We start from the raw sequence: 47,765 nt of genomic DNA, 5'->3' as shown, positions 1-47,765 counted from the left end.
TCTCGATTTGTAAACACCATAGATATTTCATCATGTTCCGCCACTTTCCGCCAAGTTCCGCCATCCGCCAAAAGAGTAAAATCAAGATAAAAGTACTATTTTAGGCACTTTTGAGGGTTATTTGGCGGTTGGCGGATTGGCGGAAGTTGGCGGAAACTTCGGTTAGCGCCATTAGCGCCACTAGCGCCATGGCGCCAACTTACATAAAAGGGGTAAAAAGTGCTATTTTACGTACGTTTTACCGATTTGGCGCTTGGCGCTAGTGGCGCTAGTGGCGCTAAGCCATTTAAACGTAGTACCATACTTAGCACTCATAACTATATAGTTTATCCATCAAAACGATAATGGTTATGACTGGTAAGTATGGTACTCTCCCACCACAAGAGATCACTTTTCAGAAGGACATCATCTTTGGCGCAAGGCTCTTTCTCGTGCAAGGTGGCTTTGGTAATCGTCTGTATCTTGATAAAATTTTCTGCTGAAATGATAACATGAATGATATTTTTTGTATCTTTGCCCACAGAGAAATATAATGGAGGAACGCGTATGAAAGTTGGATTCAGAAAACCATCATTTTTCTTCAGCACACGACGGATAAGCGTCGACTTTCCGAGTCGGCATTTCTAAGGAAAAAACTTCTATCACAATCTTAATGACTAGAGTCACAACCTAAAAATCATCATATATAGGGATTGCGGATTTGTCAAAAAGTCAATACCTTTGCAATCGAATTCATACAATAATTAATCATTGATGAGAAAAATGAAAAAAAACAGAAGAAAGTCAATACTCTTGCTGTTGGCTTCCCTGGCTGCCATGCCGTCCTTTGCCGCCGACTATCTGAAGGTGGAAGATGGTAATGGCACCGCCACCTATTTCGCGCTGGACGAGAAACCCGTGGTGACCTTCACCGCCGACAACCTCGTGCTTACAACAGCGAAGGAGACGATCCAGTATCCTCTCTCCGACTACCGCTCGTTCTCTTTCGCCGACCAGACGACCGCCATCGGGAAGACACAACAGAACGCCGTGACGATCACCATCGGCAGTACGGTGAGAGCCGAGGGCCTCATCCCCGGCAGCACCGTCACCATCGTCTCCCTCGACGGACGGCTCATCGGACGCGCCACCGTCTCCAAGAACGGACAGGCAGAGATCTCCCTGCAGGGAAATACCGGTATCTTCATCTTTAAATCTACTTCCAAAACTTTTAAATTTATCAAGAACGCATGAAAAAATTCTTTACTTCCTTCGCTATAGCCCTCTTCGCCTGCATCGGCGCTCAGGCTCAGTCCATCGTCATCAACAAGACCGACGGTACGTCCGTGACCTACCAGGCCAGTGAGATCAGCAGTATCAACTTCCAGCCTGCCCAGCAGAACAGCATCGCCGGCAGCTATACCGGTAAGGACAGCGTGAATGTCGGGAAGATGTTCCCTTACACCTCTGCCGCCGAGGTGACCTATCAGGTGACGGAGAACAGTGACGGTACGGTGAACCTCCTCGTCCCTGAGGTGGAGTATGACCAGACGGTGATGGGCACGCTCTATCTCGGCTCCTACTCCATCAAGAATATCCCTTACGACGAGACCCAGAAAGCCTACGTGAAAGCGTATAAGAATGACAATGTCGTGTTCCATTTCAAGAGTGTGGATGCCAATGGCAAAACCACGATAGATAAGGACTACACCTTCGACAAGGATGTCTGCCAGGTCATCATCAGCAAGGATGCCGACGGCGTACTGACCGTTTCCAACACCTATCAGATGGGCTCCATGCCCTTCGTCATCTACGGTACCTTCCGCGGAAAATAAGATATTGCGAAGCATGTTGCAGCCATGCCAGGGAATTTGTAGGGACATGATTTATCATGTTCCGCCCCCTGACGGGCGCAGCAGGGCCCTAAAAGGGCCCAACACGATTAACCCCAGGCACACGGAACGGGGATGGACGGAGCGATAGCGACGGACATCACCGGACCGGGCGCCTGGGGTTGGTCATATCCCGCGCAGCCACACGGTCCTCGAAGAGGGCCAACTCTTGGAAAAAAAGGCATCGCATCAATTTTCATCAATAGTGGCGATGGGGAGGAATCTAGAAGAATCCCCGCCGTGGTTTTATTCTTGTCTTTCAGGTTTTTGTTACCCCCCCAACCCATGTCTTTGAAATCATTCAAATCTTCACAAGCGCAGCGTAGATCCTTTTAAATCCTTCCTATCTCTTGCCGAAGGCATAGTTAAGAAAAACTACTCGCTTTGCTCGAGAGATCCAAAGGATTTCAAAAGATTCCAAAAGATTTTTTATCCGGTTTTGCGTTCACCCGACAATGATGTCCTCGCTGGCCTGCTCGCAAAGTGGGCTGACGGAGACTGTAAAGTGATAAATTCTTGCCATTTAATTTGCTTTGTCTTCTTTTATTTCGTATCTTTGCAACTGAGATTTGAACATTTCGTGAATGAGATTTGAACATTTCGTGAATGAGATTTGAACATTTCGTGAACGAGATTTGAACATTTCGTGAGCAAAATTCCAACAAAAAGATAATAGAATATGTATAAAAGAAGCCAATATGAACCATTAAAGAGACGAATGGAGGAGCCTCGTCGTTTCATTCAAGTAATCGTTGGTCCACGACAAGTTGGAAAATCTACATTGGTAGACCAAGTTTTAGCTGATCTATCCATACCGCATCTCTTATACAACGCTGACGATGTGGATGCTAATGACACAGAATGGGTAAGTCGATGCTGGACTGCCGCCCGGACAACTATGCAGATCAGAAATTACAACGAATGCATTCTCGTTATCGACGAGATACAGAAAATCAGCAATTGGAGTGAAGTTGTCAAGAAAGAATGGGATGCTGACAATAGGAGCCACCTCAACCTGAAAGTAATTCTTTTAGGGTCTTCCCGTTTGTTAATACGTAAAGGGTTGACAGAGTCACTTGCCGGTCGATTCGAAATCATCCGTTTAGGGCACTGGAGTTACTCTGAAATGCGTACGGCTTTCGGCTGGACATTGGATCAGTGGATTTATTATGGGGGTTATCCTGGTTCTGCCTCATTGATAGATGACGAAAGACGTTGGAGAAGATATATCAAGGATTCATTGGTTGCACCAGCTATAGAAAAAGATGTCATTATGACTTCGCGTATCTACAAGCCTGCCTTGATGTCACAACTGTTCCAATTGGCCTGCAGTTATTCTGGTGAATTACTCTCACTTACCAAGCTCCTTGGACAACTGCAGGATTCCGGTAATGTAACGACACTGCAGTCGTACCTGGATATTCTGAATCAGTGCCAATTGATTACGGGGATAAGAAAGTATGCCAACGATACTGCAAGGAAGTACCAGTCCATTCCTAAGTTTCAAGTATACAACATTGTTCCAGGCAAAATTCCACCCTCACCATGCTTTGGTAGTAGGTACGAATGGCATTGCGCTTGAAGACTTCTTTAGTGCGAACGTTATGGATATTCTGGTTTAAAACTACTCGCGCCGCTCGAGAGATCAAAAGGATTTCAAAGGATCCCAAATGATTTTTTACCTGGTATTTCTTATCCCCCAACAATAAAAATAAAATACAACAACAAGAAGAAAAATATTTTTGTTCCGCTCCCCTGCCGCCATTGTCCATTATCTATTCTCCGTTATCCATTTGCGAAGCATTCTCCCTTTTCCACAGGGCATAGGAATAATACATCTGTTGATGCACATGGATATCCTTCTCCTTACGATGCCACGGGGTACAAGGATCACAGGTACAACAGGCCAGGACACGACAGTCGGGATAATGCCCGCAGGTCTTACACGCCGCAATGCGTGGCCGCTCCGCAGCATAAAACCGCAACTCCTTCGCGTCAAACGACGTACTGTCGAGGTCTCCGATGAAATGAGAATTGAAATAGTTGTTGCACTTCACGAATTGTCCGTTCTGCAGGATCGTGACGGCATTGGGATTATCCGATATACACTTGTAGACTTTCAACTCATTATTGAGGAGTGGCACACCCCCGTCGAGGCGACAGGCCCGAAGCTTCTTCTCCAGAGTCCTCTGCTGCTCATAGAGCTGTCGGTAATCCTCCGCCGTGTAGTCACTGCCCTTCCCCGTCTTGTTGAACAACGCGTGACAATAGACTTCAATCTTCCTGTTACCACCGAAGCGGTCATTGAGCACATCCACCAACTGCAGGAGGTCCTCCCCGTTCTGCAACGACAGGTTGAGGCGTACGGGGACGGTGATATCTGCCTGCAGGAGCAAGCCGATATTGTCGAGAACCCGTTCGAAGGCGTTCACCCCTTGATAGATATAATGTTTACTGCGGTTATACACCTTCTCCGTACCATCAAGGGTGATCTGCGCACGGCGCAGATGCCAGTCGTTGACGGCCCGCCGTACCATCTCCGCATCAAAGAGATAACCGTTCGTGATCATCTTTGAATGGAACTTCACGTCCATCTCCGTCAGCCGACGACAGATGAGGTCGATGACGCCGACGTTATAGAGCGGCTCGCCGCCGAACCAGAAGAGGTTCACCTCCTTTCCCTCGGCATGGTCATGGATATACCGGGCCACCCGCTCCGCCGTGGCCATGGTCATCGGCACTTTCTTGATGCCGCGCTCAAAACAGTAATAGCAACGGGCATTACAGTCGGAAGTGGTATAGATACAATAGGTGTTGATGGCCTTATCCTGCTGACGTGTAAGTTGGAACAACGCCCGCACTTGGTCGGCAAAGGCACGGTCATCGAACGCCTCGGGCACGAAGAACCAACCCTCCCGAAGCGGCGGAAGAGTCGCGGCCTCAGCCGCCTCCTCGGGCGTGAGGAGAACCATCTCCCGCGTCAGGAGGTTATAATAGAGCACGCCGTCATCCACCTTCCAGGTGAAGACGAACTGAAGGGGACGGACAGCCACGTCTACATTTATCTGCTGGTGCCCCACGGTCTTGACCACACTCTCGTGGGCCGCTTGAATGATCTGCATATCTTAGAACGCTACAGGTTTACAATCGTCACATAACTCACTCTTCTCCCAGTCGTTGAGCTTAACATTCAAAGTCGTGGCGGGGGACATACTTGTGAAAGAAAAACCCATCATACGCCCTCTGGACATATAACCTTGCGCACTTGTTAACTTTTTTGTTTGCTCATACAGATTACCATCGGCATCCCAAATATATAAAGTGACATTTTGCTCTCGAAAGTCAGCCTCTGGAATTACGAAATAACCTGTAAGTATTCTGCTAGTCTTTACATTTGGATCGCGCGATACTGCCTTTATAAAATCAACTGTAACATGATCCGTATAACCTTCTGCATGAAAAGGTTGATGAAGCATGGGCAAAGGAACATCAGTTGCTTTTGTTTTTGCCAAATCCACTTTTGGTGCCTTTGTATCGAAGAGATCATAATAGCCGTGCGTCGCGAATACCGGTTTTTCGGCTACAAACATCGCACGGATATAATCAGCCTTTACAGGAACGATACACTGAAAACGGATGACTGCTCCCATATTAAAAAGTGAGGCATTAAAAGCAGCATTTCCTTGCTCATTGATCGACGGAGAGATGGTATCCGAAGCCAAGAACCAATATTTTCCGAGATAATCACGCGTATCATTCGCCGTTTGTTGCTGAATCTTTCGAAAATCCCATTCAATATGAGAGGCATCTCGATTTTCATAATGAAACGGCATATAAGAAACATACCTCTTTCCTTTCTTCGTACTCCAACCTTCGGCTATAATATTTGCACTCGTTTGAACATTACCCTTAGGAATGGTCAAAGGAAAGTCGATTTGATGACCGCCTTCCGGGAAAATGCCTGCTGTATCACCATCTACAAACCCAATTTGATATGAAGAACCTGATCCTATACCAATAGATCGAGAAAAGGCACTCACATTTTCGGTCACAGAAAGACTATCAATATCCCCTTCTTCAATAATAGGAAAACTATTAATATGAAGCAAGGTATACTTCTCCGTAATTATAGAATTTTCCTGAGAGCACGAAGCAAAAAGGAGAATCGCTAATGTTGAAAGGAAAAAAACTCGAAATATTTTCATACGCAAGAAAAAAGAAGCCCAACTCTATTAAAAAAGTTGGGCTGAAGTCTACATGTCAAATGAGTTCTCATTTGTGTTGCTAAAATCAAACCGACCAGACTTGGCTTCAGTTTCACAAATTGTTTCGTCACCTTCGCCACATTCACCGCCGCCAGCGTGAACCTGTGCTTCACATGTTGAACCACTACCAGCCATGAGGTTCATACCATCTACTTTGATCTCATCCATGGACGGTTTAGTATAAGTTTTCTTAACCATATGAATAAAAAAATTTTATGTCTCTTGCTTCCTCGGGAGACTTTTTTTATATACTACGGTGAAAGGAAGCGCAAGCGGAAGGGTTCCGTAAGTATCACCAGTATGCTCGTTAATCCGTGTGCAAAATTACGACATTTTTTTCAAACCTCCAAATAATTTGGAAAAATTATTGTAGGGACATGATTGATCATGTTCCGCCCCGCTGCGATTGAACAAAGACATGGGTTGTGGTTAAACCCCAACCCATGTTTTTGAAATCATTCAAATCTTCTCAAGCGAAGCGGAAATCCTTTTAAATCCTTCAGATCTCTTGCCGAAGGCATAGTTTAAAACTACTCGCGCTGCTCGAGAGATACCACAAGATTTTTTATTCGTTTTTTCCCCCAACAATAAAAATAAAACACAACAAAAAACAGAAGAAAAATATTTTTGTTTTATCGTTGTATTTTTTTGTTAGAAGATTTGTAGGTGGCCACCATGTTGTGGCCACGCCGCCGCACTGACCGGAAGAAATCATACCCCTACATTTTCCCGAATGATTCCCTTGCGTGGCCACAATAGGATGGCCACCTACTATTCCCCGTAGAGGATAGGATCGGCGCAGCAGGGCCCCGAAAGGGCCTAACACGGTTAACCCCGGGCACACGGGACGGGGATGGACGGAGCGATAGCGACGGACATCACCGGCCCGGGCGCCCGGGGTTGGTCATATCCCGCGCAGCCACACGGTCCTCGAAGAGGGCCAACCCTTGGGAATAATGGCAACGGACGACACGGACTTTCACGGACTGCCATCATTGAAAAAAATAGACGCACATTTTCACAAATAAACTTGTGGCTTTAAAATAAAGTTATTATCTTTGTGGCAAAGGAATGAAATATGAACTTCAATCAACTTGATTTCGCAGTATACTGTATCGGGTTATTAGCTTCAAAACTTAATATGAATCAAACCGATATATATGACCGACTTAAAAACTCGGGCATACTGGGAGGGTATATTGTCAAGGGCTATGACGCGCTTCATACTTTCAGTAGCGATTACATCGCTGACGACCTCATTGATTATATGAAGGAGAAAGGAGTACTCGCATGATTGTCTATCATTCCTCATATATGATCATTGATAAACCGGATATCCTGCACTTTCGTGAAGCATTGGATTTCGGTAAGGGGTTTTATGTAACGGTGCTTCATGAGCAGGCCGTACGCTATGCAGAACGTTTCAAGCTAAGAGGCAGAAAGGCATTTCTTAATGTTTACGAGCTTAATGATGAGTGGAGAAACGAAAACATTAAGGTTTTTGACTCATACGATGAAGAATGGCTCGATTTTATTGCTGCCAACAGAAAGTTGTTACCGGTAGAACATTTTGACGCTGTAGAAGGGGGTGTCGCTAATGATAAAATCTTCCGAACTGTAGAACTTTATTTTGCAGACGAAATCTCCAAGGAAGATGCTCTTAAACGACTCATCTATGAGAAGCCAAACCATCAAATATGCTTTCTCAACCAACATCTCATCGACAAATATCTTACCTATTTAAAAACGGAGGAATTGTAATGGATGCCAAACAAAATATTTTACAAGCAAAATACGCCCGAATTATCAAAGGCATAGCCGACAAACTGCATATTCCACTTGATGAAGCAATGGATGGTTTTTATCATTCTCAAACCTTCCAAATGATGCAAGATGGGGTTGCTGATCTGCACTGTCGCAGTGATATCTATTTGGTTGACGAATATTGTCTGGAGAAACAAGAAAAAAGTAATAAGTGATTCCCGGATAGTATGTAGTCTCGCCCATTGGGTCCAACAAAAACATCTTGTAGGTGGCCGTCCTTTTGGATCGGCGCAGCAGGGCCCCGAAAGGGCCTAACACGGTTAACCCCGTGCGCCTGGGAATCCTCAAAATCATAACAAGCGAAGCGGAAATCCTTTTAAATCCTTCAGATCTCTTGCCGAAGGCATAGTTTAAAACTACTCGCGCTGCTCGAGAGATCTCAAGGATTTCAAAGGATCCCAAAATGATTTTTTATCCGGTTTTCCCCCAACAATAAAAGTAAAATACAACAACAAAACAGAAGAAAAATATTTTTGTTTTATCGTTGTTTTTTTATTGTTGGAAGAAAACCAGAAAAAACAAGATAAAAACCATGCCGGCGCATCTTTCATCCAATTTGTAGGTGTCGTCCTATTGCGGCCACGCCAAGAAAATTGAAAAACTTCAAATGCCATACAAGAAAATTCCTGTATTCAGGATTTTTTTATTCAAACATTTGTAAGTATAAAAAATTATACCTATCTTTGCCCTTGAAATAAATTTAGAAACGATATGCCAACATTGCTTATTGCCTTTGGAATAAGGTTCTTTTTCTACCTCGATGAACACGAGCCTATTCACGTCCATATCAGTTATGGAGGGAAAAAGGCTAAAATAGAACTCGCCCCTCAAGTGAGATTGGTTTATAACCATGGACTAAAGGAGCAAGAATTGAAGAAGGCATTGATAACCTGTGAAAATTACAGAGATAATTTCATTGCTGAATGGCACAAACGTTTTGACGATAAATAAATGATGAATATGGAGAAGATCAAGAACATCTGGTTTGACAAAAACCGCATATATATGAAGACAGTGTCCGGGAAAATTTATAGCCGGCCATTGGAGGCTTATCCGGAACTCATGGAAGCAACGACGGAACAGCGGAACGATTATGTCATTGGTGATGGCGGCGAAGACATACGTTGGGATTCCATTGATGCCGACATGCATATATCAAGCTTCCTAAAGGAGACTTCAGAGCCGAAAGAAAATGAAGTGGGAGCATTATTTGCCAAATATCCATGGTTGAATGTTTCCGAAGTAGCACGCTCCCTGAATATCAATAAAAGTCTCCTTGCCAGATACATCTACGGTATTTCCAAACCAAGCGAGAAAAGGATCGCAGAGATAAAAACCGTATTGCACAAATTCGGCAAGGAGCTGCTGAGTGCCTAAAGTTGGAACCATGCGGCGGCGTGGCCGCAACAGGACGGCCACCTACAAACGGATCGGGGAAGGATCCATGGAAAAGGTTTTTATTTGTTTTTTAGGGTTTTCGTCTAAAAAAAATCCCCGCCGTGGTTTTCTTCAGCTTTTCATGTTTTTGTCAAATCGCTTGCACGGTTCACCGGAAATGATTATCTTTGCAGCAGACAAAAACATATAAGCTGATGAAACTGAGATACAACATTGCCACACAGGAGGTCGTCGGAAAGACCTTCGCCGTATTGAACCGCACGGGAGAGCCCCAGCGCATGCTGCGCCTCGAGGGTGTCGCCCCCGACATCATCCGCGGTCTGCAGGACGGCCTCGACGAGTCCGCCATCATCGACGCCATCACCGCCGCCTATGCCATCGACCGTCCCACCGCCGCCCGGGATGTCCACGAATATCTCCTGCAGTTGCAGCAAATGGGCATCGTGGAGCCGTAGGGACATGATTTATCATGTTCCGCCCCCTGCCGTTGAACAAAAACATGAAAAGTATTTTTGTTTGATCGTTGTATTTTTATTGTTGGAAGAAAACTAGAAAAAACAAGATAAAAACCATGGCGGCGCTCGTTAACCGACCACAAGGGAGAAGCGCAGCCCAAGGGCATTGCTAATCAACATGAACGTTGAAAGTTGCATATCACTATTTCCCCGTTCAATATTGCTGATAAATTCACGTTTCTTACCAATCTTGTCGGCAAGTTGTTGCTGAGTCATCTTCTGTAGCTTGCGTTGCTCTTTAAGTAATTCCGCATAATAGTAAGCCTTGGCACGCGCTTCAAACTCGTTCCGAGCGACAGAGCCCTCAGAACCATATTTCTCTGACAAATGCTGATTGCCAGTACGAAGTCCTTTCATTTTTTCTTTATCCAGTTTAATCATCATTCTTCCTCCTTATATCGATTCAAAATTTTCTCCGCAATCCGTATTTCCTTTTTATATTGCTTGGAGCTCTTCTTCAAAAAAGAATTTAACAATAATACTTGTTCCGCCTCCATGAAGTTGTCAGCGTCAATAGAAAAGACGATTGTTCTATATTCATTAGAGCCTAGTGACACTCTTGCCTCATAGAAATCTGTACCCTCCAAACGCTTGATAAATTTTCGATTGACAACCCGTATTGTCCTGATAATGTCTTCGACATAGTCGTACTTGTCTTGAACATTCTCAGGTAGCGATGAATAATATTCATCGTATTCTGGTGAATGAAGGGTTTCTCTTATTCTATTCATGCTGCAAAGTTAATGAGTTTGTTCCATTTCTCCAAATTTTCGGAATGTTTTTATTACAAAAATTTCTTCCAACTACTCGCGCTGCTCGAGAGATCCCAAGGATTTCAAAAGATCCTAAAGGATTTTTTATCTGTTTTTTTATCCCCCAACAAGAAAAATAAAATACAACAACCAAACAGAAGGAAAATATTTTTGTTATATCGTTGTTTTTTTATTGTTGGAAGAAAACTAGAAAAAACAAGATAAAAACCATGACGGCACAACTCCGATCCAATTTGTAGGTGGCCACCATGTTGTGGCCACGCCGCCGCATTGCGCGGAACATGATAAATCATGTCCATGCGGGGCGGAACAAAAATAATCATCGTCCCCACATATTCCCCATCTTCCTTGCGTGGCCGCAACAGGACGGCCACCTACTATTCCCCATAAATAACAGGATCGGCGCAGCAGGGCCCCGAAAGGGCCCAACACGATTAACCCCAGGCACACGGGACGGGGATGGACGGAGCGATAGCGACGGACATCACCGGGCCGTGCGCCTGGGGTTGGTCATATCACGCGCAGCCACACGGTCCTCGAAGAGGGCCAACCCTTGGGAATCATCGCAACGGACGATACGGACTTTCACGGACTACCGCCATTGTCCATTATCTATTCTCCGTTGTCCGTTTGCGTCAGCATGTTCCGCACTATTCATCTACCACACAACTTACTGGGAAACCGAAAGCGCGGGAGGCGGTTACTGCAGGATTAATATCATTATATCCATCCCAACGGTCATAACTCAGCGAAAAATAATGATATCTACCTTGCTTGGTAGAAGAAGCGCCAGAGGTCCAATAATAGCCTTTAGCATTGACATTGTCTAATTTCCCATTAATTTTATCGCGATAACCAAATATGCCAAGAAAGATCTGTTTAGAATTCGTGTTGACATTAAATCCACTGGGATTACTTGTTGAAGACACATATCCATTAACGCATCCCGCATATCCGCTCGCGAATGGCAGTTTGAATCCTGCCGGCGAGGGATCATAGATCGTTTTGCCGACATACGTGTTGTCATAAGCGGCGGCATCGGAGAGATTATAGTTCCACATGTTCCAGTCGTGATCTGTGCTCCAGTCATCGTCACTCGACGTATAGAAGAATGTCGTCGGCTCCTGGATCGTCGTGTAGGTCTGTACGAAAGCCGGGGAAGTCGTCATTTTCAAATTGACATCATAGAGCGGCTTGTCGTTATTACCCAAGCCGTCACTCGGCGGGAAGGGGTCCTTGCGGCCAAACTGGTAATAAGGCACAGAAGCACCGTAGGCACGAGTAATACCATCCTGGTTGATCGTCACCATCGCACTGTCACCCTTCGCGTTATCCTGCTTGATCTTCAGATGGATGACCCGTTTGACGGGACTGACGCGCGTCTCAGGATCGACATAGCCCAAGGGGACCTCCATGAACTTACCGCCACCATTATTCGTCTGGTAAGCATAGTTCGGGTCGATCTTATGACCAGTGACCCAGATATGCCAGCTCCACATGATGACGTTGTCAGCATCACGGACGGCGATGACGGCATTACCCTGACAGATATTCGACCGGTTGATCGTGAACTCAATGCTGTGCTTATCCGCCGTGAGTTTCACCGAAGAGGGCGTGATGAGGTTCGGCGCGTCCTGCCAGAGGATGATGGCATCCTTCGGCGTATATTTATTATAGATATACGGACTCGTGATGAGCTGACCCATATAGTCGACAAAGGTCTTTCCCGTATAAGCCTTCTTGTTCTCTGTCCCGTCGGCATTGACACCGTTGCCATAGACGAGGGGGAAGGTATAGGTACCGGCAGTGTTGATGACATAACAGTTGGCCGTTCCACGGCTCTTGGACAGGTCCATCGTCGTACTGTAGCTCGGGTTCTCCTTCAGTGTTTTGTTGTACGTGCTGCTCTTGTCGCTCACGGGCGTGCCGATGATCGAGTCGAGGCGCAGGGAGACATTCTCACCTGTGATGGAACCGATACCTGAGGGCGTGAAGACGCGTACGCCGTGAGGCTGCGCCGTCTCATAGACCGTCTTGTCATCATCGATGGTATAAGTCGCTTTCCAGGGCACAGCAATCTCACGGCCGTAATAGGTACGGCAGAGACTCTGAACGGTATAGGCCACGGTACCACCCGCTCCCGGCACCGTCGTCGTAGGCGCTGTAGCAACGATAGTATAATAGAGATTCTCAGTTGAGGAGGTGGAGAAATAATACGTGTTCGTATAGCCCATCTTCCACTCATTGCCACCAATGGGCACCCAGAGGTCACGCACATTACCGCCACCGTCATCAACAGTGATAATGAGTTTGGCCCCTGCCGGCACCGTCTGGGGCAGCATCATGAAGATATCATTATCCGTTGTGAGGATGACATTACTCATATCCTTGTTCACCTCGTAGTCTTTCGTCAGCGTGAACGTCGCCGGGACAGAGACATTCTGCCACGTATCCTCCTTACCGAAAGAGATATCTCCCGTGGAATAGACGCCCTGGAGCTGAATCTTCCGGATCGTACACGGAGCCATCTGCTTACCGATGGCGACACGGACGGCCGACATGCGGTGATGGAACTGCAGGCTGATCGGGCCCGAGGTATTGCCCGGGATATCCACCTTCGGCTCACTGATACACAGGTCCGTCTGCTGGTGGACATCACCAGGCACGACATAATGGAGCTGAGGTGTTCCCTTAACGGTATTGGCCGAAAGAGAGACACCAGAAGGGTTATAAGGCGCGTAGGCGAAGAATGCCTCGTTGTAGTTTTCACCGGGCCAGGACTCGTCCGTGATCCATTTCTTCGTCTTCATGAGATGCTCGTTATAAGCGAGCGGCACCTGCGTCGTCGAGACATTCTGCCACACGCTACTGCGGTCATACTCGAAGGTGAAGAGTCCGAAGTCGTCATGGAAATTCTCCGCCGTGACGATGGACGCACGGGAGCCCGGTACGGCCTTCGCGTTATCCTGCGACGGATCCATCAGACGGCCGTTGCCATAACGGAGGACACCGTCGGTAGTCACCATCTTCGAATAGACGGGACGGCGGTTGCCATGGGCCTTTCTGACGACGGGCGCCGGTGCATAAGGGCCCAGTGTCGTTCCGAAATTATGCAGATGGAGCTCAGCGATGGACGGCTGGAAGCCCTGGTTGCCACTGCCCGTGTTTCCACTGAGGATATCCTCGGAGCAGGAGGCCACGATACCACCCGTGAGCATGATTCCCACAGGAATCAGAAAGGATGAAAAGATACGCATATTCTTACCTTCTATGATGTTTCTTGATACGATAGTTACGTGAATGATAGCCCTTCGCCGACACATCGGTCACCGTGGGATAGGTCCGCACGGGGAAGATGTTGTAGGCGTTGGCACGCGGCAGCGCAGCAGCCGGGTTAACGAGGGCACTCGTGAACTGCAGACTGTAGGCCGTGGCGACGCCGTTGGCACCCGACGTCCAGTAGTCACCCTCCGTGGTGAGTCCGCTGATCGTGCCGTTGGCGCTGCTCCTCATGCCGAGGGCCGGGAAGAGGATGTTGTCGCCTTGTTGGTTCGGCTGGAGATAGAAATGCCAACCGTCGGTACCGAAGTCACCGGTCTTGTTAAACTCCGTGGCCGTGGTGCTCTGGGCCTCCGTGGTAGTGAAGGCGAGGAAGGTCGCCGTCGGCTCCATCTGCCAGCCTACCGGACAGGGGTCATAGATGGTCTTCACCACACCCGTGTTGTCAACGGCCGACGTCGACTGCTGCCACCGGCTCCAATAGTCGTAGTTATGGCTGGCGCTCCAGTCGCTGCCATTGACGGCATAGAACGTGAAAGGATGCTGGATCGCCGTGGCCGTGGAGACGGCACCACTGGTGACAGTATATTGATAACTGCTGCCGTTATAAGGCTTGTCCATGAGACTGTTGGCGACCATCAGCGCCGGGAGCATCGGGTCCTTGCGGCCCCACTGATAGTAAGGGGCACTGGCGGAATACTCCATGCGCTCGGCATCCTGGGTGACAGCGAACTGCGCGGAGTCGCCGCCGTCAATATCCTGTTTGATCCGGACGTAGATCTTCCGTGAGGGGCGCTGACGGATCTCCGCGTCACAGTAGCCGAGGGGCACGGTCATGATCTGTGCCGTGACCTTCTGCTTCGTCGTCTTACTCTTGTTGGCGATGACCTTCGCGTCACCGGGCGTCACGTCATGGGCCGTGACCCAGATATGCCAGCTCCAGATGATATTGTTCTCCTTGTCACGGAGCGCGATGACGGCATTGCCCTGACAGATATTCGCCTTGTCGATGGTGAACTGGATCGACGGCACGTCGGTCGTCGTGGCCTCTCCCGTGGAGGTCGTCGTCGTCGTCTTCACCTTGACGACCTTGACGGACGACGGCGTGATGAGGTCCGGAGCATCCTGCCACAGCACGACGGCATCCTTGATGGTATACTCGCCGTTCGTCTCCCAGATATTCGGGGAGGAGATGGTATGGCCCTGATAGTTGACAAACGTGGCACTGCCTGAATAGGCGTTGATATTGTTCTTGCCACTCGGCAGACGGGCATTGCCGTAGATGAGCGGAAAGGTATAGGTGCCCGGGGCACTGACATAATAGCAGTTGGCTGTCTCACCGCCGTCGGCGAGGTCCCTGTTCTGTACGGCCGCCGACCGCAGCTTCGCCGTCAGCGTGTTCTCACTGAGGCTGCGGGGATAGGACTCCTGGAGGGAGATGGAGATCTGCTCACCGGCATCGGAGCCCGTACTGTTATTGGTGAAGGCCGTGACATTGCCGCCGTCGGCGATCGTCTGCCGCTCGCCGTCACTGCCGACGGTATAGGAGGCATGCCAGGCCACGGGGAAGGTGGAGCCGTAATAGGTACGACGGAAACTCTGGACGGTATAGGTTGTCGAGCCACCCTTGCCCGGCACATTGGCCTGCGGCTTGCTCACGGCGACGATATACGTCGAACCGAGAGAGCGTGTGGCAAGGTAATAGGTCACGGTATGGCCCATCTGCCAGACATCCCGTTCGATATCCGCCGTCACCTCATGGGTCTTCGTACCACCGTCATCGACGGTGATGACGAGCTGGGAGCCACGGGGACAGACCTGCGGGAGCATCATGAAGACATTATCGTCGTTGTTCAGCAGACGGTTGCGGTCAGTCTCGGCCACGGGGAAGTCCTGCGTCAGCGTGAAGGTCTTCGTGTCGTAGTTGGCGACATTCTCCCATTTGGAGTCCTTGTCGAGGGTGATATCGCCCTCACCATAGACATTCTTGATCTCGATCTTCTTGATCGTGCAGGCAGCCATCTGGTCACCGATGGCAAAACGGACGGCCGTGAGCTTATGGTAGAAATTCTCCTTCCGCTGGGCATTGAAATTACCCGGCACATCCTTATCGGGATTGGAGAAGACGAGATCCTGCTGCTTCATGGCGTCGAGGGGCACGGCATAATGGATCTTCGGCGTGCCCTTGTCGGAGGCCTTCGAGAGAGTGATCCCCTCACAGTTCCACGGGGCATAGAGGAAGAACGACATCTTATACTGTACGCCGGGCCACACGTTATCACTCATCCATCCACGGGAACGGTAGACACGGTCGTTATAGATCGACGGCACGACGGTCGTCGAGTCCTGCGACCAACTCTCCGTGGCGGGATAGACGAACGAGAAGAGTCCGAAGTCATCGTGGAAATCATCCGTCGTCACCATACGGGCACGGGAGCCGGCACCGTCCTTCACACGGGCCACCATCGTCATGCCGTTGTGGTAGCGCAGGATACCCGGTGAGGTCACCTGCCGGAAGAAGACGGGACGGCGCGTGCCGTGACTGCGGTGCACACGAGGGGCCGCCACCCGGGAGCGCTCCTCCCAGGGCACGACACTCATCGTAGAGACATCGCCCGAAGCGACCATCTCACGGATGGAGGCGCTGAGGGTGATATGGTCCCCTGCCCCACCCTCCGAGAGCATCGTCTCATCGGAGCAGGCGGCGAAGAGGCCCGCGGCCATGAGCATCATGGCCAGCGCCTTTCCCAATCCAAAATATTTTTGTTGTCTGATCATATATGAGCTATAAGTATCTATCGTGAGCTATTGCGTTCTATTGTGAGCTATTGGTCCACCTTGTCGAAGGTGATGTTATGGGAATCCCACGTGCCATCGGTCTTCCACTCCTCGAGGGCGCCGGGGCGGATGAAGGCCCAGGTGAACTCCACGCTGTGGTCGTCACCCGTGTTCCACTCCGAGAGGTACTGAGGTACGACGAAGCGCCAGGTCTGCGGCTTCGTCTCATAATTCTGTTCGAGGTAGGAGTCAAGGCCCCAGGGCGACACATAGCGCCACCAGTTGGTCCACTCAAACTGCTCGTCGGTGTATTTCTCCAGCGAGTCGGCGGGGATAGCCTGCTGCCAGTCCCAGATCCGTTCCCAATCGGTGCTGTTCCAGTCGGTCAGGGCGATACGGAAATCGATCGGACTGGCGAACCAGATATTCCGGTGCGGGTCGTCCTGCCAGGCGATGACACTGTCGGGGGGCAGAGTCTCGTCGGCCTTCATGAGCATATCGAAACGGTAACACTTGCCCGTCTCCAGCCGGAAGTCATACGTCGGCTTATAGGTGATCTTCGTGCCGCGCTTCAGCGTGACGGTCATGAAGACGGAGTCCTTCCTGACAATCTGCGGAGGGATCACGGCCATGCCGTAGGCCGCCTTACTGAAGTCGCTCTGGGTCCGCGGCACGAGGGAGAACGGGACGGTGATATTGACGCGGCGCCCTTTCGTGCGCCCCTCTGCCGTGTCCATATTAAACACGCAGGTGTCGAGAACATTATTGATCGTCAGGGTGGCACCCTCGAAATCCTCATCCGTGAGGTAGTCGACATTCTGGTAGTCCTTGACCTTGAAGGCGACCATAATCTTCGAGAGCATGTGATAGAAGGGAATGAAGACGGCCTTGCGTGACGTCTGCCGCGGAGCAATGCCGTAGCTCAGGTCCGAGCGGCGGTAGTTGGCCGTGACGGTCTGGATACTGTCACAGGCCTGCACGACACTGTCGGGCCACGCGTCACCCTCGGTAAACTTGAAATTACCGTGGATACCATATATATTAATGGAGTTGCCGGTCTCGGGGAAGAAATGCGGCACCTGGCTGACACTCTCCAGCAGGGCCGTGCCCGTTGTACGCATCGCCCAGGCGCCATAATACCAGCGCTTCGGCTGACTGTTCTCCTGCACGAAGAACCACAGATGCTCCCCCGCCGGAAAACAGGTATCCCCCGCTGCCTCTCCGTCAATGACGGTCTGTGAGGCGGCAATACGTATCTCCCGGGGAGAAAGGGCAGGCTTCTCCGACGACGAATCCCTAAGCGTGTCGGTACAACTAGTAACCCAAAGAGCCAACCCCATAAAAAAGAGACTCTTAACCGTCATCTGTTCAATTTAAATCGTACTTCTGTCGTTAATCCGCTGCAAAATTAAGCATAATCAGTAGAAAAAAAAAGCATTTTACGTTTTTTAATAACATAAATGATCAGTGTTTCGTTTTTTTACATTAATTTTGCACCAGAATTAAGGGACTGGTTACAAAACTACCAAGATTAATAAAGGTTACTAAAAGAATTTCTAACGGTTACTGGCGTGTTGAAGGCAGTACATAATGACAAACGATCCACCTCTATGGAGAAAGTGGGAGGAATGCTGATACTCTTCCTGCTTACCTTGTTGTGTGCCTGTTCGTCTGAGGAGGACATGGCTCCCGACAACCACGGGGATGCCGTCTACCTCTCTCTCTCCGCACGCAGGGCCATCCATGTCCAAGTCAGCGCGGATACCCGTGGAGCCGTCTCCCGCGGGGTGCAGACGCTGTCCGGGAAAGACACGACCTACTTCCCCGAGGGTACCCATATTGGTGTCACCCTCGACCGCTACAATACGACCCAGAGCTATGACGCCACGGCGACGACGAATATGGACTACGTGTCCTATCATGAGGACTCGCTGCAGTACTGGTGGCCGGCCGCCGGCCTGCAGAGCCAGTATAAGCTGACGGACCTGCCGATGCGGGTCTCCGCTTACTACCCTTACCAGAGCGGTGCCACCGATGTCACGAAGATCGCCTTCACCGCCGACTCCACCGTGGATATCCTCTACAGTCCGTGGACACTGTCCATCGACAAGGACGGTCAGGGCAATGCCCTCCCCGTCAGTCACGACCATAATGCCTGTCGATTGTCGATGTATCATGCCCAGGCCGTCATCGCCTACGAGCTGACGACGATCGACAAGTTCATCAAGCCCGAGATCACCCATGTGAGTATCTCTGGTGACAATATCGGTACGAAAGGACTCCTCAACAGTACTACGGGAACGTGGTCGGAGGTCTCGGGCTCCGTAGAGGAGGACTTCACGCCGACGGGTCCCGAGCCCGTGAAGACAGGCGCCTATTATGTCTTCCCCACGGGGGAGAAGAAAGCCGTGAAATTCGCCTTCTCCACCTTCGGCACCGTGAAGACGGCCGACACGACGATGGTCATCCAACCCGGCAAGATCTACCGTTTCCATTTCACCCTCGCCCGTCCGTTCCTCGTCCTCCAGGGGGTGAGCGTAGAGGACTGGGACACGCAGCGGCTGGCGAACACCGTGGATCCCGCCGACGGCCATTTCTCCGAGACACACGACTGGGTGGACATGGGCACGTATGATGCCCAGGGCAACCATGTCGGCTGGTCCCGTTACAACATGGGCGCGACATTCATCAGTGATGTCGGCAACCATTATATGTGGGGCCAGCTGAAACCCGTGGAAGAGACGGGGAAGATCGGACCCACCGCCACCTATACCAATAAGGAGATGACGGCGAAGACGATCTCGAAGAACAAGAAATATGATCCCGCCTTCCATGACTGGGGGACGGAATGGCATATCCCCACCAACTACGAGTGGAACCAGCTCTGTAACACCTACTACTACTCGTGGCAGCTCACGACGGTCACCGACCGGTGGAAGGAGCCCGTGAAAGGCTATAAGGTCGTCAACAAGACTACCGGTGCCTGGATCTTCCTCCCCGTAACGGGCTACCTGACCTATAAGATCACGAACAATGACGAGATCACGCAGGACACGACGGTCGTAAACAGCGCCGACAGTACCGTCATGGGCTACTACTGGAGCGGTGAGGAGAATGTCACGGTCACGCCCTACCGGCCCTACTACCTCCGCATGGACACAAAAAACCAGCGTGCCACCATTGAGGAATGGGCCGACCGCAGCGGTGAGGCCTTCCCCATCCGCCCCGTGCGGACAATCCGCTAGAAAGCCAAAAGAGGCCTATAGAGATCTATAGCGCGCTATAGAAATCTATAGTGAGCTATAAAAATCTATAGAGAGCTATAGAAATCTATAGTGAGCTATAAAAAAGATATTATAAACAAAACATTAGAAAATAGAATGCGTATGAATCAATGGAGTAAATGGACTGCGGTAGCCTGCATGGCCCTGCCCCTGCTCACGGCATGCAGCAGTGAGGAGGCCGGCAGCGTCATGGAGACGAACCCGCAGGCGCTGAAGGTCTACGTGGGCATCAACAAAGCCCATGAGACCGGTCAGCGCCAGCAGCCGGCCAAGAGTGCCTCTTTCGCCAGTCGTGCCACGACGGACGCCAGCACATGGAACCAGGCCGTGCCCTATCATGTAGACAAGGACGAGAACCCGAACATGTTCGCCCTCGGCGAGACGATGGGTCTCTTCATCCGTAAGGCTACCGATGACAGTGACTACGGACAGGCCATGAAGACTCAGCTCCCCGCCGGCACCTACGACAATGTCGCCTATGTCGCCTACGGCAGCGGCTCCGCCCAGTACTGGGCGCCCATCAAAGGCGGAACGACGGTGATCCTCGACAAGGACCTCAACGGTGTGGTGAGTGCCTATTATCCTTACAAGCCGAACATGAAGTTCGACGAGGCCCGCAAATACGAGGTCGACTGTGCCACGAACCCGGAGGACCTCCTCGTGTGTACGAAGAATGTCACCTCTGAGGTCAACGGCTCGAAGCCGAACACGGAGATCCACATGAGTCACGTCCTCACGCTGTTGAATATCAACATCAAGAAGCAGGTGGGCTTCACGGGAAATGGTAACATGACGGAGTTCCGCATCATCGGCAGTTTCTCGAAGACGGGAACGATCGATCTCTACGATGTCGGTAAGGTCGTGCCGGTGAGCAAGAACGGCGACACCTCCGGTCAGGACACCATCGACGTGAAGAATACGGACGGCAGTACGCTGATGACACTGAGTCAGAACAACAATGTCACGATGTACAAGTTCTTCATCATCCCGGAGAACGACGTGGCCAACAACATGTATTTCATGGCGAAGATCGACGGTCAGGACTATAACAGTCAGCCGACACAGGTCACGCTGAAGCCGGGCGTCAAATACAACATCCAGATCCAGGTCAGCAACTCCGGTCTGACGATCAGCGGCACGGATATCATCCCCTGGGAGGAAGAGACCGTGCCTATCATTCCTATCACGAACTAAAATGCGATTCAACATCACCAGTATACTCCTGTCATCCTTATGCGTCGCGGCCCTCACGGCCTGCACGCATGAGGATGCGTCCGTTTTATCACCGGATACGGAGCGCGCCGAACTGCATTTCTCCGCCATGGTGGAACAGAGCTCCCGTGCGGCCACGATGGCCATGAAACAGACGTTTGACGACGGCGACAGCATCGGCATCACCGTCACGGGTATCAACCCCGACTCGGGATATACCTACAACAACGTGCGCGTGATGACCGTCGGCGACTATCCGAGTCAGCACTGGCGCATCGACACCACCATCGTCCTCACGAAGGCGCGCATGAAGCTCTGTGCCTTCGCACCCTATCAGAAAGGCGCCGATCCGACACGCATGCCTCTGGTGTGCACCGATCAGACCGATTTCCTCTATGCCCCCTACGGCGCCTGGACAAAGAAAGGCACGCTGAACTATGCTGATCCCTTTGTCAACGTCCGTATGGAACATCTGCAGACGATGATCCTCATCCGTGTCGTCAACGAGGACAACACGGGCGACGCGCCAAAGCTGACGGCCTTCTCCGTCACGGGACAGGGCTTCAGCAAGAAAGGTGACTTCGACAATACCGACGGCACCTTCTATCTCAACAGTATGGATATCAACGACAGTATCCATCATGACGTACAGCCGTGGGCCCTGCCGATGGATGTCAAGGATACGGTGTCCATCGACTCCGCCTATGTCTTCTCCACCACGGAGAAGAAGCCGCTGACCTTCACCCTCACCGTCGACGGCAAACGCCTCTCGGCAACGAAGGAGGTACAGCTCGAGCACGGCTATGTGTATATCTTCCCGCTGTGCGTAAAAGGCAAGAAAAAACTCGTCATCGATAAGGTCGACATCAAGAAATGGGATGAGCTGGACTGGATCTTCGGTCTCTATCCCAACTATCTGACGGAACACCCGCTCTTCTTCGAAGACTGATGAAATATGGTTATGATGAAAAGATTTTTTGTCTCACTCCTCTTCCCTACCCTCCTGGCCGCTCTGCTGACAGCCTGTGAGTCGGAAGGACTCCACGGCGATGAGCCTACGCCTCCAACGGCAGACCTCAGCGTGCATATCGCCGTGAGCAGAGCCGCTGCCTCCGGAGTGTCGAAAGGGGCCTATATGGGCAGCAACCTCGGACTGACGATGATATACCCCGCCAGTGACGGCCTCGATCCCGACAACCGGTATAATATCCGCTGGGATGCCGACAGCGTGCAAAAGATCCGTATCTGGTATCAGAGTACGGAGGGCACACGCACCATGGCCTGGAAGTCGTCGACGGCAGCCGCCAATTTCTTCGTCTACGCGCCCTTTGTCGACTTACCGACGCTGCCGTCACAGCTCACGAAGATCCCCTTCAAGGTACAGAGCGACCAGACCCGGGGCCTCGACTCCAGCGATTTCGTCCGTGATGTGCAACAGCAGGTGACGGCGGCAGCCGCCAACGGCCGACTGCAGATCACCTTCACCCACCAGCTCTGCCGACTGAATATCAAAATCCTCGCCGGTCCCGACACGGCGAAACAGCCGGGACTGCAGGCCCGCATCACCCAGGGTATGATCGACACGCTGGCACGCTGTAAGGTGGGACCGGTGTGCGACAGCATCAACTATAACCTCATGCGCTACCGTGGCTATAACGGCAAGACGGGCACGCGCAATGATGAATACCCCGTGACAACCATATCGGGGAAGAAGAGCGACTCTACGATGGTCTACACCTTCTGTCCGACGGACACCAACAAGAGTGTGCAGGAGTGTATCCTCCCGCCGCAGACCATTCAGGCCAAGGACACCTTCATCCAAGTGCTCATCTTCAACCCCATAGAATGTAAACATCATATCTTCGTCTACCGGCCCCTGCAGAACCTCGTGTTCGAAGCCGGGAAGGAATACGACATGACTCTCGAGCTCGGCAGTACGAGCGCGGAGGTGAAGACGTTCACCATTACGGAATGGAAACGGAAGAAGGAAGACGTGATGGACCTCGAATAAACCAACGATCAAGACTCAGCTTATGAAGCAATGGTTTCTCTCCCTGATCCTCCTGACAGGATCAATCCTTCCGGCCGCGGCCGATGACGACGAGAGTGTGCTCTTCACCGCCCCGATCACGCTCAATGGCAACGAGACGGTGACCTGCTCTTTTCTGGTCAACACCCAGGACGCGACGACCAAGACGGGTACGGCCTTCGTCAGCTCGGACTATTTCGACCATCCTTTTCATGAAGTCGCTTATAGTGCCATAGACAGTACGACGGCGGGTGTGGTGACGATCCCGAAGACCGTGACCTATAACGGATATACGTATACCGTGACAAAGATCAATCAATACGGCTTCAGTGACTGCCGGCGCCTGACGGGTATCATCATTCCGGCAACGGTGAAGAGTATTGACAATTACGCGTTCATGAATTGTCAGCGGCTGGCGGAGGTGAAGGCCCCCATGGATCTCTGTCTGACGGTGGCGGCACAGGATAATGCCGCCACGGGAATCCGCTATGACGCCTATTTCCGTACGAACTCTACAAAGGATACCCTCACCCTCTGTCTGCCGCAGGACAGTTATATCGCCCCGACGACGGAGACAGGCCTCTACCTGGATGACAACGGGGAGGAACAGACCTACACTGGAACGATGCCTACAGCCCTGATCTGTACGGGGCTCGACCACGAGAGTCAGACGGTGTCGACAAGGGAGGTGAGCGGCAATATCCCGGCCGGTACGGGCATCATCCTCATCGGTATTCCGAAAGAGGTCAATTATATCATTCCGGCCGCGAAAGAGGATGCCGCGGCGGCCGATGTCAGCGGTAACCTCCTGCAGGGAGCGACGACAAGGCAGTATATCGGCGGCAACACCGACGACACGAAAGGCTATGCCGACTATATCCTCCAGGACGGTATCTTCTACCGGTCCTCAGAAGGATATATCGACGCCGGGAAGGCTTTCCTGCGTGTGCCGACCAACGGCACGACGGCGGCTGCCCGTCTGTTCCTCGGCGGCAGTGAGACGACAGGGATCATCACGCCCCGTCAACCATCTTCTGTCCGCATCCAGAAAGGCTATGACCTCCTCGGCAGAAAGGTCAGCGCTTCCAAGGGAATCATCATTTCTAACCATTCCAAATATTTCGTAAAATGAGAAAATACTATCAACGCCCCGAAGTGACGGATGTCATCCTCCTCCCGGAGAACGTCATGGGCATCGACGCCAATACGCAAGTGTTTAAGGATCCCTCCCAGGCCGACGCCAAAGAGGCACCGGAGGAACAAGGGACAATGGACAATGAAGAATGGACAATGGACAATGGAGAATGGATGCCCTAATTCTCCATTCTCCATTATCCATTCTCCATTATCCATTCTCCATTATCCATTCTCCATTATCCATTCTCCATTAAAAAGGGGGTGCCGTGCAATATGCAACGACACTCCCTCAACTATGAAAAAAAATAATTAATTGCGCCGGGACATCATTGATCATGTTCCGAAGACGTAGGCTCTTTAACCTATAAATTCTTTCACCTGCCGATAGATATTCTCACCGGTGAAACCGAGCTTCTCGTCTAATACCTTATACGGAGCAGAGAAGCCGAAACTCTTCAACCCAAAGATACGACTCTTCGGACCGATGCCTACCAAGCCTTCAAGGGTGCAGGGCAAACCGGCGGTAAGACCGAACTTCTTCACCTCATAAGGCAGTACGGCCTCCTGATAGTCGGCAGGCTGGCGGCGGAAGAGCCCCTCAGAGGGCGCACTGACGACACGCACACGCAGACCGTCCTGACGGAGCAGCGGAGCGGCAGCCTCGAGGGTGGACACCTCAGAGCCACTGGCCACGAGGATCACGTCGGGATGCTCATCACTGCCCTTGACGATATACGCGCCCTTGCGGGCCTCGTCGTAGTCGTTGCCTGCAGGCAGGCAGGGGATACCCTGACGGGAGAAGATCAGCGCGGTCGGCGTGTCCATATTCTCCATGGCCATCTGCCAGCATACCGTTGTCTCGTAACAGTCGGCAGGACGGAACACGCGGACACTGTCCTGGCCGTTGTGGTTCTGCAGTTTCTCCATCAGTCGGATCTGTGCCTCCTGCTCCACGGGCTCGTGGGTAGGACCATCCTCACCGACACGGAAGGCATCGTGGGTCCAGATGAATTTCACGGGCACTCCCATGAGGGCAGCGAGACGGACGGCGGGCTTCATGTAGTCGGAGAAGACGAAGAACGTACCCATGGCGGCGATGACACCACCGTGGAGCATCATACCGATACACATATCGGCCATCGTCAACTCACTGACACCGGCCTGGAAGAAAGCACCTGTGAAGTCGTGAGCCTGCAGGGCATGCGTCTCCTTCAGGAAGCCATCGGTCTTATCGGAGTTACTAAGGTCGGCGGAAGCACAGATCATGTTCGGCACCTCATGGGCCAGCACTTTCAGACAAGCCGAAGAGGCGGCACGCGTGGCCGAACCTTCTTTCTGTTCCACCTTCGTCCAGTCGATCTTCGGCGCCTTACCGGAGAACCACGTATCCATGAGCGTTTTCTTCTCGGGATGAGCCTGGGCCCAAGCCGCCTCCTCCGCCTTACGGGCGGCAACGATCGTCTTCAGTGCGGCGGCACGGTCGGCATAGAGCTGTTTCACGTCGTCGAAGATGACGAAGGGATGCTCGGGATCACCGCCAAGGTTCTTGATGGTGTTGATGTAAGCGCCGTCGCCGAGGGGAGCGCCGTGAGTCTTCACGTTATGCTCATAACTCGTGCCGTCGGCCTTACGGGCACCCTTGCCCATGACGGTATGCCCGATGATCAGTACGGGATGCCCCGTACCGGCGAGCGCCTTGTCGAGGGCTTCGCGGATCTGCGCGACATCATTGCCGTCGATCTCCATCACCGTCCAGTTCCAGGCCCGGTATTTGGCGGCCGTATCCTCCTTCATGACGACATCAACCTCTGTGGAGAGCTGGATATCGTTGGCATCATAAAACATGATGAGGTTGTCGAGACAGAGCGTGCCAGCGATACGGCCGACACCCTGGGAGATCTCCTCCTCTACGGCACCGTCGGAGATATACGCGTAGATATGATGCTGCATCACCTCATGACCGAGACGGGCCTCGAGGAATTTCTCCGCCACGGCGGCACCGGCAGCGATGGCATGGCCCTGGCCCAACGGACCGGAGGAGTTCTCAATGCCGCGACGGACATCAAGCTCTGGATGGCCGGGACAGGGGGAGCCCCACTGGCGCAGCTGTTGGATATCATCCAGGGTATAACGGCCCTGGAGGGTCAGTGCGGCATAGAGCATCGGACTCATGTGACCGGGATCAAGGAAGAAGCGGTCACGGCCCGTCCATGTGGGATCCTCAGGGTCCCAGACGAGATACTCAGAGAAAAGGACATTGATGAAGTCGGCACCGCCCATAGCCCCTCCGGGGTGTCCGGACTTTGCCTTCTCTACCATGCTGGCAGCAAGGATACGGATGTTGTCAGCGGCATGGTTCATCAGTTGGATACTGTTCATGATTTTCGTTCGTTTTTGTTGACAATAATAGCTCACAATAGATTTTTATAGCGCACAATAGAACTTCGGCCTATAGTAGGTGGCCGCCATGTTGCGGCCACGCCACCTATTTGAAGTCCACGGCTGCCTGTTCGATTTGCAGGCCGCGCTTGTAATTCTCGATATAGGTGTTGAAGCCATCGATCTCATCGGGCGTGGCCATGATCTCCGAGCCCTTGTTGCCGGCGAAGACCTTCGTCTCGAGGAAGTCGGCGAGGCTCTCGTGCTTGTCACTGTTGACGAGATAGGAGGCCAGGAGCGCCATGCCCCAGGGACCACCCTCCCCTGCCGTCTTCATCACGGAGATCGGCAGACCGAGGGCCGCGGAGAGGATACGCTGGCCGACCTCCGGCGTGGTGAAGTAACCACCGTGGCCCGTGAGGCGGTCTACGGCGACCTGCTCATCCTTGAAGAGGATATCGTTGCCGATCTTCAACACGGCGACGGCGCCATAGAGGTTCGCGCGCATGAAATTGGCGAGGGAGAACTTGTCATTCGGCGACCGCACAATCATCGGACGGCCCTCGGAGAGACCCGTCACGGGCTCACCGGAGAAATAGTTGTAGGCCATCAGACCGCCACAGTCACCATCACCCTTCGCACCCACCTGGAAGAGGGTCGTGAAGAGCTGTCCCATGTCGACCTGCTGTCCCATGGCCTCGAGGAACTCCTTGAAGATCTCCACCCACGCGTTGATGTCGGAGGTGCAGTTGTTACAGTGGACCATGGCCACAGGGGCACCGTCGGGTGTCGTAACGATATCGATACTCTTGTACGGTTTCGAGAGGTTCTTCTCGAGGACGATCATCGAGAAGGACGACGTGCCGCAGGACACGTTACCCGTGCGGGGACGGACGGCATTCGTCGCTGCCATGCCCGTGCCGGCATCACCCTCGGGAGGACACATCGGGATACCGGCCTTCAGATGACCACTGGGATCGAGGAGTTTCGCGCCCTTCGCCGTCAGCGTGCCGGCCTCCTGACCGGCCACGAGGACCTTCGGCAGGATATCACGGAGTTTCCAGGGATAGCCTTTCGGCGCGATGAGGGCGTCGAACTTCTTCACCATATTCTCGTCATAGTCCTTCGTGTCGGGATCGATCGGCAGCATGCCCGAGGCGTCACCGATACCCGTGACGCGCTGTCCCGTGAGCTGCCAGTGGATATAGGCGTCGAGGGTAGCGAGGTAGTCGATATCCTTCACGTGACTCTCGCCGTCGAGGATACACTCGTAGAGATGGGAGATGCTCCAGCGCAACGGGATATTGAAGTTGAAGAGATCGGAGAGCTTCGCGGCGGCCTTGCCCGTATTCGTGTTACGCCACGTACGGAAGGGCACGAGGATCTGCTCGTCCTTGTCGAAAGCCATATAGCCGTGCATCATCGCACTGATGCCGATGGCAGCGAGGCGTTCGATCTCCACGCCATACTGTTTCTTCACATCTGCCCGCAGGGAGGCATAACAGTCCTGCAGACCGGCCCAGATGGCTTTGATGCTGTAGGTCCACAGGCCGTTCTCCAACTGGTTCTCCCACGTATGGGAGCCCTGGGCGATGGGCCGGTTCTCACCATCGATGAGAACGGCCTTGATACGGGTAGAGCCAAACTCGATACCGAGGATGGCCTTACCCTTTTCTATCGTTTCCTTTGCGGTCATACCTTAACGTAATGCTTTGTTCAACATATAGTAGACCTCATTCCAACGGAGCTCCTTACGGAACTGCTCGTAGTCGGTGTCCTTGTTGATGATGCAAGCCTCAACATCGAAGATCTCAGCGAAGTCACGCCAGTACTCATCGGTGAGTCCGAAGGAGAAGCAGCTGTGATGGGTGCCGCCGGCATTCATCCAGCAGCCCACGCCGACCTCGAAGGTAGGCTCGGGGATCCAGAGGGCGGAAGCCACGGGGAGCTTCGGCAGCGGTTTCGACTTGATGAGGTTCACGTCGTTGGCGATGAGACGGAAGCGGTTGCCCATATCGACGACGGTAGCCGTGATGCCATGGCCCTGCTTCGTGGTGAAGACGAGACGGGCCGTAGGGGTCTTGCGGACACCGATGCCGAGGAAGTGCACTTCCAGGCGCGGCTTCTCCTCAGCGATATCAGGACAGACCTCGAGCATGTGACTCTCGAGGATGGACGTGTTGTCACCGTCGAAGTTCAGCGTATAGTCCTCCAGGAAGGACGTGCCACCCTCGAGGCCCTGACTCATGAACCAGGTCGTACGGTAGAGGCAGGCGCTCTTCCAGTCACCCTCGGCACCGAAGCCATAGCCGTCGTGCATGAGGCGCTGGGAGGCGAGGCCGGGAATCTGGTCGAAGCCGTGGCCTGTCTCCTCGACATTGACATCACCGAGGTCGTCGAAGTTCGTCGTGAAGCCCTTGGCACCGTAAGCCTTCAGGACGGCACGGATGGTCAGTTCGGCCTTGGCGGCATTCCAGATCTTCTTATATTCCACGGTAGACTCATCCTTGAGGTTGTCGGCTACCTGGTATTCCTTGAAATAGACATCGTGGACGAGGGCGTCGACATCGGCATCCTTGACCTTGTCGAAGAACTCCATGACGGTAGAGAACTGGACATAATCGACATGATAGCCAAAGACCTGCTCGAAGGCGACCTTGTCACCATCGGTCACGGCGACATTGTTCATCTGATCGCCGAAACGGATGATGAGGCAGTCCTGTGCGTCAGCGACACCGGCGCAGACACGCTCCCAGACAGCGATATGATCCTGTGTCTTCGGATCCTTCCAGTAGCCGATAACGGTCTTGCGCGGCTTGCGCAGACGGGAGAGGATATGGGCATACTCACGGTCACCATGCGCACTCTGGTTGAGGTTCATGAAGTCCATGTCCATCGTGTCATACGGGATCTTCTCGTTATACTGGGTATGGAAATGGAGCAACGGCTTGCGGAGGATCTCCATGCCCTTGATCCACATCTTCGCGGGAGAGAAGGTATGCATCCAACAGATCACGCCGACACAGTGCTCATCGACATTGGCACGGTTCATGACATCAGCGACTTCCTTGGAACTGTTGGCGGTACCTTTATAGACGACCTTGATAGGCAGACGACCGGAGTTGTTCAGGCCCTCGACCATCTCCTTGGAGTGTCCGTCGACCTGTTTTACGGCATCACCTCCGTAGAGGAGCTGTGCGCCTGTTACCCACCAAATTTCGAAATTATCAAATGCTTTGACCATAGTTGTAGTTTTTAGATTGATTGTATATATAATAATGTGTAGTTGGATACTTTATTTGTTGTTCTTCTTCCGCTGACCGTAGTAGGCGTTGGGACCATGCTTACGGGAGAAATGCTTCTCCACGAGGAGCGGGTTCATCGTCGTATACGGGTTGACGGAGAAAGAGATGAATGCCATCTTCGCCACCTGTTCGGCAACAACGGCATGATAGACGGCCTCATCGGGATCCTTGCCCCAGGTGAACGGACCATGGTTCTTCACGAGGACGCCGGGGGTATGGACGGGGTTGATGTTATCTTTCTTAAACCGGTTGACGATGACAACACCCGTATTGTACTCGTACTCGTCCATCATGTCAGCGGTCATATCGGCCGTACAGGGGATGGCGTCGTGGAAATAGTCGGCATGCGTGGTACCGATATTCGGGATGTCCTTACCGGCCTGCGCCCATGCCGTGGCATAGGTGGAATGGGTGTGGACGACACCGCCGACCTCAGGGAAGTTGCGGTAGATGACGAGGTGCGTCGGCGTATCGGAGGAGGGGTTGAGATCACCTTCAACGACCTTGCCGGTCTGGAGATCGACGACAACCATATCGGAGGGTTTCATCGTGTCATAGCTGACGCCGGAGGGTTTGATGACCACGAGGCCTTTCTCACGGTCGATACCCGAGACATTGCCCCAGGTGAAGAGTACGAGACCGTGCTTGACAAGGTCGAGATTGGCCTTGCATACTTTTTCTTTCAGTTCTTCGAGCATAATATTTCATTTTTTTCGTTTACAGTTTGATGGTCGGCTCCTCCCCGTATTTCTCCTTGTTGAAACGGTAGAGCATAGCGCCCGAACGGGAGGAGGAGTGATCGATGAGGTCCGTCTGGACGACGATATCCGTCTGCTTCAACCGCTTGCGGAAGTTGCGCTTGTCGATCGGCTCGCCGAGGACGGCCTCGAAGACATGCTGCAGCTGTGTCAGCGTGAAGAGCTCTGGCAGGAGGTTGAAACTCAGCGGCCGTGTGTAGATACGGCGGCGGAGCTGCATAACGGCATTATGAATCATCAGCCGGTGGTCGGAGTACATCTCCGGCAACTTGTCGAGCGTGACCCATTCGAGACCATATTTCTCACGGAGGCTGTCGTCATAGTCCTTGACATTGATGAGGGCACAGTAGGCGATAGAGATGACACGGTCACCGGGATCACGGTCTACCTCACCGAAGGCGCCGACCTGTCTCATGTACATCTCGTCAAGTCCCGTGAGAGAGAGGAGCGTACGATGGGCACAGTCCTGCAGACTCTCGTTGGCCTCGAGGAAGCCGCCGTAGAGGGACCACTCGCCGCGGCCCGGGTCCATCTGTCGTTTACCGATGAGGACCTCGAGCTGCGAGCCGTCGAAGCCGAAGACGATACAGTCGACGCTGACGTAGAATTTATCGTGTTGTTGATAATATTTTACCATAATCTAGAAGAAATACCAATAGAAGGCACCGCAGAGGGCGAGGACGCCGAGGGATCCCAGGACATCCTTCCAGTCCCAGCTGGCGCGGATCTGACGTTTGTACTCGTCGGTAAACGTGATGGCGGCCACCTGCTCAGCAGTAGGCTTCGGCGTGAACATCGAGACGACGAACATGAAGGCGATGATGAAGACGAGGAGCCAGCACTCGAAGACGAGCCAGTTGGTCTGCCAGAACCAGGTCGTGGCATTCCAGAAGGCGCCGTCCATCGGCGTGTTGCCCGTGTCGGTGATAACATTCGTCACGAGGCGGAGCATACCGACGAGGAAGCCGACAATGAGGCCCCACTCTCCGGCCTTCGGCGTGATACGCTTGAAGAAGATGCCGAGGAAGAACGTGGCGACCATGGCCGGTGCCAGCAGACTCTGGATGCCCTGCAGATAACTGTAGAGTTTGCCGAGGCTCATCATCACGGGGATCCAGATGATACCGATGACGACGATGGCCACCGTGGCGGCACGGCCGGCGAAGATATAATGGGCCTCACTCTTGCCCGGGCGCAGCGGCTTGTAGAAATCCTCCGTGAAGAGGGTTGCGCAGGAGTTGAAGAAGGCGGCGAGGGAGGTCACGAGGGCACAGACGAAGCCGACGGTGACGAGTCCTTTCACGCCGGCGGGGAGGATATCCTTCACCATATAGGCATAGGCGCCGTCGGTATCACCCATGTGGAACATACCCTTTGCTGAGAGGGCGGCAGCGACCATTCCCGGGATCAAGAACATGAAGACGGGGAGGATCTTGAAGTAACCGGCGCAGATCGTACCCCGGCGGGCGCGGCGCATAACGACACTGTTGTCCTCACCTTTCTTCTGACCGAGGACACGCTGTACGATATGCTGGTCGGTACACCAGTACCAGAAACCGATGATGGAGGCACCGAGGAAGACGACGAAGCCGGGATACTCATGATAGAGGGGATCGGGATGACCAGAGGCGTTGATGGTCGCCCAGTGGAACATGTGCGTCGTGCCATAGCCGTCATGGAGCTGTGAACAGTAGGTCATCATGTTCGTCCAGCCCTGCGTGATACTGCCGTCACCGAGGGTGGCGAGACCGAGGAAGAGGACGAGGAAGGAACCGATGATGAGGATCGGCGTCTGGATGGCCGAGAGGGTCATGACACCCTTCATACCACCGAGGATGGTGAAAATGGCCGTGATGATGATCAGACCGAGGGCGCCATACCAGAACGGCAGGCCGAGGAGATATTCGAAGAAGATACCGCCGGTATAAGCCGTCACACTGACCTTCGTGAGGATATAAGCCACGAGGGTGATGACGGAGAGCCACGTTCCCGTACGTTTCGTATAGCGGTATTTCAGGAACTCCGGCATGGTGATGATGCGGCCGAGCTTGTTGTTCAGCAACTGATAGAAGGGTACGAAGAGCCAGCCGAGGATGAGGATCATCCAACCCTGCATCTCCCAGTGGGCCATGCCCACACCGTTCTGCGCACCCGTGCCGGCGAGGCCGACGAGGTGCTCGGAGCCGATATTCGCGGCGAAGATCGCCATACCGATGACCCACCAGGGCTCTCCTTTTCCATAGAGGAACTCCTCACTGTTAGCGCCCTGCGACTCGCGCTTGGCTTTCAGGAGTGCACGCCATACGGCGCAGACGACGAGGGCGATACCGATGGCGAAGACGAGCCAGTCGAGCCATATAAATTCATGTGATGTCCAGTTCATAGTTTGTTTTCTTTTGTGGCGACCTTGTGCTTGCAAAGCACAAGCACTTGACGGCACGCCTTGATTGGCGGGACACGAGGGTTCATGTCCCTGTGTTTATTTTTTAATTTTTTACTTCTTTACTTTTTTACTTTAAACTTGTAGGCCAAGTGGCTGTAGTAATGCTCGCCGGGTTTAAGATAAGGATTGGAGATGTCCCAGCCGGGGGTGTGGGCGGCATATTTCGTCGGGGAGTCGGGGAATTTCTGACTCTCGAAACAGACACTGACATGTTTGGGATATTTGATGCCATGCTTACAGGGAATGCCCGTACCCTGGAAATTACCCGTGTAGACCTGCAGACCGGGCTCGTTGGTGTAGACCTCGAGGAGGATACCCGTGACAGGGGAGTAGAGACTGGCGGCGACGGTCTTGTCATCGCCTTTACCGTTCCAGTAGGTATTCAGCACCCAGTTGTGGTCATAGCCCGTGGCATTGGCGATCTGGTCGTAGGAGAAGTCGTTGATATGGTCGGCCAGGGCATGGGGCGTGCGGAAGTCCATCGGCGTACCGGCGACGGAACGGATCTCACCCGTGGGGATATAATATTTGTCGGCGGGGGTGAAACGGTCGGCATTGATATACATGATCTGGTTCTCACCTTTCTCAGCGGGGTTGCCGTTGAGGTTGAAATAGGAGTGGTTCGTCATGTTGATGACCGTCTCCTTATCTGTCGTGGCCTCGAAGACGATGTCGAGGGTGTTGTCAGCCTTCACGGTATAGGTCGCCGTGGCCTTCACCGTACCGGGGAAGCCGTTGTCGCCGTCGGGAGACGTGATGGCGAAGACGACGGAAGAGTCGGTGCGGGCGGCGATGTCATAGACCTTGTTGAGCCAGCCTGTGTTGCCACCGCCATGGAGGGTGTTGCCGTTGTCGTTAGCACGCAGGTGATAGGTCTTCCCATCAACGACGAGGCGGGCGGCCTTGATGCGGTTCGCATAACGGCCTACACTCGAACCGAAATCGGAGGGGGTGTTCAGTGTGTCGGCATACTGACGGATATTGTCATAGCCGAGGACGACATCCGTCGGCTTGCCGTTACGGTCGGGGACACAGAGGGAGACGACACGGCCTCCGTAGTTCGTCAGACAGACCTCCATGCCGTTGGCATTGCGCAGGGTGACGAGTTCCGTCTTCTTGCCCTGTACCGTAGCGGAGAATTTCTTCGGATTGAGTCCACTGACCGTGGTCTTCGCGACGGCTGTCGTCGTCGCTCCGGCCAGTACCATCGCTGTCAGCGAGGCAGCCAGGAATTTAGTTTTTAGTTCTCTCATATTCGTTCTTTGTTCTAGGTTTTTTATTTTGGGTGTAAAATTACACTGTTATTTTCATACCGCCAAATTTTTCTTGAACAAAATGCAAATAACCGTGTATTTTTAACACTCTTTCAATAGAAATAGCTGAAAAACAAGCGTTGCAAAAGCATAAGGGAGTCAGCAATGTCTATAAGGGCAGAATCTCCCCTTTCCTTGGGGCTGATGTTCGCCCCCTCCGGGGACGACACCGTGGGAGTATCGCTAACCCCGGGTGCCCGTGCCGTCCTGGCCTTCGCTATCGCTCCGGCCAGGCCGGCACGGGCACCCGGGGTTAATCGTGTTGGGCCCTTCCGGGGCCCTTTCCCTTCAAATGACTTCTTTCGATCCCCCGTAGGTTGTGGCCTTCGTGACCGTCATACCCCCCCGCAGGTTGTGGCCTTCGTGGCCGTCATAAACCCAACGCAGGGTGAGGTCTTCGTGACCGTCATAAACCCAACGTAGGGTGAGGCCTTCGTGGCCGTCATAAACCCAACGCAGGGTGAGGTCTTCGTGCCCGTCATAAACCCAACGTAGGGTGAGGCCTTCGTGGCCGTCATAAACCCAACGCAGGGTGAGGTCTTCGTGGCCGTCATAACCCCCGCAGGGTGAGGCCTTCGTGGCCGTCATAAACCCAACGGAGGGTGAGGTCTTCGTGGCCGTCATAACCCCCGCAGGGTGAGGCCTTCGTGGCCGTCATAAACCCAACGTAGGGTGAGGTCTTCGTGGCCGTCAAAACCTGAAATCGTGGTGTTAGGACGGCCACAAGGGTCGCGCCCTAGGGTGGATGACGAGAGCGCAGCAGGGCCCCGGAAGGGCCCAACATGATTAACCCCGGGCGGAGGGAGCGCGAGCGAAGCGAGAGCTCCCTCCGCCCGGGGTATCCCATCCTGCCGCGGGCGCGTCCCCGGAGGGGGCGAACAACTGGCACTTAGTCATTCCGTTATACCTTATTAATATATATGCCGAACAAACCCTAACAAGCGCTAAACAAACACAAAAACTTGGCAAAAAATTTGGAAGTATGGAAAAAACGACGTATATTTGCGGTATAGATCAACAAAGACAATCCATCATAACAAAAAAAATAATTTCTCATCTCATAAGTAAAATAAAATCTCTCTTACGACCTTAAAAATCTATTGCCATGGAAAACGTTTCTAGGATAGCTCACACTAGAAAATTATAGCTCACAATAGAAAACTACAGCTCACAATAGAAAACTACAGCCCTCTATAGAATAATAGCGCGCTATAGACTATAGCGCGCTATCCTTAGAAGTTCCACCAGTGTTTCTTATGATGATGGTGCTCCTCGTACATCCCCATCTGATCCCGGAGGATATGTCGGTAGCTCTTCCGTTCCACGATGATATGGTAGATCTCGCCCCAGTCGGGCAGTCCACCGACATTACGGTCATCAATGAACAGGTCGGCCTTGATCTTCCGGGAGAAATTATTGTTGTTCTGTGTGCCGTTCTCCTCGGGATAATCGCGGTTCACGGCCCAGAAGTCGACGCCACGCTCATGACACCACTGGATGGCCTCGTCAAGGAGTTTTCCCTCCCGGCAGGTCCAGAGGATGAGCTGGTGATGATGCCGTTGAAGCATCTTCAACGTCTCCGTGGCGAAAGGACGTTCCTCGCCGATCTCCGGATATCTGTTCTCTACTATCGTTCCGTCAAAATCTACTGCTATTACCATAGTAAAATGTAAAATGGATAATGGATAATATATAATATAATGTATAATGGAAAATGGATAATGGATAATGCTCACCCTACGGTGGGTCTACATTTTGTCCACTACTTTTCTAACTTTCAAGAACCAAGGTTTCATCTCCACATGACTACGACGGGCCATAGCGGCCAAGAGGCGGTAGGCCCAACGGTCATGATTCATCCGGCGCACGGTAAAATAAAATCCTGTCGTATTCGCCACTCCCACAACGACGACAACAATGAACTGCATCGTCACCGAACAACGGAAGACCTGATAACTGATGAGCCAGATGAGGAAACAGAGGAAGTCGAGGGAGATGACCATCAGGGCCGTGCCGACATGGGAGAAGCCGATCTCGATGAAGAGATGATGGAGATGACTCTTGTCGGCATGGAACGGACTGATGCCCCGCATGATACGTCCCGTCATCACCCGGAGGGTGTCGAAGACGGGCACGCTGAGGATACTCAGGGCGAAGGCGCCGACACCCATATTCGAGAAGTTAAACGCCACCATCGAGCCATGGTCCATGAGGTGAAGGAGGAAGATCGTCATGAGCATGCCCATCATCATCGTACCACTGTCACCGATGAACATCTTTGTGCTCCGTCCGAAGATGTTATGGATGAAGAAGGGGATCAGAGCCCCGGCGCCGAGGGCGGCGATGACGGCCATCGTCCCGTCATGGGAGAGTTTGAAGACACAGCCGAAGGCGACGCAGGCGAGGATACAGAATCCCGATGACAGTCCGTCGACGCCATCAATCATATTAATAGCGTTGATGATGCCCACGCCGGCGATGGCCGACAACAGATAGGCACACCACGTCGGGAGATCCCAGATGCCGAAGATCCCCTGGAAGGAGTTGAAGTTCACGCCATCCATACGGATGATGAAGAACACGAGGACGGCCTCCACGATGATCCTTGTCAATGGTTTCAGGCCGATACTGTCGTCCATCAGTCCGAAATACATCATCACTGTCAGGGCGACGATGGTAGAGAAGAGGATGGAGGTGTCGAAGACCATCGAGGTCAGTCCGGCACCGGCGATGATCCCGAAGTAGACGGCGAAGCCCCCCATCACGGGGACGGGCGTCTTCTGCAACTTCCGGGCGTTGGGACAGTCCACGATATCCTTCTTGATGGCGAGTTTCACCACCAGGCGGAAGATCCAGATCGTCATAATCATTGACGAGAAGAAGGGGATCAAAATAGAAGGGGTAAAGAGTTGCTTGATGATCATAGATTATTCTTTGTATTTCTTAGAAGGTTGTTTCTTAAACATATTCTGAAAGAGGTTTGAGCGTAACACCGTCAAAGACCAGAAGCGGCCGAGGACTTCCTGAGGGGCCAGACGGGCATAGGTGAGCGTCTGACGAAGATCGAGCCAGGCACTGTCCAGAGAATGGAGAAGACCAGATTGACGGACATGACGATGGGAACGGCCGAAGTTGCCCCCCGCCATCACGTTCTGACGGATCGGCTCCGTCCATCGATAGTCGGCCTCACCCAAAGTCACCGGGACGTCCGCTTCAGGGAGTCCGAGATACGTCACCAGGAAGGCAGCCATAGCTCTGAAGGCTTTTTGCAAACCCAACCGGCGCAAGTCCTCCTCGAACCGTTTACGGTCAATCTCATTGCCTTTGCGGTGCATCAGTACGGCCACGTCACAGAACTGTCGCAAGCCACAGCCGGTGAAGGCGAGATGGAAGAAGAAATGCATAAAGACAAAGAGGAGATTCTCCGTCGGTGCCAGCGTCGGCACGGCAGTGCCGAGGATCACGGCCTCATCCGTCCGGGCAGCGATAGCATCATCGATCCTTTTGTTAAACCACTGCTGATGGGCGGGACGGTAGAGTTGGGCAAGGGTATGATGGAACTCGAAATCGACACCGTCAATCATGACTTCCACATGTTTGCCCTCATCGACAGCATCCAGATCTTTCCCCGTCATCTTCTCCACGAGACTCTTCGCCCGGCCATAGTGGTCACCGGGGAGATAGAGGTCGACATCACCGGGGCAGCGGCGCTCGGGATGGGGATAGAGGGCACCGACCATCTGGCCCTTCACGATGACGAAGGACAGATGGCTCCGCTGAAGGAGCTGTGCCATCTTCTGCAGACCGCCACTGACCTGACCATTGGCCCGCTTGACACGCTCGGTCTCCATCAGCAGGTCCATGGCCGAAGCATGGGAGAGGGTGAAGCCGGCATCCATCAGCGCGCTGCCCACCAAACCCTGAACGGTCTGCCGGCGGGCAAGCATCATCAAGACACGGTACTCGTCATCAGAAAGACGACAGGCTTCTACCGGCATCCCAAAGAGGGCATGGCGCAACAACGCCAGCATCAACTTCTCCGTGGCTTTCTCTTTCGACATTTCCCTTAACGTAATATTTATTTTTGCAAATTTACAACAAATCATTGAAAGAAAAAAAGATTTCCTCATTTTTTTCATGGGTCATCGGTGCAAACGATTCAACAAAAGTTAGCCTCATCCCCACCTTAAAAAACATTTTTGTTGCAAAAAATTTGTCGTTACGGAAAAATTGTGCTAACTTTGTTGCCGAAACAAAATAACCGTATGAACGACAACAATGAGAAGACGCTGAACCTCTTTACCACCCGTGTGCGGCAGATGATTCTTCAATATGAGGAAATTCAGAAGGAGAATGATGAGCTGTACAAGATGGTTGACGACCGCGACAAGCAGATCGCCGAGTTGGAGAAGCGCCTCCATCAGTCGGAAAACGATTATAAGAGTCTGAAGATGGCGCGCATGCTTGAGGTCACGGGAGGTGATGTCGAGGGCGCGAAGAAGACCATTGCCGGACTCATCAGAGATGTCAACACGTGTATCTCGCTGCTCTCGGAAGAGCAGCCGACGAGTCGTGCTGACGCGTAATCATCCAGAAGATGGCAGACAACAACGACAAGATCAACATACGTCTGGAGCTCCATGACACCGAGCTCTTCGTCACCATTCCCCGTGACGAGGAAGAGCTGACGCGTGCCGCCGGCAAGCTCATCAACGAGACGGTCAACTGGTATTATGACCGTTTCCACCTCGAGCGCGGCGAGAAGGAGATCCTGTACATGGCCCTGCTGAATATCGCCCTCCGTTTGGAGCGTTCCATGCAGCTTCATGATGAGGAGCCGTATGTCGACATGATGCAAAAGCTCACTTCTGAGATTGAGACGGCTCTGAAGAAGAAGAAGTGATCTTTTTTAACATTTAAATATAATTCAATGGTAACAATAATTGTCGCCGTCGTCGCCCTCGTTATCGGAGGCGTCGTAGGCTACTCTATTTTCCGGTATGTCCTCAAAGGAAAATATAATCAAAGCATGGCTCAGGCCGACAAGGATGCTGAGACCGTGAAACAGCGCAAGCTCCTGGAAGTGAAGGAGAAGTTCATCAACGAGAAAGCCAAGCTCGAGAAAGAGGTCCAGCAGCGTAACCAGAAGATCCAGCAGGGCGAGAACCGCCTGAAACAGCGTGAGATCTCGCTGAACCAGCGTCAGGAAGAGCTCGGACGCCGTAAGGGTGAGGTAGAACAGGAGCAGAACCGCATCGAGAACGAGAAGAAGCTCCTGCAGATGAAGCAGAGTGACCTCGAGAAGATGGTCCACCAGGAGCAGGAGAAGCTCGAGGAGCTCTCCGGCCTCTCCGCCGAGGAGGCAAAGGCCCACCTCGTGGAGAGTCTGAAAGACCAGGCGAAGCTCGACGCTGCCGCCTTCGTCAAGGAGACGGTGGAGCAGGCGAAGCTCGACGCCAACATGCAGGCGAAGAAGATCGTCATCGAGACCATCCAGCGTGTCGCCACGGAGACGGCCATCGAGAACTCCGTGTCTGTCTTCCATATCGACAATGATGAGGTCAAAGGCCGTATCATCGGTCGTGAGGGCCGTAACATCCGCGCCCTCGAGGCTGCCACGGGAGTGGAGATCGTCGTCGACGACACCCCTGATGCCGTCGTCATCTCCGCTTTCGATCCCGTCCGTCGTGAGGTCTGTCGTCTGGCCCTCCACCAGCTCGTCGCCGATGGCCGTATCCATCCCGCCCGTATCGAGGAAGTCGTGGCGAAGGTGAAGAAACAGCTCGACCAGGAGATCATCGAGACGGGCAAGCGTACCGCCATCGACCTCGGTATCCATGGTCTCCACCCGGAGCTCGTGCGTATCATCGGAAAGATGAAATACCGCTCCTCCTATGGCCAGAACCTCCTGCAGCATGCCCGTGAGACGGCGAACCTCTGTGCCGTCATGGCTGCCGAGCTCGGTCTGAATCCGAAGAAGGCCAAGCGTGCCGGTCTCCTCCATGATATCGGAAAGGTCCCCGATGAGGAGAGTGAGCTGCCGCATGCCCTCTATGGCGCGAAGATCGCTGAGAAATACAAGGAGAAACCGGATATCGTCAATGCCATCGCCGCCCACCATGATGAGGTGGAGATGAAGACGCTGCTGGCGCCGATCGTACAGGTATGTGATGCTATCTCCGGTGCCCGCCCGGGTGCCCGTCGTGAGATCGTCGAGGCTTATATCAAGCGTCTCAATGATCTCGAGGCTATCGCCATGAGCTATCCCGGTGTCACGAAGACCTATGCTATCCAGGCCGGCCGTGAGCTCCGTGTCATCGTCGGTGCCGACAAGATGACCGACGAGGAGAGTACGAAGCTCTCCGACGAGATTGCTACGAAGATTCAGAATGAGATGACGTATCCCGGACAGGTGAAGATCACCGTGATCCGTGAGGTACGGTCCGTCGCATACGCGAAATAAATCCTCTTGCAGGGGCCGTCCCTTGTGGCGGCCCGTCGGCGGAACGCCGAATCATAACGGGCATTGTTGCCAATGTTAATGCCGTACCGGCATCGGGCCGCCACAAGGGACGGCCCCTGCAAACGGATTAAAATACCTACTTTTGGGTATTCGCTCTTTCCGCTTTTTTTCTTAATTTTGCAGCGGTTATAGGTAGAAGAACAAAATGAAGAATCAGAAACTCTATGAGGCGGGTGACCGTATGATCTCCATCATCCGCGACAACTATAATATCCTGCAGACGATGTCCGCTTTCGGCATCAACCTCGGCTTCGGCGACAAGACCGTCGAGGAGGTATGCCGGGACCAGCAGGTCGACACCTTTACCTTCCTTACCGTTGTCAACTATACCGTCAACGGCTATTACGATGCCGCGGAGGCTGACAAGCTCTCCGTCCCTACCCTGTTGCATTATCTCCAAGCCTCCCACGAATATTACCTCGACTTCCAGTTGCCGTTCATCCGTAAGGAACTCTCCGCGGCCCTCGATGACGACGACCGGGTGGCACGTCTCATCCTCCGCCTTTATGATGAGTACGCCCGGTCGGTGACCCTCCACATGCGCTACGAGGAGAAGAACGTGTTCCCTTACGTGCAACAGCTCCTCGACGGGAAGAGTCCTTCCGACTATGACATCGACACGTTCTCCAAGCACCACGGTCAGACGGATGCCAAGCTCAAGGAGTTGAAGAATATCATCATCAAATATCTCCCGTCGAACAACCTCCATAACAACCAACTCATGGCGACACTCTATGACATCTATAATAATGAGGAGTGGCTGCGCCTGCACGGCAACGTCGAGGATGACATTTTCATCCCCGCCATCCGACGCATGGAGCGGAAAGCCAAACAGAGTGACGTGACGGCACAGATCACGAAAATGATCTCCGGGAGCGCACAGAACGAGGAACTGTCGCAGCGCGAGCGTGACGTCATCATCGGTGTCGTTCAGGGACTGACGAACAAGGAGATCGCCGACAAGCTCTTTATCTCCACGAATACCGTCATCACCCACCGCCGGAATATCGCCAAGAAGCTGCAGATCCACTCCCCCGCCGGCCTTACCATCTATGCCATCGTCAACAAAATGATCGACATCACTGAGGTGAAACTGTAGGGACATGATTCATCATGTTCCGCCCACTTCCGTTGCCTGATTTTGTGCAATCGTTTTCATCCGATAATTCTACTTTTCACGTCCGAATCCTTCATCATCTGAAGATTATCCCCTATCTTTGTACCCGATTGAAACAAGATTGAAACAAGAATACCTACGTCGGATATAGAACTTACCGATGATAACGGTGTCTTTTCGCACGATACGAATACACTATCTGAATATATATATAATACGCTAACTATCTATGAGAGTAACAATGTGTAAATGGAGGATTCCTGGGGGATTCTCGCTTTTCCTGTATCTAGCCATGCTGACCCTTTTGCCGCTAAGAGCACAACGGGCGTCGGCAGCAGATAACTTGTATGTGCTCACCGCCTCCACACTGGCTTCAGACGGAACGGCCGGCACGTATACAGAGGGTAATGTCACGGATTCGTATAAGTTTACCTATTCCTCTGGCACGACCTACACCTACACCGTAAACAATCTGCCTACAGGCGGATTCTATTTTCGGCTCTATGATGCCTCGTGGACAGGCACCAAGGAGATGCAGCCCTATGCCAATGGGGACAATCTGGTGATCGATGGCAGCAGCTATACGATCAGCAGCGACTGCTATGGCTCGTCCAACGCCTGGAAGGTGAGTTACACCGACGGGGTCTATGAGAGCCTGACCATCACGGTGGATCTCAGCACCTCCAGTCGGTCGGTGAAGATCACCGGAACGAAGCGCTCGTCCACTACCGGCAGCACGACGACGGCGACGAACACCGCCGGCATCTATCTCTATGGAAAGAACTATGGTACGTCGGATCCCTCGAAGAAGATGACGTATAAGTTCCTTAGGAAGAACGACAGTGAGTACCATTTCGCCCTCTATGCCGGTGAAATGCCGTTCAACGTGGAGACTTACAACAGCAGTAATAGTAAGTCGGACATCACCCCTTCCTGTAACGGTTTCACGTTCAACATCGCCTATGTCGACAAAGAGGGTAATGTCTCTACGTTCTGCCCCGCCGGCGGCTACACGCTCACCGGAACCGACAGCGGCGCAGAAACGGTAAAGACGCTCAGTAGTGGATCCACAAATGTATGGACGGTTCAGAACAATGGTGGTATGTACGACCTCGTCGTCAAAGTCGACGGCGACGGTAAGCCGACAGCCTGGTATTACGAGAGTGATGCCAACCGCATCGTGGCCTATAAAGCCAGTAGCACGAGCAACTGGACCACGGAGGGCTTCCTCTATTGTGTGAAGAACTCCAGCACGGCCTCTACCGCTTTCTGTAAGAATTTTTTCGGTACGATACCGATGGTGAAGGATGAGACGTTCAAGTTCATCCTCGGCAACTATTGGTTCGGACAGAACTACGGGGAGAAGACCTACGGACAGAATGTCGCCACGACGGGCGATGCCGGTGACTCCCCGAACCTCACCAATCCCTATGACGGTATCTATCCCGTGGAGTTCAACCCCGACCGCACCGACTATAAGCTCGGCGGTAATGACGAGACACCCCTCCGCATCTTCATGATCGGATCGGCACTGAACAGCAGTCTCGGTGATTCCTTTGCCTCTTGGGATCCGGCCGATGCCACCGAACTCGTCTATGACAAAGAGGAGGGCTGTTATAAGGGTACCGTGAAACTGACGAAGGATAAGCAGTTCCGCTTCCTCCGTGACAAGAATGCCACGGGTGACGCCACCTCCCTCGAGCTGAACTTCGGCGAGGACAGTAATGCTCCGAGCACCGCCGGGCCCGACTATGACGACAACAACTATGTAGCCTATAACGAGGCCTCCACATCGGGCACGAACGTAACGTTCAACCCCGAGACGAATGTCTATAATGTCCGTTTCTATATTGAGGCCGGCGCGGATATGACGGGCTTCAGTTGGACGAGCTCCGCCGTGAAATATCGCTATACCATCGAGCTCCCGGCCCGTCTGAGCATCACCCTCGATCCGTCCTCCGCCACCATCCCCTATGGTACGACCCTGACGCCGAAAGCGATGGTCATCGTGCCTGCTACGGAGACCTCCACGGTACGCCGCTATGCCTATACCCTCGACGGTACGACGCCGACCATCAATACGACGACGGGAAAGGGTACGGGTACGACGAAAGTGGTGGAATATACCTATGATGCCATCATCCCGTCCAATGACGTGACGACCTTCCGCATGGACAGTAAGAATGTCGTGAATTACATCCTCCATGACGGTACGAAAGGCTCCCTCGACACCACCGCCGTGACCGTCACGGTACAGGCCATCCAGAAGGTCAGTGACACGGCATACCGCCTCGAGGGAAATACCGCCAAGGGGACCTATACCTTCCGGACCGCGGGTGTCGTCGATCCCGAACAGAACAGCTATACCATCGCCGTGACGAACCATGACGGTACGGCGACCTCCGTCAATAAGGTCACCGCGTCCGTCGTCGTCACGAAAAACGGCACCGTGGATACCACGACACCGGCCTATTACACCATCGACGGTACGAATCCCGCCACGAGTAAGACACGGCGCCTCGTCCGTAACCGCCAGATCACCATCTATACCCTTCCGCAGGGTGTCGCCGCGACGAACACCATCAAGGTCTGCGTGGCCGGTGCCGGCGAGAGTGAGTCATCGGCAGATCATGCCTCCTGCCCCTATGACCTCACCTACAGTACGTCGGAGGGTGGCTACGAGAACTATCTGAATAACGACCCGTCGACGAAGACCCTCGGTGGTGAAGGGGATGTCGTCATCTATGTCCTCCCCTACTCCTCTGATGCCGCGAACTTCCCGCTTTCCGACTACGACACGTATGTCAGCGCCTATGAGGTCGTCATGAAGAACGACACCACCGTAGACAACCGCCTCACACCCTCGCCGGGACATATCTTCACCGCTGCCGATACCGTCACGGTGAACAACGAGACCTGGTATGCCTTCGACGCACAGCCCTCGGCCGGTTTCAGTGAGGTCAACGTCTCCCTCGGCCGACGCTCGGCCAGTGGCACGGAACAGACGACACCGGTCGTCGTGGCCAATGCCAACAAGGATATGTTCCTGAAATATGATATCGCCACGGGAGAGATCACGGAGGTCACCCGCGCCTATACCGGTGACTATTTCTATACGGTAGGGACAGAGGGTGCCACGGGCGTGACGAAATTTGAGGCGGCGAACCCGAACCCGCTGTCGTCGACGACAAATAAACAGCATTTTATCTATGTCCAGGTTCCTGACGCATGGGTAACGGACGGTAACAGTCTGAAGGTCCTCAACGGCTCCTCCGTCGTCGCCGAAGGAGATAACGTAGAGGTGCAGCCGGCTGCGGAGACTTCTTCAAACTCGCTGGTTTGTAAGGTCTATGGCCTGAATGCCCTCACCGAGGGTACGACACTCACCTTCCAACCCTATGGGGATACCACGGCGGGCCAGATCTCCTTCTCCGCTCCGTATCAGGATGGCGGTTACTACTACTATGAGTCGGCCATGCAGTACAGCAGTGTGCCGTATCTCATCTTCTCGCCCAATACCACCACCGACCAGGACCTCCGCTCCTATGGCCATCACGATATCAACCACGTGACGACGGGTGACCAGACCAACTTCCTGACGAAAAACTGGAACTACTCCACCGCAGCGGCCACGGAGACGACGACCGTCAGCGACAACTGGACAGGAACGGAGGCTACCGTCAACATCATCCCCGCCGGGACGACAATCTCTCAGACCATCAACGGTCTGGAGAAGTCCACCTCTTATACGGTACAGATGATCGTTCGTGGACAGGACGGTGCCAAGGGTACCTTGCTGCTTGAAGGTGCTGACAACGGAAAAGACAGTACGACGTTCAAGGGCTATGATGCCGCCGGCAGCGTGACCACCGACGGCCGTGTCGATGCCCTCCTCCTGGGGACGACGAACGGCTGGAGGAAACTCGAGACGAAAGCGACGACCTCCGAGACGGGAGCACTGACAATCTCCCTCTCCGCCGACAGTGGTGAGCTGCAGCTCTCCGATGTCACCCTCCTCGAAAGGGCTAATGAACCGGGATATGTACAGACACGGGCGACGACCGACAACCAGACGACGGAGGTGGACCTCAGCAACCGTGCCGAGGCCAACGCCTTCAGCTTCTTCGACCGTGGCAGTAACAAGAATGCCGTCGTCTATGTCGACGCGAACACCGTCGAGGGACGGAGTGAGAACACCATCAATGTCGCCGTGGCCTCTACCGTCAACGGGACAACGACCTATACGGTGAAGAACTTCCGCATCACGGACCAGGCACAGGATGGTACCACGGATCCCGATGGTAAGGGCGAGAACTGCTTCTACTGTTCGGCATGGACCCTGAACACCTCCCATGCCCTCACCGCCAATACCTTCGGCTTCGAACGGCACTATACGAAGGGACAACGCTCCACGATCTGTCTGCCGGTGAGCCTGACGGCCGATGAGATCTACACGCTCTTCGGCTCCGACACGAAGGTGTACCAGCTCTATGCCATCGACCTCTCGAAGAAGGTCATCACAGCCCATGACAACACCGCTGACGGGATCACGGCAAACCAACCGTATATCATCGAGACGGGAGCAGACTATAACGACGGGACTATCTCCGGGACGTTCTCCGTGCCCGCGACAAACAGTGTATCACTGACACAGTCCATCGGTAGTGGCTACTCCTTCATCGGTACCTATGCGCTGATCAAGATCTACTTCGACGACACAGAGAGATGTTATAACTTCGGTGCCCGTGAGGGTGGCCGCTTCGACTATATCCAGCCGGGGGGCGCGAGGATGAAACCGTTCCGCGCCTATGTGAAAGCCCCCGATCCCTCCAGCTCATCGGCGAAGGCGATCCAGCTCAGCTTCGACAACGTGGCTACCACCGCCATCGAGGATGTGGAGGAGATGACGATCGTCAACGACGCGCCGATCTTCTCTCTCTCCGGCACGAAGGTCGCCGACGCCAAGGACTGCCGTTCCCTGAAAGCCGGCGTATATATCCAGAATGGTAAGAAAATCATCATCAAATAAATCATTATCCATCAAATATGAAAAAGAAATATATTGCACCTGTCACATCCCTGATCATCATCAAGTCTGCCACCCGTCTCCTCAGTGCCTCCGGCAATGGGGACGGCGGTGCCAAAGCCTACTCCTTCTCCGATTCCCCCGATGAGTCCACGGCGGCACCCACCGACCGGGACAGCAACCTCTGGGAGGAATAAATTGCCCTAAACAGCAGATGTTCGCCCCCTCCGGGGACGACAAAGAGGGCGATGACCGGGATACCCCGGGCGCCCGTGCCGCCCTGTCCGTCGCTATCGCTCCGGCCAGGACGACACGGTGCCCGGGGCTAATCGTGTTGGCCCCCTAACGGGGACCTCCCTCAGCCTCTCCTACGGCATACGCCAGCGCAGCAGGGACAGCACCAGACCTCACCGCGGCAGACAACGGCGCAGCAGGGACAGCACCAGACCTCACCACGGCAGACAGCGGCGCAGCAGGGACAGCACCGCGGCAGACAGCGGCGCAGCAGGGCCCCGGAAGGGCCCAACACGATTAAC

Annotated in this window: 41 protein-coding genes; 21 read left to right on the top strand and 20 right to left on the bottom strand. The window is 53.1% G+C overall.

Annotation, left to right across the window (positions count from 1 at the left end):
- Positions 1-762 precede the first annotated feature (762 nt).
- The 3 genes from G604_RS0113055 to G604_RS14610 all read left to right on the top strand — a co-directional run bounded on the left by G604_RS0113055 (position 763) and on the right by G604_RS14610 (position 3,453).
- Entirely contained in the window at positions 763-1,233 is a 471-nt protein-coding gene (locus tag G604_RS0113055; protein ID WP_028910929.1) for a hypothetical protein, read from the top strand.
- On the top strand, positions 1,230-1,814 hold the full coding sequence (locus G604_RS0113050; protein WP_028910928.1) for a calycin-like domain-containing protein: 585 nt from the start codon (positions 1,230-1,232) through the stop codon (positions 1,812-1,814). Before G604_RS0113055 ends, G604_RS0113050 begins: the two co-directional genes overlap by 4 nt.
- Positions 1,815-2,550: 736 nt before the next feature.
- Positions 2,551-3,453 carry an ATP-binding protein gene (locus G604_RS14610; protein WP_081657788.1) on the top strand — a complete coding sequence of 301 codons (903 nt, stop codon included), beginning with the start codon at positions 2,551-2,553 and terminating at the stop codon, positions 3,451-3,453.
- A gap of 193 nt (positions 3,454-3,646) precedes the next feature.
- Here the strand turns inward: G604_RS14610 and G604_RS0113040 are convergent, their stop codons facing one another.
- From G604_RS0113040 to G604_RS0113030, 3 genes are read right to left on the bottom strand one after another with little or no spacing between them, the layout of a single operon-like run.
- Positions 3,647-4,993, bottom strand: coding sequence for a radical SAM protein (locus tag G604_RS0113040; protein WP_028910927.1), 1,347 nt, complete (start codon positions 4,991-4,993; stop codon positions 3,647-3,649).
- 3 nt (positions 4,994-4,996) lie between these two features.
- Positions 4,997-6,076 (bottom strand): hypothetical protein, encoded by a 1,080-nt coding sequence (locus G604_RS0113035; protein ID WP_028910926.1) that lies wholly within the window; start codon positions 6,074-6,076, stop codon positions 4,997-4,999.
- 48 nt (positions 6,077-6,124) lie between these two features.
- The gene (locus tag G604_RS0113030) at positions 6,125-6,334 is read right to left on the bottom strand and encodes a hypothetical protein (protein ID WP_028910925.1); all 210 of its coding nucleotides are present in this window, start codon (positions 6,332-6,334) and stop codon (positions 6,125-6,127) included.
- 880 nt (positions 6,335-7,214) lie between these two features.
- On the opposite strand from G604_RS0113030, the gene G604_RS0113025 reads away from it, so the two are divergent.
- The 3 genes from G604_RS0113025 to G604_RS0113015 are packed head-to-tail and all read left to right on the top strand — an operon-like array spanning position 7,215 to position 8,115.
- Positions 7,215-7,430 carry a DUF3791 domain-containing protein gene (locus tag G604_RS0113025; RefSeq protein WP_028910924.1) on the top strand — a complete coding sequence of 72 codons (216 nt, stop codon included), beginning with the start codon at positions 7,215-7,217 and terminating at the stop codon, positions 7,428-7,430.
- The gene (locus tag G604_RS0113020) at positions 7,427-7,897 is read left to right on the top strand and encodes a DUF3990 domain-containing protein (protein ID WP_028910923.1); all 471 of its coding nucleotides are present in this window, start codon (positions 7,427-7,429) and stop codon (positions 7,895-7,897) included. Before G604_RS0113025 ends, G604_RS0113020 begins: the two co-directional genes overlap by 4 nt.
- Positions 7,897-8,115: a DUF3791 domain-containing protein gene (locus tag G604_RS0113015; protein WP_028910922.1), complete on the top strand. Its 219-nt coding sequence runs from the start codon at positions 7,897-7,899 to the stop codon at positions 8,113-8,115. The genes G604_RS0113020 and G604_RS0113015 overlap by 1 nt, the downstream gene beginning before the upstream one ends.
- Before the next feature lie 201 nt (positions 8,116-8,316).
- On the opposite strand, the gene G604_RS15345 is transcribed toward G604_RS0113015, so the two are convergent.
- The gene (locus tag G604_RS15345; RefSeq protein WP_155941970.1) at positions 8,317-8,574 is read right to left on the bottom strand and encodes a hypothetical protein; all 258 of its coding nucleotides are present in this window, start codon (positions 8,572-8,574) and stop codon (positions 8,317-8,319) included.
- Between the two features lie 97 nt (positions 8,575-8,671).
- On the opposite strand from G604_RS15345, the gene G604_RS0113010 reads away from it, so the two are divergent.
- From G604_RS0113010 to G604_RS0113000, 3 genes are all read left to right on the top strand, one after another.
- Positions 8,672-8,911 carry a DUF4160 domain-containing protein gene (locus G604_RS0113010; protein WP_028910921.1) on the top strand — a complete coding sequence of 80 codons (240 nt, stop codon included), beginning with the start codon at positions 8,672-8,674 and terminating at the stop codon, positions 8,909-8,911.
- Positions 8,912-8,920: 9 nt separating this feature from the next.
- A complete protein-coding gene (locus tag G604_RS0113005; RefSeq protein WP_028910920.1) occupies positions 8,921-9,337 on the top strand; it encodes a DUF2442 domain-containing protein in 417 nt (138 codons plus the stop codon).
- Between the two features lie 215 nt (positions 9,338-9,552).
- On the top strand, positions 9,553-9,813 hold the full coding sequence (locus G604_RS0113000) for a PqqD family protein (protein ID WP_028910919.1): 261 nt from the start codon (positions 9,553-9,555) through the stop codon (positions 9,811-9,813).
- A 129-nt stretch (positions 9,814-9,942) separates the two neighbouring features.
- Here G604_RS0113000 and G604_RS0112995 read toward each other — a convergent pair whose 3' ends face one another.
- The 5 genes from G604_RS0112995 to G604_RS0112975 form a co-directional block, all read right to left on the bottom strand.
- Complete coding sequence (locus G604_RS0112995) at positions 9,943-10,254, bottom strand: helix-turn-helix domain-containing protein (protein ID WP_028910918.1); 312 nt, start codon at positions 10,252-10,254, stop codon at positions 9,943-9,945.
- Entirely contained in the window at positions 10,254-10,604 is a 351-nt protein-coding gene (locus tag G604_RS0112990) for a type II toxin-antitoxin system RelE/ParE family toxin (RefSeq protein ID WP_028910917.1), read from the bottom strand. The genes G604_RS0112995 and G604_RS0112990 overlap by 1 nt, the downstream gene beginning before the upstream one ends.
- Before the next feature lie 692 nt (positions 10,605-11,296).
- The gene (locus G604_RS0112985; RefSeq protein WP_036905917.1) at positions 11,297-13,903 is read right to left on the bottom strand and encodes a fimbrillin family protein; all 2,607 of its coding nucleotides are present in this window, start codon (positions 13,901-13,903) and stop codon (positions 11,297-11,299) included.
- 4 nt (positions 13,904-13,907) lie between these two features.
- Positions 13,908-16,703 carry a hypothetical protein gene (locus tag G604_RS0112980; protein ID WP_155941969.1) on the bottom strand — a complete coding sequence of 932 codons (2,796 nt, stop codon included), beginning with the start codon at positions 16,701-16,703 and terminating at the stop codon, positions 13,908-13,910.
- A 47-nt stretch (positions 16,704-16,750) separates the two neighbouring features.
- Positions 16,751-18,067: a fimbrillin family protein gene (locus G604_RS0112975; RefSeq protein WP_081657787.1), complete on the bottom strand. Its 1,317-nt coding sequence runs from the start codon at positions 18,065-18,067 to the stop codon at positions 16,751-16,753.
- Positions 18,068-18,313: 246 nt separating this feature from the next.
- On the opposite strand from G604_RS0112975, the gene G604_RS0112970 reads away from it, so the two are divergent.
- The 6 genes from G604_RS0112970 to G604_RS0112945 all read left to right on the top strand — a co-directional run bounded on the left by G604_RS0112970 (position 18,314) and on the right by G604_RS0112945 (position 24,545).
- The gene (locus G604_RS0112970; RefSeq protein WP_028910913.1) at positions 18,314-19,948 is read left to right on the top strand and encodes a fimbrillin family protein; all 1,635 of its coding nucleotides are present in this window, start codon (positions 18,314-18,316) and stop codon (positions 19,946-19,948) included.
- 141 nt (positions 19,949-20,089) lie between these two features.
- Complete coding sequence (locus G604_RS0112965) at positions 20,090-21,181, top strand: fimbrillin family protein (protein WP_196801150.1); 1,092 nt, start codon at positions 20,090-20,092, stop codon at positions 21,179-21,181.
- A 1-nt stretch (position 21,182) separates the two neighbouring features.
- Complete coding sequence (locus tag G604_RS0112960) at positions 21,183-22,148, top strand: fimbrillin family protein (RefSeq protein WP_028910911.1); 966 nt, start codon at positions 21,183-21,185, stop codon at positions 22,146-22,148.
- Between the two features lie 12 nt (positions 22,149-22,160).
- Positions 22,161-23,210 carry a fimbrillin family protein gene (locus tag G604_RS0112955; RefSeq protein WP_028910910.1) on the top strand — a complete coding sequence of 350 codons (1,050 nt, stop codon included), beginning with the start codon at positions 22,161-22,163 and terminating at the stop codon, positions 23,208-23,210.
- A 22-nt stretch (positions 23,211-23,232) separates the two neighbouring features.
- Positions 23,233-24,360, top strand: a complete 1,128-nt coding sequence (locus G604_RS0112950) for a leucine-rich repeat protein (protein WP_028910909.1) — start codon at positions 23,233-23,235, stop codon at positions 24,358-24,360.
- Entirely contained in the window at positions 24,357-24,545 is a 189-nt protein-coding gene (locus tag G604_RS0112945) for a hypothetical protein (RefSeq protein WP_028910908.1), read from the top strand. Before G604_RS0112950 ends, G604_RS0112945 begins: the two co-directional genes overlap by 4 nt.
- A gap of 177 nt (positions 24,546-24,722) precedes the next feature.
- Here G604_RS0112945 and G604_RS0112940 read toward each other — a convergent pair whose 3' ends face one another.
- The 11 genes from G604_RS0112940 to G604_RS0112890 form a co-directional block, all read right to left on the bottom strand.
- On the bottom strand, positions 24,723-26,744 hold the full coding sequence (locus G604_RS0112940; protein WP_028910907.1) for a transketolase family protein: 2,022 nt from the start codon (positions 26,742-26,744) through the stop codon (positions 24,723-24,725).
- A 106-nt stretch (positions 26,745-26,850) separates the two neighbouring features.
- On the bottom strand, positions 26,851-28,440 hold the full coding sequence (locus G604_RS0112935) for a xylulokinase (RefSeq protein WP_028910906.1): 1,590 nt from the start codon (positions 28,438-28,440) through the stop codon (positions 26,851-26,853).
- A 3-nt stretch (positions 28,441-28,443) separates the two neighbouring features.
- A complete protein-coding gene (araA, locus tag G604_RS0112930) occupies positions 28,444-29,988 on the bottom strand; it encodes an L-arabinose isomerase (RefSeq protein ID WP_028910905.1) in 1,545 nt (514 codons plus the stop codon).
- A gap of 51 nt (positions 29,989-30,039) precedes the next feature.
- A complete protein-coding gene (locus G604_RS0112925; protein WP_028910904.1) occupies positions 30,040-30,747 on the bottom strand; it encodes an L-ribulose-5-phosphate 4-epimerase in 708 nt (235 codons plus the stop codon).
- A gap of 19 nt (positions 30,748-30,766) precedes the next feature.
- Positions 30,767-31,444: an NUDIX hydrolase gene (locus G604_RS0112920; protein WP_028910903.1), complete on the bottom strand. Its 678-nt coding sequence runs from the start codon at positions 31,442-31,444 to the stop codon at positions 30,767-30,769.
- Between the two features lie 3 nt (positions 31,445-31,447).
- Positions 31,448-33,190, bottom strand: coding sequence for a sodium:solute symporter (locus tag G604_RS0112915; protein WP_028910902.1), 1,743 nt, complete (start codon positions 33,188-33,190; stop codon positions 31,448-31,450).
- A gap of 119 nt (positions 33,191-33,309) precedes the next feature.
- Positions 33,310-34,503, bottom strand: a complete 1,194-nt coding sequence (locus G604_RS0112910) for an aldose epimerase family protein (RefSeq protein WP_028910901.1) — start codon at positions 34,501-34,503, stop codon at positions 33,310-33,312.
- Positions 34,504-34,851: 348 nt separating this feature from the next.
- The gene (locus tag G604_RS0112905) at positions 34,852-35,151 is read right to left on the bottom strand and encodes a hypothetical protein (RefSeq protein ID WP_036905905.1); all 300 of its coding nucleotides are present in this window, start codon (positions 35,149-35,151) and stop codon (positions 34,852-34,854) included.
- A 644-nt stretch (positions 35,152-35,795) separates the two neighbouring features.
- Positions 35,796-36,224 (bottom strand): BT0820 family HAD-type phosphatase, encoded by a 429-nt coding sequence (locus G604_RS0112900; RefSeq protein ID WP_028910899.1) that lies wholly within the window; start codon positions 36,222-36,224, stop codon positions 35,796-35,798.
- 87 nt (positions 36,225-36,311) lie between these two features.
- Positions 36,312-37,487: a glycosyltransferase family 4 protein gene (locus G604_RS0112895; protein ID WP_028910898.1), complete on the bottom strand. Its 1,176-nt coding sequence runs from the start codon at positions 37,485-37,487 to the stop codon at positions 36,312-36,314.
- Positions 37,488-37,490: 3 nt separating this feature from the next.
- The gene (locus G604_RS0112890; protein WP_028910897.1) at positions 37,491-38,624 is read right to left on the bottom strand and encodes a nucleotidyltransferase family protein; all 1,134 of its coding nucleotides are present in this window, start codon (positions 38,622-38,624) and stop codon (positions 37,491-37,493) included.
- A 204-nt stretch (positions 38,625-38,828) separates the two neighbouring features.
- On the opposite strand from G604_RS0112890, the gene G604_RS0112880 reads away from it, so the two are divergent.
- From G604_RS0112880 to G604_RS15340, 6 genes are all read left to right on the top strand, one after another.
- Positions 38,829-39,149 carry a hypothetical protein gene (locus G604_RS0112880; RefSeq protein WP_028910896.1) on the top strand — a complete coding sequence of 107 codons (321 nt, stop codon included), beginning with the start codon at positions 38,829-38,831 and terminating at the stop codon, positions 39,147-39,149.
- 11 nt (positions 39,150-39,160) lie between these two features.
- A complete protein-coding gene (locus G604_RS0112875; protein ID WP_028910895.1) occupies positions 39,161-39,466 on the top strand; it encodes a cell division protein ZapA in 306 nt (101 codons plus the stop codon).
- Between the two features lie 27 nt (positions 39,467-39,493).
- Positions 39,494-41,026, top strand: coding sequence for a ribonuclease Y (gene rny / locus G604_RS0112870; RefSeq protein ID WP_028910894.1), 1,533 nt, complete (start codon positions 39,494-39,496; stop codon positions 41,024-41,026).
- Between the two features lie 205 nt (positions 41,027-41,231).
- On the top strand, positions 41,232-42,185 hold the full coding sequence (locus G604_RS0112865; RefSeq protein WP_028910893.1) for a helix-turn-helix transcriptional regulator: 954 nt from the start codon (positions 41,232-41,234) through the stop codon (positions 42,183-42,185).
- 247 nt (positions 42,186-42,432) lie between these two features.
- Positions 42,433-47,232 carry a hypothetical protein gene (locus tag G604_RS0112860; RefSeq protein ID WP_155941968.1) on the top strand — a complete coding sequence of 1,600 codons (4,800 nt, stop codon included), beginning with the start codon at positions 42,433-42,435 and terminating at the stop codon, positions 47,230-47,232.
- A gap of 17 nt (positions 47,233-47,249) precedes the next feature.
- On the top strand, positions 47,250-47,426 hold the full coding sequence (locus G604_RS15340) for a hypothetical protein (protein WP_155941967.1): 177 nt from the start codon (positions 47,250-47,252) through the stop codon (positions 47,424-47,426).
- Positions 47,427-47,765 lie beyond the last annotated feature (339 nt).

Origin of the sequence: Prevotella sp. AGR2160, from assembly GCF_000424185.1 — a bacterium.
Taxonomy (GTDB): domain Bacteria; phylum Bacteroidota; class Bacteroidia; order Bacteroidales; family Bacteroidaceae; genus Prevotella.
This window is presented reverse-complemented; position numbering and strand designations above follow the sequence as displayed.

Excerpts from the sequence above, each read along its gene's own strand:
- G604_RS0113055 (WP_028910929.1), top strand. The coding sequence starts at position 763 with ATGAAAAAAAACAGAAGAAAGTCAATACTCTTGCTGTTGGCTTCCCTG.
- G604_RS0113050 (WP_028910928.1), top strand. The coding sequence starts at position 1,230 with ATGAAAAAATTCTTTACTTCCTTCGCTATAGCCCTCTTCGCCTGCATC.
- G604_RS14610 (WP_081657788.1), top strand. The coding sequence starts at position 2,551 with ATGTATAAAAGAAGCCAATATGAACCATTAAAGAGACGAATGGAGGAG.
- G604_RS0113040 (WP_028910927.1), bottom strand. The coding sequence starts at position 4,993 with ATGCAGATCATTCAAGCGGCCCACGAGAGTGTGGTCAAGACCGTGGGG.
- G604_RS0113035 (WP_028910926.1), bottom strand. The coding sequence starts at position 6,076 with ATGAAAATATTTCGAGTTTTTTTCCTTTCAACATTAGCGATTCTCCTT.
- G604_RS0113030 (WP_028910925.1), bottom strand. The coding sequence starts at position 6,334 with ATGGTTAAGAAAACTTATACTAAACCGTCCATGGATGAGATCAAAGTA.
- G604_RS0113025 (WP_028910924.1), top strand. The coding sequence starts at position 7,215 with ATGAACTTCAATCAACTTGATTTCGCAGTATACTGTATCGGGTTATTA.
- G604_RS0113020 (WP_028910923.1), top strand. The coding sequence starts at position 7,427 with ATGATTGTCTATCATTCCTCATATATGATCATTGATAAACCGGATATC.
- G604_RS0113015 (WP_028910922.1), top strand. The coding sequence starts at position 7,897 with ATGGATGCCAAACAAAATATTTTACAAGCAAAATACGCCCGAATTATC.
- G604_RS15345 (WP_155941970.1), bottom strand. The coding sequence starts at position 8,574 with ATGGCATTTGAAGTTTTTCAATTTTCTTGGCGTGGCCGCAATAGGACG.
- G604_RS0113010 (WP_028910921.1), top strand. The coding sequence starts at position 8,672 with ATGCCAACATTGCTTATTGCCTTTGGAATAAGGTTCTTTTTCTACCTC.
- G604_RS0113005 (WP_028910920.1), top strand. The coding sequence starts at position 8,921 with ATGGAGAAGATCAAGAACATCTGGTTTGACAAAAACCGCATATATATG.
- G604_RS0113000 (WP_028910919.1), top strand. The coding sequence starts at position 9,553 with ATGAAACTGAGATACAACATTGCCACACAGGAGGTCGTCGGAAAGACC.
- G604_RS0112995 (WP_028910918.1), bottom strand. The coding sequence starts at position 10,254 with ATGATTAAACTGGATAAAGAAAAAATGAAAGGACTTCGTACTGGCAAT.
- G604_RS0112990 (WP_028910917.1), bottom strand. The coding sequence starts at position 10,604 with ATGAATAGAATAAGAGAAACCCTTCATTCACCAGAATACGATGAATAT.
- G604_RS0112985 (WP_036905917.1), bottom strand. The coding sequence starts at position 13,903 with ATGCGTATCTTTTCATCCTTTCTGATTCCTGTGGGAATCATGCTCACG.
- G604_RS0112980 (WP_155941969.1), bottom strand. The coding sequence starts at position 16,703 with ATGATCAGACAACAAAAATATTTTGGATTGGGAAAGGCGCTGGCCATG.
- G604_RS0112975 (WP_081657787.1), bottom strand. The coding sequence starts at position 18,067 with ATGACGGTTAAGAGTCTCTTTTTTATGGGGTTGGCTCTTTGGGTTACT.
- G604_RS0112970 (WP_028910913.1), top strand. The coding sequence starts at position 18,314 with ATGGAGAAAGTGGGAGGAATGCTGATACTCTTCCTGCTTACCTTGTTG.
- G604_RS0112965 (WP_196801150.1), top strand. The coding sequence starts at position 20,090 with ATGAATCAATGGAGTAAATGGACTGCGGTAGCCTGCATGGCCCTGCCC.
- G604_RS0112960 (WP_028910911.1), top strand. The coding sequence starts at position 21,183 with ATGCGATTCAACATCACCAGTATACTCCTGTCATCCTTATGCGTCGCG.
- G604_RS0112955 (WP_028910910.1), top strand. The coding sequence starts at position 22,161 with ATGATGAAAAGATTTTTTGTCTCACTCCTCTTCCCTACCCTCCTGGCC.
- G604_RS0112950 (WP_028910909.1), top strand. The coding sequence starts at position 23,233 with ATGAAGCAATGGTTTCTCTCCCTGATCCTCCTGACAGGATCAATCCTT.
- G604_RS0112945 (WP_028910908.1), top strand. The coding sequence starts at position 24,357 with ATGAGAAAATACTATCAACGCCCCGAAGTGACGGATGTCATCCTCCTC.
- G604_RS0112940 (WP_028910907.1), bottom strand. The coding sequence starts at position 26,744 with ATGAACAGTATCCAACTGATGAACCATGCCGCTGACAACATCCGTATC.
- G604_RS0112935 (WP_028910906.1), bottom strand. The coding sequence starts at position 28,440 with ATGACCGCAAAGGAAACGATAGAAAAGGGTAAGGCCATCCTCGGTATC.
- araA (WP_028910905.1), bottom strand. The coding sequence starts at position 29,988 with ATGGTCAAAGCATTTGATAATTTCGAAATTTGGTGGGTAACAGGCGCA.
- G604_RS0112925 (WP_028910904.1), bottom strand. The coding sequence starts at position 30,747 with ATGCTCGAAGAACTGAAAGAAAAAGTATGCAAGGCCAATCTCGACCTT.
- G604_RS0112920 (WP_028910903.1), bottom strand. The coding sequence starts at position 31,444 with ATGGTAAAATATTATCAACAACACGATAAATTCTACGTCAGCGTCGAC.
- G604_RS0112915 (WP_028910902.1), bottom strand. The coding sequence starts at position 33,190 with ATGAACTGGACATCACATGAATTTATATGGCTCGACTGGCTCGTCTTC.
- G604_RS0112910 (WP_028910901.1), bottom strand. The coding sequence starts at position 34,503 with ATGAGAGAACTAAAAACTAAATTCCTGGCTGCCTCGCTGACAGCGATG.
- G604_RS0112905 (WP_036905905.1), bottom strand. The coding sequence starts at position 35,151 with ATGACGGCCACGAAGGCCTCACCCTGCGGGGGTTATGACGGCCACGAA.
- G604_RS0112900 (WP_028910899.1), bottom strand. The coding sequence starts at position 36,224 with ATGGTAATAGCAGTAGATTTTGACGGAACGATAGTAGAGAACAGATAT.
- G604_RS0112895 (WP_028910898.1), bottom strand. The coding sequence starts at position 37,487 with ATGATCATCAAGCAACTCTTTACCCCTTCTATTTTGATCCCCTTCTTC.
- G604_RS0112890 (WP_028910897.1), bottom strand. The coding sequence starts at position 38,624 with ATGTCGAAAGAGAAAGCCACGGAGAAGTTGATGCTGGCGTTGTTGCGC.
- G604_RS0112880 (WP_028910896.1), top strand. The coding sequence starts at position 38,829 with ATGAACGACAACAATGAGAAGACGCTGAACCTCTTTACCACCCGTGTG.
- G604_RS0112875 (WP_028910895.1), top strand. The coding sequence starts at position 39,161 with ATGGCAGACAACAACGACAAGATCAACATACGTCTGGAGCTCCATGAC.
- rny (WP_028910894.1), top strand. The coding sequence starts at position 39,494 with ATGGTAACAATAATTGTCGCCGTCGTCGCCCTCGTTATCGGAGGCGTC.
- G604_RS0112865 (WP_028910893.1), top strand. The coding sequence starts at position 41,232 with ATGAAGAATCAGAAACTCTATGAGGCGGGTGACCGTATGATCTCCATC.
- G604_RS0112860 (WP_155941968.1), top strand. The coding sequence starts at position 42,433 with ATGAGAGTAACAATGTGTAAATGGAGGATTCCTGGGGGATTCTCGCTT.
- G604_RS15340 (WP_155941967.1), top strand. The coding sequence starts at position 47,250 with ATGAAAAAGAAATATATTGCACCTGTCACATCCCTGATCATCATCAAG.